46 protein-coding genes and 2 pseudogenes (1 of these 48 running past the window's edge) are annotated in these 57,671 nt (G+C 38.5%); 31 read left to right on the top strand and 17 right to left on the bottom strand.

What is annotated here, in order from left to right; genetic code table 11:
• The 8 genes from ACFO6W_RS15335 to bglX all read left to right on the top strand — a co-directional run.
• Nucleotides 1-2,420 carry the 3' portion of a glycoside hydrolase family 2 TIM barrel-domain containing protein gene (locus tag ACFO6W_RS15335; RefSeq protein ID WP_379997950.1) on the top strand. 7 nt of this gene lie to the left of the window's left edge, so only the last 2,420 of its 2,427 coding nucleotides appear in the window; the start codon falls outside the window, past its left edge; its stop codon occupies nt 2,418-2,420.
• A 68-nt stretch (nt 2,421-2,488) separates the two neighbouring features.
• Complete coding sequence (locus ACFO6W_RS15330; RefSeq protein WP_379997948.1) at nt 2,489-3,520, top strand: glycoside hydrolase family 43 protein; 1,032 nt, start codon at nt 2,489-2,491, stop codon at nt 3,518-3,520.
• Nucleotides 3,521-3,534: 14 nt separating this feature from the next.
• The gene (locus ACFO6W_RS15325) at nt 3,535-5,316 is read left to right on the top strand and encodes an alpha-amylase family protein (protein WP_379997946.1); all 1,782 of its coding nucleotides are present in this window, start codon (nt 3,535-3,537) and stop codon (nt 5,314-5,316) included.
• Nucleotides 5,317-5,328: 12 nt separating this feature from the next.
• Nucleotides 5,329-6,765, top strand: coding sequence for a sialate O-acetylesterase (locus ACFO6W_RS15320; RefSeq protein WP_379997944.1), 1,437 nt, complete (start codon nt 5,329-5,331; stop codon nt 6,763-6,765).
• 31 nt (nt 6,766-6,796) lie between these two features.
• Nucleotides 6,797-8,344, top strand: a complete 1,548-nt coding sequence (locus ACFO6W_RS15315; protein ID WP_379997942.1) for a right-handed parallel beta-helix repeat-containing protein — start codon at nt 6,797-6,799, stop codon at nt 8,342-8,344.
• Between the two features lie 7 nt (nt 8,345-8,351).
• Nucleotides 8,352-9,797 (top strand): hypothetical protein, encoded by a 1,446-nt coding sequence (locus tag ACFO6W_RS15310; RefSeq protein WP_379997940.1) that lies wholly within the window; start codon nt 8,352-8,354, stop codon nt 9,795-9,797.
• Between the two features lie 86 nt (nt 9,798-9,883).
• The gene (locus tag ACFO6W_RS15305) at nt 9,884-13,825 is read left to right on the top strand and encodes a hybrid sensor histidine kinase/response regulator transcription factor (protein WP_379997937.1); all 3,942 of its coding nucleotides are present in this window, start codon (nt 9,884-9,886) and stop codon (nt 13,823-13,825) included.
• Between the two features lie 202 nt (nt 13,826-14,027).
• Complete coding sequence (gene bglX, locus ACFO6W_RS15300; protein ID WP_379997935.1) at nt 14,028-16,268, top strand: beta-glucosidase BglX; 2,241 nt, start codon at nt 14,028-14,030, stop codon at nt 16,266-16,268.
• 240 nt (nt 16,269-16,508) lie between these two features.
• On the opposite strand, the gene ACFO6W_RS15295 is transcribed toward bglX, so the two are convergent.
• From ACFO6W_RS15295 to ACFO6W_RS15275, 5 genes are all read right to left on the bottom strand, one after another.
• Complete coding sequence (locus tag ACFO6W_RS15295) at nt 16,509-16,817, bottom strand: RNA recognition motif domain-containing protein (RefSeq protein ID WP_379997933.1); 309 nt, start codon at nt 16,815-16,817, stop codon at nt 16,509-16,511.
• Nucleotides 16,818-16,844: 27 nt separating this feature from the next.
• A complete protein-coding gene (locus tag ACFO6W_RS15290) occupies nt 16,845-17,297 on the bottom strand; it encodes a cold-shock protein (protein WP_379997931.1) in 453 nt (150 codons plus the stop codon).
• A gap of 71 nt (nt 17,298-17,368) precedes the next feature.
• On the bottom strand, nt 17,369-17,608 hold the full coding sequence (locus tag ACFO6W_RS15285; protein WP_006801039.1) for a hypothetical protein: 240 nt from the start codon (nt 17,606-17,608) through the stop codon (nt 17,369-17,371).
• Nucleotides 17,609-17,770: 162 nt separating this feature from the next.
• Complete coding sequence (locus ACFO6W_RS15280; protein WP_379997928.1) at nt 17,771-18,868, bottom strand: NAD(P)H-dependent flavin oxidoreductase; 1,098 nt, start codon at nt 18,866-18,868, stop codon at nt 17,771-17,773.
• An 894-nt stretch (nt 18,869-19,762) separates the two neighbouring features.
• The gene (locus ACFO6W_RS15275) at nt 19,763-22,531 is read right to left on the bottom strand and encodes an AAA domain-containing protein (protein WP_379997926.1); all 2,769 of its coding nucleotides are present in this window, start codon (nt 22,529-22,531) and stop codon (nt 19,763-19,765) included.
• A gap of 803 nt (nt 22,532-23,334) precedes the next feature.
• On the opposite strand from ACFO6W_RS15275, the gene ACFO6W_RS15270 reads away from it, so the two are divergent.
• Nucleotides 23,335-23,613: a hypothetical protein gene (locus tag ACFO6W_RS15270; RefSeq protein ID WP_379998086.1), complete on the top strand. Its 279-nt coding sequence runs from the start codon at nt 23,335-23,337 to the stop codon at nt 23,611-23,613.
• A gap of 71 nt (nt 23,614-23,684) precedes the next feature.
• Here the strand turns inward: ACFO6W_RS15270 and ACFO6W_RS15265 are convergent.
• The 6 genes and pseudogenes from ACFO6W_RS15265 to ACFO6W_RS15240 form a co-directional block, all read right to left on the bottom strand.
• Nucleotides 23,685-23,952: pseudogene (locus ACFO6W_RS15265) on the bottom strand (helix-turn-helix domain-containing protein); the annotation flags it as partial.
• 300 nt (nt 23,953-24,252) lie between these two features.
• Nucleotides 24,253-24,786, bottom strand: a complete 534-nt coding sequence (locus tag ACFO6W_RS15260) for a hypothetical protein (RefSeq protein WP_379997924.1) — start codon at nt 24,784-24,786, stop codon at nt 24,253-24,255.
• A gap of 1 nt (nt 24,787) precedes the next feature.
• Complete coding sequence (locus ACFO6W_RS15255; protein ID WP_379997921.1) at nt 24,788-25,513, bottom strand: hypothetical protein; 726 nt, start codon at nt 25,511-25,513, stop codon at nt 24,788-24,790.
• 60 nt (nt 25,514-25,573) lie between these two features.
• Entirely contained in the window at nt 25,574-26,575 is a 1,002-nt protein-coding gene (locus tag ACFO6W_RS15250) for an FAD:protein FMN transferase (protein WP_379997919.1), read from the bottom strand.
• The gene (locus ACFO6W_RS15245) at nt 26,562-27,290 is read right to left on the bottom strand and encodes a hypothetical protein (protein ID WP_379997917.1); all 729 of its coding nucleotides are present in this window, start codon (nt 27,288-27,290) and stop codon (nt 26,562-26,564) included. Before ACFO6W_RS15245 ends, ACFO6W_RS15250 begins: the two co-directional genes overlap by 14 nt.
• Before the next feature lie 6 nt (nt 27,291-27,296).
• A complete protein-coding gene (locus ACFO6W_RS15240; RefSeq protein WP_379997915.1) occupies nt 27,297-27,881 on the bottom strand; it encodes a TetR/AcrR family transcriptional regulator in 585 nt (194 codons plus the stop codon).
• Between the two features lie 504 nt (nt 27,882-28,385).
• Here ACFO6W_RS15240 and ACFO6W_RS15235 point away from each other — a divergent pair.
• The 3 genes from ACFO6W_RS15235 to ACFO6W_RS15225 all read left to right on the top strand — a co-directional run bounded on the left by ACFO6W_RS15235 (nt 28,386) and on the right by ACFO6W_RS15225 (nt 30,031).
• On the top strand, nt 28,386-28,691 hold the full coding sequence (locus tag ACFO6W_RS15235; protein ID WP_379997913.1) for a hypothetical protein: 306 nt from the start codon (nt 28,386-28,388) through the stop codon (nt 28,689-28,691).
• Entirely contained in the window at nt 28,688-29,524 is an 837-nt protein-coding gene (locus tag ACFO6W_RS15230; protein WP_379997911.1) for a nucleotidyl transferase AbiEii/AbiGii toxin family protein, read from the top strand. Before ACFO6W_RS15235 ends, ACFO6W_RS15230 begins: the two co-directional genes overlap by 4 nt.
• A 240-nt stretch (nt 29,525-29,764) precedes the next feature.
• Complete coding sequence (locus ACFO6W_RS15225; RefSeq protein ID WP_379997909.1) at nt 29,765-30,031, top strand: hypothetical protein; 267 nt, start codon at nt 29,765-29,767, stop codon at nt 30,029-30,031.
• A gap of 668 nt (nt 30,032-30,699) precedes the next feature.
• On the opposite strand, the gene ACFO6W_RS15220 is transcribed toward ACFO6W_RS15225, so the two are convergent.
• Complete coding sequence (locus tag ACFO6W_RS15220) at nt 30,700-31,521, bottom strand: SDR family oxidoreductase (RefSeq protein WP_379997907.1); 822 nt, start codon at nt 31,519-31,521, stop codon at nt 30,700-30,702.
• 83 nt (nt 31,522-31,604) lie between these two features.
• Between ACFO6W_RS15220 and ACFO6W_RS15215 the strand changes: the two genes are divergently transcribed.
• The 5 genes from ACFO6W_RS15215 to ACFO6W_RS15195 all read left to right on the top strand — a co-directional run bounded on the left by ACFO6W_RS15215 (nt 31,605) and on the right by ACFO6W_RS15195 (nt 35,586).
• Nucleotides 31,605-31,937, top strand: a complete 333-nt coding sequence (locus ACFO6W_RS15215) for a winged helix-turn-helix transcriptional regulator (protein WP_379997905.1) — start codon at nt 31,605-31,607, stop codon at nt 31,935-31,937.
• A gap of 368 nt (nt 31,938-32,305) precedes the next feature.
• Nucleotides 32,306-33,193, top strand: coding sequence for an oxidoreductase (locus ACFO6W_RS15210; protein ID WP_379997903.1), 888 nt, complete (start codon nt 32,306-32,308; stop codon nt 33,191-33,193).
• Nucleotides 33,193-33,687: a nuclear transport factor 2 family protein gene (locus tag ACFO6W_RS15205; protein WP_379997901.1), complete on the top strand. Its 495-nt coding sequence runs from the start codon at nt 33,193-33,195 to the stop codon at nt 33,685-33,687. Before ACFO6W_RS15210 ends, ACFO6W_RS15205 begins: the two co-directional genes overlap by 1 nt.
• Nucleotides 33,688-33,705: 18 nt before the next feature.
• Complete coding sequence (locus ACFO6W_RS15200; protein WP_379997899.1) at nt 33,706-34,518, top strand: helix-turn-helix domain-containing protein; 813 nt, start codon at nt 33,706-33,708, stop codon at nt 34,516-34,518.
• A 45-nt stretch (nt 34,519-34,563) separates the two neighbouring features.
• Nucleotides 34,564-35,586, top strand: coding sequence for an SDR family NAD(P)-dependent oxidoreductase (locus ACFO6W_RS15195; RefSeq protein WP_379997897.1), 1,023 nt, complete (start codon nt 34,564-34,566; stop codon nt 35,584-35,586).
• A 217-nt stretch (nt 35,587-35,803) separates the two neighbouring features.
• Here the strand turns inward: ACFO6W_RS15195 and ACFO6W_RS15190 are convergent, their stop codons facing one another.
• Entirely contained in the window at nt 35,804-36,688 is an 885-nt protein-coding gene (locus ACFO6W_RS15190; RefSeq protein ID WP_379997895.1) for a helix-turn-helix domain-containing protein, read from the bottom strand.
• Between the two features lie 177 nt (nt 36,689-36,865).
• Between ACFO6W_RS15190 and ACFO6W_RS15185 the strand changes: the two genes are divergently transcribed.
• The 8 genes from ACFO6W_RS15185 (at nt 36,866) to ACFO6W_RS15150 (ending at nt 50,983) form a co-directional block, all read left to right on the top strand.
• The gene (locus tag ACFO6W_RS15185; RefSeq protein ID WP_379997893.1) at nt 36,866-37,918 is read left to right on the top strand and encodes an efflux RND transporter periplasmic adaptor subunit; all 1,053 of its coding nucleotides are present in this window, start codon (nt 36,866-36,868) and stop codon (nt 37,916-37,918) included.
• Between the two features lie 10 nt (nt 37,919-37,928).
• Nucleotides 37,929-41,045 carry an efflux RND transporter permease subunit gene (locus ACFO6W_RS15180; RefSeq protein WP_379997891.1) on the top strand — a complete coding sequence of 1,039 codons (3,117 nt, stop codon included), beginning with the start codon at nt 37,929-37,931 and terminating at the stop codon, nt 41,043-41,045.
• Nucleotides 41,038-42,315 carry a TolC family protein gene (locus tag ACFO6W_RS15175; RefSeq protein WP_379997889.1) on the top strand — a complete coding sequence of 426 codons (1,278 nt, stop codon included), beginning with the start codon at nt 41,038-41,040 and terminating at the stop codon, nt 42,313-42,315. Before ACFO6W_RS15180 ends, ACFO6W_RS15175 begins: the two co-directional genes overlap by 8 nt.
• Nucleotides 42,316-42,908: 593 nt before the next feature.
• On the top strand, nt 42,909-43,376 hold the full coding sequence (locus ACFO6W_RS15170; protein ID WP_379997887.1) for an HYC_CC_PP family protein: 468 nt from the start codon (nt 42,909-42,911) through the stop codon (nt 43,374-43,376).
• 161 nt (nt 43,377-43,537) lie between these two features.
• Complete coding sequence (locus ACFO6W_RS15165) at nt 43,538-47,362, top strand: efflux RND transporter permease subunit (protein WP_379997885.1); 3,825 nt, start codon at nt 43,538-43,540, stop codon at nt 47,360-47,362.
• Between the two features lie 52 nt (nt 47,363-47,414).
• Nucleotides 47,415-48,839, top strand: a complete 1,425-nt coding sequence (locus tag ACFO6W_RS15160; RefSeq protein ID WP_379998080.1) for a TolC family protein — start codon at nt 47,415-47,417, stop codon at nt 48,837-48,839.
• A gap of 13 nt (nt 48,840-48,852) precedes the next feature.
• A complete protein-coding gene (locus ACFO6W_RS15155; protein WP_379997883.1) occupies nt 48,853-50,538 on the top strand; it encodes an efflux RND transporter periplasmic adaptor subunit in 1,686 nt (561 codons plus the stop codon).
• Between the two features lie 37 nt (nt 50,539-50,575).
• A complete protein-coding gene (locus tag ACFO6W_RS15150; protein WP_379997881.1) occupies nt 50,576-50,983 on the top strand; it encodes a heavy-metal-associated domain-containing protein in 408 nt (135 codons plus the stop codon).
• A gap of 287 nt (nt 50,984-51,270) precedes the next feature.
• Here the strand turns inward: ACFO6W_RS15150 and ACFO6W_RS15145 are convergent, their stop codons facing one another.
• The 3 genes from ACFO6W_RS15145 to ACFO6W_RS15135 all read right to left on the bottom strand — a co-directional run bounded on the left by ACFO6W_RS15145 (nt 51,271) and on the right by ACFO6W_RS15135 (nt 52,590).
• The gene (locus ACFO6W_RS15145; RefSeq protein WP_379997879.1) at nt 51,271-51,867 is read right to left on the bottom strand and encodes an HD domain-containing protein; all 597 of its coding nucleotides are present in this window, start codon (nt 51,865-51,867) and stop codon (nt 51,271-51,273) included.
• Nucleotides 51,868-51,875: 8 nt separating this feature from the next.
• Nucleotides 51,876-52,163: a putative quinol monooxygenase gene (locus ACFO6W_RS15140; RefSeq protein WP_379997877.1), complete on the bottom strand. Its 288-nt coding sequence runs from the start codon at nt 52,161-52,163 to the stop codon at nt 51,876-51,878.
• 94 nt (nt 52,164-52,257) lie between these two features.
• Nucleotides 52,258-52,590, bottom strand: a complete 333-nt coding sequence (locus ACFO6W_RS15135) for a nuclear transport factor 2-like protein (RefSeq protein ID WP_379997875.1) — start codon at nt 52,588-52,590, stop codon at nt 52,258-52,260.
• 150 nt (nt 52,591-52,740) lie between these two features.
• On the opposite strand from ACFO6W_RS15135, the gene ACFO6W_RS15130 reads away from it, so the two are divergent.
• The gene (locus ACFO6W_RS15130; RefSeq protein ID WP_379997873.1) at nt 52,741-53,100 is read left to right on the top strand and encodes a winged helix-turn-helix transcriptional regulator; all 360 of its coding nucleotides are present in this window, start codon (nt 52,741-52,743) and stop codon (nt 53,098-53,100) included.
• Here ACFO6W_RS15130 and ACFO6W_RS15125 read toward each other — a convergent pair.
• A pseudogene (locus ACFO6W_RS15125) lies at nt 53,094-53,371 on the bottom strand (DMT family transporter). The gene ACFO6W_RS15130 and the pseudogene ACFO6W_RS15125 sit on opposite strands and share 7 nt — an antisense overlap.
• A gap of 467 nt (nt 53,372-53,838) precedes the next feature.
• Here ACFO6W_RS15125 and ACFO6W_RS15120 point away from each other — a divergent pair.
• From ACFO6W_RS15120 to ACFO6W_RS15100, 5 genes are all read left to right on the top strand, one after another.
• Entirely contained in the window at nt 53,839-54,006 is a 168-nt protein-coding gene (locus tag ACFO6W_RS15120; RefSeq protein ID WP_379997871.1) for a hypothetical protein, read from the top strand.
• A gap of 420 nt (nt 54,007-54,426) precedes the next feature.
• Entirely contained in the window at nt 54,427-55,122 is a 696-nt protein-coding gene (locus ACFO6W_RS15115) for a phage integrase SAM-like domain-containing protein (RefSeq protein WP_379997869.1), read from the top strand.
• A 1-nt stretch (nt 55,123) separates the two neighbouring features.
• Entirely contained in the window at nt 55,124-55,657 is a 534-nt protein-coding gene (locus tag ACFO6W_RS15110) for a site-specific integrase (RefSeq protein WP_379997867.1), read from the top strand.
• A gap of 68 nt (nt 55,658-55,725) precedes the next feature.
• Complete coding sequence (locus tag ACFO6W_RS15105; protein ID WP_379997865.1) at nt 55,726-56,094, top strand: DUF2971 domain-containing protein; 369 nt, start codon at nt 55,726-55,728, stop codon at nt 56,092-56,094.
• A gap of 100 nt (nt 56,095-56,194) precedes the next feature.
• Complete coding sequence (locus ACFO6W_RS15100) at nt 56,195-57,337, top strand: epoxide hydrolase family protein (RefSeq protein ID WP_379997863.1); 1,143 nt, start codon at nt 56,195-56,197, stop codon at nt 57,335-57,337.
• Nucleotides 57,338-57,671 lie beyond the last annotated feature (334 nt).

The raw sequence follows: 57,671 nt of genomic DNA, 5'->3' as shown, positions 1-57,671 counted from the left end.
TACTAAGATATTTTGTTGTTTCCATCTTGTGTGCAACCTTTCTGATCTCGTGCATGGGTGGGGCTGAAGAAGAGTTTGCGCGTAAACTGAACTTCGATAAAGGATGGAGCTTTCATTATGGAGATATGCCGGCTGACCGGATTTTTATGCAAGATACGATACAATGGACAACAGTCGATATACCTCACGACTGGAGTATGGATATGCTCTTTGCCAAAAGTGACGGAGGCATAGCCATAGGACAAACGCAAGGAGGAACAGCATGGTATAGAAAAACATTCACAATACCTTCGATAAGTTCTGACAAAAAGCTGAGACTATATTTCGAAGGAGTATATATGGAATCGGAAATATGGATAAATGGTAAACAAGCTTCTTTCCATCCCTACGGCTATACTTCTTTTTTTTGCGATATAACGGAATATTGCAATCCTGCCGGACAGGAGAATATTGTTGCGGTAAAAGTGAAGAACGAAGGCAGGAACAGCCGATGGTATGCCGGTTCAGGCATATATCGCCATGTATGGCTGATTACCGAAGACAAGCTACATCTGGATGAATGGGGTACGTTTATTACTACAGATATAATGTCGAATGAAGAAGCAAATATAAAGCTGGCAGTCGATATTTTTAATGAAACAGATAAGCCGGTAGAAGCTATTCTTTCCATTGAAATAAAAGACAGCCTAAACAATATTGTAGGAAACCGGCAGGAGGCTATTAATCTGAGTAATACAGAATCAAAAACAATAAACCAATCTATTGAGATATTGAATCCTTCTCTTTGGTCTGTCGATTCGCCCGCTCTTTACACTGCAAATATAAGGTTGGAATCGGAAGGTAAAGTTAAAGATATGATTTCTGTTCCTTTCGGAATACGCTGTATCTCTTTCTCTGCTGAGGACGGATTTCTTCTTAATGGGAAACCGATGAAATTAAAAGGAGGTTGCGTGCATCACGATAACGGATTGTTAGGCGCAGCAGCCATAGATCGAGCCGAAGAAAAGAAGGTGGAATTGTTGAAAGCAAATGGATTTAATGCCGTACGATGTGCGCATAATCCCCCATCTGAAAAATTTCTTGACGTTTGTGACCGTCTGGGTATTCTGGTAATAGATGAAGTTTTCGACCAATGGCAAAAGCAAAAAAATCCGGAAGACTATCATCGTTTTTTTGATGAATGGCACGAAAAGGATTTAGCTTCAATGGTATTACGTGACCGTAACCACCCTTCCATTATTATGTGGAGCATTGGCAATGAAATACAGGAACGTTCCGATTCGTCGGGGGTGAAAATTGCGCAACAATTGAAAGATATTGTCAAAAAATATGATAATACACGTCCGGTCACTGCAGCCATAAACGACTATTGGGATAATCCCGATTTGAAATGGAAATCAGCTTCTCCTCTGGCTTTTGAATCTCTCGATGTCGGTGGATACAACTATATGTGGTGGGAATACGAAAATGATACAAAATCCTATCCCGAAAGAATAATATATGGCAGTGAGACTACGGCTATGGAACGTACAGTAAACTGGGATTTGGTGGAGAAATATCCAAATATCATCGGCGATTTCATTTGGACTGCAATTGACTATCTTGGTGAATCGGGCATCGGCCATGCTATCAATATTAAGGATGGAGAAAAAGACCCACCACAGTTTCTCGACTGGCCCTGGTTCAATGCATGGTGCGGCGATATCGATATTTGTGGATACCGGAAACCTCAGGCAGCTTTACGCGATGTGTTATGGAACAATAGCAAAATAGAAATGCTTGTACACACACCTGTACCTACCGGATATAAAGAAAAAATAAGTTATTGGGGATGGCCGGACGAAGAAGCTGGTTGGAACTGGAGCGGCCATGCAGGTGAAGATATGGATGTGAAGGTGTATACCCGTTATCCGTCTGTGAGACTGTATCTCAATGGAAAACTGCTTGTAGAAAAAGAAACGGAGAAAGACAGGATAAACAAATATTCAGTCCGGTTCAACGTCAAATATGCGCCGGGTGAACTCAAAGCAGTGGGAGTAGATACGGATGGCGAAAGAGAATCTGTTATACTGACCACTAGGGGAAAACCCACAAAGTTGAGGCTAAAAGCCGACCGTCTGAATTTAAAAAATACAAAGAATGATTTATCTTATATACAGATAGAACTCGTAGACAAAGACGGAAATATTGTTCCTGATAAAGATATTAACCTCCAATTAAGTATTTCGGGAGAAGGTAAAATATTAGCAGCCGGTAATGCCTGCCCTACGGATATGGAGAGTTTCCGTTCCCTGACCCCGAAAACATATAAAGGAAAGGCTTTAGCGATTATCCAGCCGACAGGAAAAAAAGGAGAAATCGTACTAAATGTAATAACACAGGAATATAGCGAACAGTCCATATCTGTAAATGTAAAGTGAAATATGAAAGATTTCAGCTTTAATCAGAAATAGTACCATTGATATAATCATAAAAACGAATATAACCAATGAAGAAGAAAAAACAATTGCTTTTTTATGCAATCGTCTGCCTGATAACTATCTGCGCATATGCGTGCAAACAAACACAGGAAAAACGAGCTGAAATCATTCCGGGCATAGTATGGAACGATACTGATGGTAATCCGATAAATGCCCACGGAGGAGGTATAATGTTTCATGATGGTACATACTATTGGTATGGAGAATATAAAGGGGATTCGACCTACCGCCTCGACTGGGTGACTACGTGGGAATGCTGGCGTGCCGATGCCGGAGGTGTTGCCTGCTATTCTTCAAAAGACCTTGTAAACTGGAAATTTGAAGGCGTTGTACTGCCAAGTACACCGGAAGATTCGACTTCAGATCTCCATCCCTCTCAGGTAATAGAGCGTCCTAAAGTCATTTACAATGATAAAACAAAGAAGTTTGTTATGTGGATGCACATAGAGAGTCCCGATTATGAGAAAGCTCATGCCGGAGTGGCTACCGGCGATTCTCCCACAGGTATCTTTACCTATCTCGGTTCCTTCAAACCGAATGGCGAAGACAGCCGCGATCAGACCATTTTTAAAGATGATGATGGTAAAGCTTATCATATTTATTCATCGGAATGGAATAAAACACTATACATAGGGCTGTTAAATGATGAATACACACAACATACAGGAAAATTTACCCGTAATTTTATAGACCGGTCACGCGAGGCTCCGGCCGTATTTAAACATGAAGGTAAATATTACCTGGTAAGTTCGGGCTGTACTGGTTGGGATCCGAATGTAGCCGAATGTGCTGTTGCTGACTCTATGATGGGTGAATGGAAAGTGATAGGAAACCCATGTATCGGTAAAGATGCTGATAGTACTTATTTTGCACAGAGTACCTTTGTCCTTCCGGTTACAGAAAAAAAGGGTGCTTATATAGCCATGTTTGACCGATGGAATAAAACAAACCTGATAGACTCACGTTATGTCTGGCTACCTCTTACGTTCAAAGATGGAAAGCCGGTGATAGAATGGAAAGAAAGTTGGTCTTTAGATTAAAAAACACTTGCAAAATGAAGATATTAAAAACAGCAGCTTGCTTACTTTTTCTTTTGGCCTATGTTCAGATTCCGCTCTGTGCCGACAATCTGCCCGAATTTAAAAATTCCTTAACCTGTGGGCTTAAACAACCATTTACAATCTATAATAATTGGTCGGCCTATGACGAATTATCGGACAATATACCTCAAACAGAAGAACTATGCATGAAGATGCTGGATAATGTTATCCGGTTGAAGCAACAGGGAGTTCAGATAGATTGTTATATGATGGATGCATTTTGGTTTGATGTAGATGGAGGTTACAGGACATGGAACAGAAAAAACTGGCCTGATGGACCGGATAGCTGGTTGAAAAAATGTAAAGAAAATAACATCATTCCGGGACTTTGGTTTTCGACAAACCTTATTCAAAGCGGAGGTTCGCCTATGTTGAATTTTATTTCCGAATGGGAAGGCTCACAAACATCGGACGGAGCTATTCTAAGTCTTTTTGAAGGAGGATACCTCAACCATTTGATAGAAACATTGCAGATATACGCAGACAAAGGATTCGGTGTTTTTAAATTTGATTTCGCCTATTTCGATGCTGCATCCAGTTTTGCAAAAAGTTCGATGCTCTCCGCCGATATAGAGGAGGCTAACAAACGGGCTTTTATACAGGCAATAAAAAAGTTCAGAGTGAAAAATCCGGATATAATATTCATCGGTTATAATGGTTTTGGCGGTGATATGGAAAATACTGTAACATCTTTCCGTAAAACAGTTGACCCGCGATGGCTCGAAATATTCGATACCTTATATTCGGGCGACCCCCGCTTCTCAGATGTGCCAATGATGAATGTATGGCGTTCGCAGGATATGTATAGCGACCATATGGTGCAGCAGTTCGCTTTCAATGGTTTACCATTGCCGCGTATAGACAATTGTTCGTTTATGATAGGTGAAACGGGTACATGCTATAAAAGAGGTATCGCCGCATGGAAAAGCTCACTCATACTAAATCTGGCGCGTGGTGGATGGCTCAACGTTTATCATGGTAATATCGACCTGCTGAACGATGAAGATGCGCAATGGTTTGCCAAAGTGCAACAAACCTATCTGAAGCTCCAGCAATTCGGACAGACAACTATCATCGGAGGTATTCCGGGTAAATCCGAAGTATATGGATATAAAGCAATCTCTGCAGATGGGTGCTTATTTACTATTGTCAATCCGTCGCAATCGTCACAAGAAATAGAGTTGCCTTCAAAATCATATAATCAAGGACGCATCTTATTTACTGACAATGGATTCACACCGACATTGGATGGAAATAAATTGGTGTTAGGCGCCGAACAGATGGCAGTTGTAGGCTTTGGTAAATTTAATACAGCCGGATACGATTGGGGAAAAGAAAACGATGTGATAGTACCCCAAGCCATAACGTCTATGAAAACGGATATTCAAATAAATGATAACCATACAGCACAAATCCGGCTAGAGAACATTTCAGAAAACATACGCATTGTCTTTAGCCAACTGGATGGAAACAGCAAACCATTCCGTTCGTGGGGCGGAGCACCCCCTGATGGAATTAAGATGAATGAATTTCTGAAAATAACCGCTAAGCAGGGAAAGAAGAATATTCAGGTAAGAATCAATTATGATAAGATGATTTGGAGCGGTCTTTCGTGGGGAGTAGGAGAAATCGACTTAAAAGATATAAATACAAAATCCCCATTGACTATTACATGCTGGTCGAAGGACGGAGATAGTAAAAACTTCAAGATAGAAGTTTATAATGTGACATATTAAAGAATATAAGATATGAAAGGTACAAAGTTATTTATATTGTTTTTTCTCGTTTCGGTATTTCTTAATGCTCAGGATTTAAAGCTGGCTGCAATATTTACCGACAATATGGTGCTGCAGCAACAGACACAAGCTCCTGTATGGGGGTGGGCAAAAGAAAAATCCAAAATCAACATTACAACGTCATGGGATGGGAAAGAATATGAAGCCGTTGCTGATAAAAACGGTAAATGGAAAATTCCGGTAACAACCCCCATCGCAGGTGGCCCGTATACAATAACAGTCAGCAGCTCGCAGAAAGTAGAACTGAAGAACGTATATATCGGTGAGGTATGGCTTGCCAGCGGACAATCGAATATGAGTATGCGGCTGAAAGGATATAAACACCAGCCTGTTGCAGGCTCTACGGAAGCGATACTTAACTCGAAAGGGAAGAACATACATTTTATAAATATTCCCGAATTAGCAGCCTACAGACCACTAGATGATGTTAAAGATGTACGGTGGGAAACGGCATCCTTGTCTACAACAGGAGAATGTAGTGCAGTATGCTGGTTCTTTGCCGATCTGATAAATCAGCAACTGGACATACCTGTCGGTATTATCAACGCCAGTTATGGAGGCTCCAACGTGGAAGCATGGATGACAGATGTGGCTTGCAGCGAATTTAAAGATATAGAAGTTCCTCCCAAAAGTGATGAGACATCGCCGTGGATAGGAAATGTAGCCACCTTACTATACAATGGGATGATACACCCGATAGAAGGATATAGAATCAAAGGCATGCTTTGGTATCAGGGAGAATCCAGTATTTTCAATGTCCCCCGCTATGCACCTTCTGTTGCTGCAATGGTAAAGGATTGGCGCAAAATATGGGAACAAGGCGATTTCCCTTTCTATTTTGCCCAGATTGCACCCTACGACTATAAAGAGTGGAATTTCTTTACACCGCAATGGCCCGAAATATCGGCATATCAGCGCGAAGCACAGATAAAGACTCTGTCACTTATACCCAACAGCGCTATGGCGGTAACATTAGATGTCGGTGAAGAATTCCAGATCCACCCTCCACGCAAAAAGGAAGTAGGGCAACGACTGGCTTTTCTGGCTCTGGCGAAAACATATGGAGCAACGGGGTTTGAATACCAAAGTCCTCTGTATGAACGTATGGAAGTACAAGACGATAAGGCAATCATTTATTTCACTCAACAGTTTATGGGATTGACCAGTTATGGAAAAGAGCTGGCCCTCTTCGAAATAGCAGGGGAAAATAAGGTGTTTGTAAAAGCTAAAGCTTATCTCGATGAAGAAAAAAGTGCAATAGTCGTATCCAGTCATCTGGTGAAAGAGCCAAAGGCTGTACGTTATGCCTTTAAGGATTATGTTGCTGCTGAATTGTTCGGAACCGGAGGTCTTCCTGTCTCATCATTCAGAACCGACGATTGGGAATAGAACTAATTAAAAAATAAGAATATACAGTGTTATGAAAAACATTTTTAAAGTTATCACTTTAGTTGTAATCGTATTTTCGACGGCATGCAGCCAGCCGAAAACAACGACCAATTATTATTTCGATGCTGACAGTGGCAATGACTCGAATACGGGAACTACTCCCTCTCAGGCATTCAAAAGCCTGAGTAAGTTAAAGGAACTGGAAGTTAAAGGAGGTGACAGTATCCTGCTCAGGTCTGGCAGTATTTTTACTGAAAAATTTTACTTCTCCGGTAAAGGAGAACCGGGCAAACCGATAGTAATAGGTAAATACGGAGGAGAAGCAATGCCTCATTTGAAAGGCGATGCCTCGAATCTCGAAATGATGCATATTTATAACTCCGAACATATTGTAGTTCGCGATATAGAGATTTCGAATAAAGGAGAAAAAATCCGACCGCGTCTAAGTGGCTTGTTTGTTGAGATCTACAATTATGGCAAGGCGCAGGATATCACTATCGACAATCTTTTTATCCATGATGTATATGGTTCATTGATCAAAGGAGAAGGACACGAGCACGAAGATGCAGGAGGAGGGCAAGCCATGATGCTGAGAAATTTCAGGGATGACAATACCGATTCCATTCCTTCTTACTTCGATGGACTATTGGTTCAGAACTGTCTGATTAAAGATTCGCAGCGAAATGGTATTATTATGTGGGGCAACTGGATAAGAAAACAATGGCTGCCTAGCCTGAATGTTGTAATCCGCAACAATGTACTGGACGGTGTGCCTGGAGACGGTATTGTACCTACCGCCTGCGATGGGGCATTGGTCGAATATAATGTGATGAAGAATTGTCCTGCCACACTACCTGCTACAGAAGCTTGCGATGGTATCTGGCCTTTCTCCAGCGACAATACTATTGTACAATATAATATAGTGAGCGGTCATAAATCGCAGACAGACGGTTATGGTTTCGATTCGGACTATAACAGCAAGAATTCTTTATTTCAGTACAATCTCAGTGATAACAGTGATGGCGGATTCCTATTGTTATGCAATTCGGGCGGATGGCCCGAAGACTGGAGCGCCGGAAATCAGGGAACAGTAGTAAAATATAACGTAAGTATAAATGACGGAATCAGGAAACATATTGTGAAAGAGAAGAAGACCGATTTTTATTCACCTGTTATCCATATCACAGGGCCAGCGCAAAACAGCACGATAGAAAAAAACATATTCTATATCTGTAAAAAAGAATTGCCGGGAATGGATAAACGCCTTGTACATTCCGATGATTGGGGAGGGTATGCCGATAGTACCTATTTCAGAAACAATTATATTTTTGTAGAAGAGCCTACAATCGCTTTCGATGCAACCAAGTCTACAAATAATTTTATAGAAAAAAACCTCTATATAGGGCCTTTACAATATACAGGAGAAGGATTTGAGAAATATGACGGTAAATTCGACAAAGCTATGTGGTATGACGCTAGCGATGAAAACTGGAACAAACTAATAGAATTTGTAAAAGATAAAAAAGTATTGCTGAACGGGAAAGAAGTTCCGGTACTGGATGTAATCGGATATAACTGATATGGTAATGGAAGGAAGATATAATCTGCTGTGGATGCTAATTATAATATGGGGTTTAAGTTCCTGTAACAGAGAACCGGCAGGTATTGTTACTTTAAACATATATCCCGACAGCATCATCAATGATGTATCCAATCATCCTATTGGTATAAATCTGAATTACTTTATGGATGGCGGACGTTTTCCCAATGCTAAACAATCAGTCACAAAGGTATTGCAGGACATGAACGTAAAATACCTGCGTTATCCGGGAGGAGAAAAGTCCGATTTGTATATGTTTGCTTCTTCTCCTTATGAGAAATCGCAGCCAACAGTATGCCGTAGAATCGGGCTTGAAGACTATCCCGGAATGTTTTCGAAAGAAGGCAAACTGTTATTCGACCCGCTCGATTTTGATGAATTTATGCAAATCTGCGATTCTCTCGGTGCTGAACCTATAATTGTAGTTGCAGCCGACCGCTACCTGATGCCAAAAGAAAAAGGAAAACGTCCGGCAAAAAGGGATAAGCTTATAAAGCATGCAGCCGAATGGGTTCGTTACGCCAACATAAAAAAGAAATATGGTGTCCGTTACTGGATGATAGGCAACGAGAGTTGGAATAAGAATAATACAAATTCTACAGCCGATATATATGCACAGGATGTAATTGATTTTTCGAAAGCAATGAAAGCTGTTGACTCGTCTATTCTAGTGATTCCCAATGGTGATAATGAAGAATTTTTCAGAACAGTGATAACTAAAGCAGGTGACTATATAGACCGTTTATGCGTCAGCAACTATGGAGTATTCTTCTTCGACAACGGATACCAGTCGTACGGTGATTCTGCCAAATGCCTGATTTGGCCGGCGCAAACAGCCTTGAATGCAATGAACAGATATGCGACAAAAGAGCAGTTGAGCCGCTGGAAAATGATTGTTGCCGAATATGGCACCATAGACTGGTCTAACCTTTGGAAAGGAAGTAATGATATGGGACATGCAATCGTTTCTTTCGATATGACAGGGCAATTGCTGATGGAACCACAGATAGAGTTTTCATGCTTCTGGAATACCCGATGGATAGAAAATGAAACCAACCTCAGAGACCATGATGCGCTGGATAAGGACGGAAACCTGACACCTACCGGCACTGCATTGAAAATATGGGGTAATTTTCTGGGTAAACAAATGGTTAAGAGTGAATCGTGTGACTCCATTCTCACATATTCCAGTATCGACAAAGAGCGTAACTTATTATATGTTTACGTAATAAATAAAAGAGGAAGCTTATCCAGATTAAAGTTGGAAATACCGAATCATAAAATCGAATCTCTGTCTCAGGCATGGGAATATTTCGGAAAAACACCAGAAGACCTCAATCCTGTATGGCAGAGAAAGGACGATACAGATAAACTTATCGGACTGAAAGGATATTCGATTACAGTGCTCGAATATAAGCTTGATTTTAATTAACATAGTGAGTAACAGATATTAAGAAAAGGATGCTTAACTTGCGCAAGACATTGAAAAACAAAGACATCCTTTTTTATTCTTCCTTCATGAAACGAATCATACTCATACTACTTATCCTAATCCTGATTATACCATTACAGGCACAGGAATATACCCATTACACTACTATCGACGGGCTGTCGGGTACTGATGTGACTGCAATATGTGAAAATGAGAACTTTCTCTGGATTGCTACGAACGATGGATTGAACCGTTTCGATGGGCGGGAGTTTAAAGTATACAGGAATGACAACACCTCGCCAAACAGCATATCGGAAAATAATATAGAGACACTGATGTTTGATTCGAAGGGGCTTCTTTGGATTGGATTTAAGACAGGAGGCGCAGACATTTTTAATCCCCGGAAAAACAAGTTTATACATATCAGTGAGATTATAAAAGATTATCCCCAACGGGTAATATCTATTTATGAAGATTCGGAAAAGAATATCTGGCTCGGAACATGGGAAGACGGTTTGTATCAGCTGACCCCGACCGGCGAAGGTGATTTGTCATATCATGTATCGAAGCATTATCCTAAAAATATAGTATCAAGTATTGTAGAAAAGCCGAAAGGTAAGTTATGGATCGGAACCTATTATGGTTACTTCCTGTACGACATAGAGAATAAAAAAGATATATCGCTGAAAGAGAACTATTATGCTGTTACTCAATTTCTGGATACAGGCGAAAAAAACAGCCTCTGGTTTTCAGTTTGGGCAAATGGATTGTACAAGTTGGAGTGGAACGAAGATACCTTTCTTACCAAAGAAACGTCTATGACAAAAAATATGGGAGATATTTACCGTATTTTTCCGGCTACCGACAATAAGCTTTATTTGGGGACTTGGGGTGATGGTATAAAGGAGACCGGTACAGGATCTGATGTTTATCCCAAATCTCTGCAAATCGATGCTCCTGTTATACTATCGTTTTACAGAGACCGCCATAGTAGATTCTGGGCAGGGACATATGGTACAGGATTGTTCCGTCTGAATGATAAAAGCAAAGGGATAACTGATCTTTCACCGATTAATAAGAATGGGCTTTCAGCCGCATATTCATTGCATTATTTTGGTTCTGACCAATTATTAGTGGGAACTCAGGGTGATGGGCTTTATTTGTATGACATAAAGAATCATAATTTACAGCCCCGGTTGATAAAAAATACGGGCAGTTTATTTCACAAATATATCCTGTCTCTTTATAAAGATGATGAAGTACTGATTGTAGGAAACGATGATACAGGTCTACAATATGCTCCCCTAAAAGCGGATGGCAAAACAGATTTTTCATTACGTACCTATCATATAGATAAAAATTTTGGAAAAGTAACAGCAATCTTCAAAAGTAGTAATTCCATTTTCTGGATGGGAACTAAACAATATGGTTTAGTATCTATGAAATATGATTCGGCAAAAGAAAATTTTATTGATTATATTCATTACGACTCGTTCGGCATGGATGAAATTACAGGTTTTTCGGAAACTGTAGACGGGCAGATATGGGTGTCTTCACATAGTGGTATATACTTACTCGATCCTATGACAAATAAGGTACAGCAGTATGATGAAAATGTGTCTGAAATGATATACAGTCTGGCTGATGACCAGAAGGATAAGTGCCTATGGTTGGGAACATCCGGAGGGCTAAGAAGGCTGAATTATGCAGGTAATGGTAAAATAGAAAATCCTTTCTCTTCGGAAATGTTGCCCGATGGAGCCATTCGCGATGTTATATTAGATACTTACAATAATTTATGGTTTTCGGTGTCGAATCGTATATTTTGTTATACTAATAGTGCTCATGAGCTGAAAGAAATAAACTCAGGCATACCTAACAAACAGTTATTGTTTTCTACAACACGTTGCAAAACTAATGGTAAGCAGTATGTTATATTCGGAGGAACGAATAGCTTATTGCTAATAGACCCACAAGTAGTATTGAACCAGCCGGAACATACCAAAATTTTACTGACCGAGTTACAAATAGATCATCAGACCGTTGATGTGGGACAAAAGATATATGGTAAAATTGTATTGGATGAGGATACAGAATATACAGATTCGATAACCTTATCGTATCTCTGTAAATGGATTAGTCTGTCTTTTACAGAAGTGGGATGGGATAATTATCACAATAGCTATCAGTATCAGATAAAGGGGTTTAGCGACGATTGGCAATATCTGGATATAACAAAGCCGATAACATTTTCACAATTGCCTCCCGGAGATTATACTTTACAAATTCGGTTGAATAATACTTCGCTGACTAAAAAATATGATCCATTGTGGAGTCTGCATATCACAATTACTCCTCCGTGGTGGCAAACGGGCACTTTTTATTCGGTTTTACTGCTAGTGATATCCTTAGTGTTACTGGGTATATTCTTTATAATAAAGAATTACTACAAAAAGCGTCAACTGCAAAGGCTGAAAGAAATAGAAAAGAAAAAGAAGGAAGAACTTCTTCAAGAAAAAGAAAGTTTTTTTGCTGGATTATCACACGATCTGCTGACACCGTTCTCGCTGATTATAGCTCCCGTAAGTGATCTGATCAGAGATGAGACAATGAACGAAGATCAGCACGAAAAACTGGAAATCATATCTAAAAACGCTACATTTTTAGCCGATATATTCAGTACAATTTTAGATTTCAAAAGAGCCGAACAGATAGATACAGAGATAAAAGAAAAGAATATAGAGCTAGTATCGTTTGTTTATATTATAGTCAATGCCTTTGATTATCTGGCGAAATCGAATAAAATAAAATTATCCTATCATTCCTGCATATCGGATTTATACATATCAATAGACAATATAAAGCTGGAACGGATTCTCTATAATTTGATTAGTAATGCTCTGAAATTCACTAAGGAAGGTGGTGAAGTAGATGTGCTGTTAAGCTATGATGAAGTTGCAGGAATCTTTTATCTGAAAGTAAAGGATACAGGAATAGGTGTCAGCCGGCAAAATAAGGAAAAAGTGTTTGAGAAATTTTACAGAGAAGAAAAAAATGGCGATTCTCAGGGGCTTGGACTCGGCTTGTATACCACCCGTAAATTTTTACATATGATGGGAGGTGAAGTAAATATTGAGTCTATACCGGAAAAAGGAACTGTTTTCACAATCAATCTCCCGGCTAAAATGATCGATAGACCGAAACCGGCATTAGATATAAAAGACAATATTGATACTGACGGTTTATTTACAATTTTACTGGTAGAGGATAATACGCAATTGCGCGATTACCTGAAAAAAAAACTATCTGTTCACTTCGAGGTGGCTGTTGCTTCTAATGGCATAGAGGCATTGGATTTCATTAAGAATAATCTGCCAGAAATCGTGGTTTCGGATGTTATGATGCCTGAGATGGATGGTTTCACTCTTTGTTCAACAATAAAGAATACACCAATGTATTCAGAAGTGTTTGTAATATTACTATCTGCAAGATCCTCGTCTGAAGATGAAATGCAGGGCTATAAAGCCGGAGCGGATTTCTATATCAAAAAGCCTTTCGATCCCGAAATCCTGATCAAGCAAATGGTGAATGTGTATGCTACCCGACAACAACGCAGAAAACAAATAATCACAGACCTATTATCTCCTCAGAACGATAGCGCTAAATCGCATTCTAAAGATGATTTTCTGGGTAAAGCTGTAAAAATAATAGAGGAGCATTTAATGGATGAGAACTTTAAAATAGATGAATTTGCAGCTGAAATGAATTTGAGTAAAACTGTATTGCACCGCAAATTTAAACTGATAGTGGGAGAGACGCCAAATATTTTCATCAGAAACATTCGTTTGCATAAGGCGGCTAATATGTTGAAAGAAACAGATCTTTCGATATCAGAGATTGGTTATCTGGCAGGTTTTAGTCAGGCTCACTATTTTATTAAGTGTTTCAAGGAACTGTATCAGGATACTCCTAAAAATTTCAGAGTAAAAAATAAAGTTGGTGATACGAATACAAATGAAGATAATTGAAAAACTTTATCTATGTTATTTAAGTGTACCAGTTAGTAGCGTGCTAGTTTACAAGAGAGTAGAATCACAAAAGCCGACAACTAATTAAATAGTGTAAAAAGTGTCAGGTTTGTCAAGTTTTGAGATTGGCACATTCGTTTTCTGTTACTATTGTTACTTTTTAACTAAAATAAATAATCAAAAATAAAAATCAAGAAAGTAAATGGATACCCAAAAAGCACTTCGATTACTCTTTATTTTATGTATATTTTTATGTGTAAAGTTACACATATATTCCCAGCAACTCAACTATGACAAAGAAGTAGAAATCCTTCTATCGAAGATGACACTCAACGAGAAAATAGGGCAGATGAATCAATTGAACTTTTACGAAATGAATGATGAACTGCTTGAAAAAGTGAAGAAGGGTGAAACTGGTTCTCTACTAAATACGACAGATCCGAGAACAGTAAATCTGTTGCAAAAAGCAGCAATGGAAAGCCGTTTAGGTATACCATTACTTATTGCTCGTGATGTTATACATGGCTATAAGACGATATTCCCGATACCATTAGGACAAGCAGCTTCATTCGATCCACAAATAGCAGAAACAGGAGCTCGTGTTGCTGCTGTGGAAGCTTCCGAGAATGGTATCAGATGGACATTTGCTCCGATGATAGATATTGCGCGGGATGCAAGATGGGGTAGAATAGCTGAAAGTCCGGGAGAAGATCCTTATCTGACAGGCATAATGGGTGAAGCAATGGTGAAGGGTTTTCAAGGTACAGACTTGTCGGACCCGACATCAATGGCGGCCTGTGCCAAGCATTTTGTGGGTTATGGAGCTTCTGAAGGCGGGCGCGACTATAACAGTACCAGCATTACACCTAACGCTCTCAAAAATACATATTTACCTCCATTCCAAAAGTCGATCGATGCTGGAGTGGCTACGGTAATGACTTCTTTCAACGATAATGATGGTATCCCTTCATCCGGTAATAAAAACCTGCTGAAAAATATTTTGCGCGGCGAAATGGGATTTAATGGTCTCATTGTTTCAGATTGGAATTCGGTGGGTGAAATGATTACACACGGATTTGCTGCTGACGGGAAAGATGCTGCAATGATTTCTGCAAATGTGGGTCTTGATATGGAGATGAATACAGAACTATATATAAAACATCTAAAACAGTTGGTAGAGGAAGGTAAGGTATTAGAAACAAATATAGACAACTCGGTGCGTTATATATTGAAACTTAAATATCGTTTAGGCCTATTTTCTAACCCTTATATAGAAGTAAACAAGCCGACAACAACTTATTCGGATAAACATTTACAGGCGGCAAAAGATGCTGCTATCAAATCGGCTGTGCTGCTAAAGAATGAAAATGTTTTACCACTGAATGAAACTCAGAGAATTGCAATTCTCGGCCCGATGGCTGATGCTCCGTACGACCAGTTAGGAACTTGGATATTTGATGGAAATGCTTCGCATACAGTTACTCCAATAGGAGCACTAAAAAGTAATAAAGACTATAAGAATTTGAAGGTTATTTATGAACCTATTCTGCGATCTACTACAGATACAGATACCTCCAATTTCTCTAAAATACAGGAGATAGTAAAAAAAACAGACGTTGCTGTTATCTTTTTAGGAGAAGAATCCCGATTGTCGGGAGAAGCCCATTCTTTATCGAATATCAATCTGATAGGTGTTCAATCTGAACTTCTCAAAGAGGTGAAGAAAGCAGGCAAACCTGTTGTACTTGTAATTATGGCAGGACGTCCTCTGACTATCGAACGCGATTTACCGTATGCTGATGCCATACTATATAATTTTCATCCGGGAACAATGGGAGGCCCTGCGGTACTTGATTTATTATTTGGGAAGGCTAACCCAAGCGGAAAACTGCCAGTGACATTTGTGAGAGAAGTTGGTCAGATACCTTTATATTATAATCATAACAATACCGGACGTCCTGCACCGGATAATGCGAAAACGTTGTATACTGATGAAACAAATGCAAAACAAACGTCGGTGGGTGATGTATCCTTCTATCTCGATTCGGGCAAAGAGCCTTTATATCCATTTGGCTATGGTTTATCATATAGTAAGTTCGAATATTCGGACTTGACTCTCTCTTCAAATGTAATGGGCATGAACGATACTCTCACTATGAGTGTCACGCTAGAGAACACCAGTAGTATTGAAGGTACAGAAGTTGTTCAGTTGTATATCAGAGACCTTGTTGGTTCGATAATTCGTCCGGTAAAAGAGTTGAAAGGATTTCAGCGAGTGAATCTTAAGGCAGGGGAAAGTAAGGCTGTAAGATTTACTTTATCAGCTGAAGATCTAGCTTTCTATGATGTAGATATGACAAAAAAAGCAGAACCCGGTTATTTCAATGTTTGGGTGGGTGGTAGTAGTAAGGCCGAATTAGGTGATACTTTTTTGTTAGAATAGTTTTTAGTGTACTGGTCTACTATATAATAGGTACAAGTAAACAAGACACGGGATACAAACAAATTTAAGGGTAAAACGGAAAATATAGAAAACCGATACACTCAATAAATTATGATTACTTCACATAATATAATGTCTTCATTATAAAACGGGCTATATACACAACTTTCAATAAATTAAAAAGAGCCGTAAAGTTAATCGGGTAAGAAGAGTCTCCTACCCGTTAACTATACTATTTGATTAATAGCGATTTCTATTATATCCACCGTTTCCGCCCCGGTTGTTATATCCGCCGCTGCTTCTTTCGGTTTTTGGGCGTGCTATGCTTACGCCAATAGTCTTTCCTTCAAAATCGGTGTCGTGCAATCCCGATATGGCATTTTGCCCTTCGGTATCATTTGGCATTTCTACAAAACCGAATCCGCGCGATCGTCCGCTTTCCCTGTCTGTGATAATCTTTGCAGATTCAACTTCACCATACGCTGCAAATAATTCCTGTAAACTCTCGCTTGTTGTGCTAAAGTTTAGATTTGATACATAAATGTTCATTCTTTTTCTTAAATTAATTATTATTGATTACTGGCCGTCCTTATTGGCAAGAGTAATCCTTACGGCATTCATGCCTTTTTGACCACGTTCCAATTCGAATGTCACCATATTTCCTTCTGTAATGGAAGCCGGAGCACTACTTATATGGAAAAAATATTTATCCGTACTTCCTGTATGCTTTATAAAACCATATCCCTTATCGGGGTTAAAGTATTCTACACGCCCATTCAATATAGGATCTTCCAGATCTTCTTTTTTCGGTGTAGAAACAGCTATATTTTCGATCTTGATTTTTCGTTTATTAGTGAGATCGGGAGGAGTACTGGTTATAACTCCGTTTTCATCTACATAAGCAATCATATCCTCAAAAGAATCGGCTGGATTATTTTTTCTTTCTTCCCGTTTTTGCTGTTTCTCTTTTCTTTTTTGTTGTTTGTTTTTTTCTATTTCTCTCTTGTTAAATGAGTTTGATTTAGCCATACTTATTCTTAAAATATCTTTGTTTTTTATAATGAATACTTATTATTTTTATCACAGCAATTCTCTAGAAACTATATCTTCGATTTATGCAATTCTATATATTTCTCCACACGGGCATCTATCTCTTCCTGTGATAAATGAGCCGGAAGTTCAATCGTAGTCCTGTCACTAATTACGACATGGATAACATCTCCGGCACGCTCCTTTGCATTTTTCAACACTGACTCGGCTTGTTGTGTTGCCGAAGTTCTTTCAGAACGGGTTATTTCACCTTCTTTCTTATTTGCTGAAGAATTCTGTTTTGCTACCATATATTGTAGTTTTAGTGAATGTTTATTATTGACTCGATACTGTTAGACGCTTTCCTGTAAGTTTCTGAATATCCTTGAGCAAGCCTTGTTCATCCTGAGCACAGAACATCAAGGCCATTCCTGTATTCACGGATATATCTTCTTATTGTTTCTTCTACCAGACTATAGTTCATGAGACAGCCCCATTGTAAATAATGTTCTTTTTTCCACCAGGGTAAATTCTTCTTTCAGCCTGCATACAACTTCTTTTACACTGCTTATTTTCTGTGCCAGATGTGCATTTACTCCGGCAAAAGCATACCCTTTTCTCATATCACCTTTCGCAGCATTAAATAATGCTTTCATAATACAGTAGGGGCTCTTCGTATAGTCACAGGTCTTTATACAATGTACAGGGCAGGTTTTAGGTATTTCCAACCCTTCGGAAACACGTTTGAGAAATTCTCCTTTGATGGCACGCCCAGGCATCCCTACGGGGCTGTTGATTATCATTAAGTCGTCTTCTTTAGCAGTAAGATAGACCTGCTTGAAGGCTTCTGAAGCATCGCATTCGTCTGTAGTAACAAATATTGTTCCCATCTGTACAGCTGATGCCCCCATTTCGATAAAACGGTATATATCCCCTCCTGAAGATATTCCACCTGCGGCAATAACTGATATTGTTTTTATTTCTTTATATAATGCGACTGTTTCTATAACCTCGGGAATTATCTGTTCCAGAGAATACAGGTTATCATCAATTTGTTCTTTTTTGAATCCTAAATGCCCTCCTGCTTTCGGGCCTTCTACAACGATCGCATCAGGTAGGTAACCGTAATTATTATACCATTTCTCACAAATTATTTTTGAGGCCCGGGCGGAAGAAACGATCGGAACTAACTTGGTTTTACTATCCACAGTTCTATAAGATGGTAGGTCCAACGGTAGTCCTGCTCCGGCAAATATGACATCCGCTTTTTCTTCGATGGCTGTACGCGCCATATCTGCAAAATTGGATAAAGCCACCATTATATTGACTCCTATTATGCCGGTTGTTTTTTCTCTGGCTAAACGCAACTCTTCTTTTAGCCCCCAAATACTGCTCTTGATAAAATTTCCGTGGCCTTTATGGATAAGTCCCAAACCAGCACACGATATAACTCCTATCCCTCCTTCATTGGCTACCGCTGATGCTAAACCGGACAAAGATACGCCGACACCCATTCCACCTTGGATAACAGGAAGTTTAACTTCCATATTCCCTATAAAAAATGATTTCATCTTATTTACAAAAATGTGTTACGACAAAAGCATTACACATTCTCGTAACTGATTAATAGCATAAACAAGAAAGTTGATTTTGTTGTCGATTTTGACGATGGGAAGATCCGCTAACCAGCGCGGAGCAAAACATTGAGAAGATAGATACAATAAAAACTAGATTGCTCAAGGTCTAAAGATACGAAAAAAAATCCCATTTATTTATTGTTTTACAATATTTTATTGAATAACGGCCTCTGTGAATAGAAAGGGACTGAAATTTCAGTCCGCCTCTTTGTCTGTTTTTAAAAAAATATCGGTGCATACCATGCATCCTGATAATTATCTCCAATCAGATTGAATACTCCACTCAATTTACTATCATGAGCAAATTGTTTAGCTTCGCGAATACTATCAAATTCACCTAATAGCTTAAAACCTATATATAATCGATACATATTTGTTTATTTTAATTTAATGAAATTTATGCTGCTAATCTTTCTTCAATAAGAGGAATATTCTGATTGACAAGATTGATTATCCGATTTTCCATTTGGATAATTTGGTTTTCTGCTACTGCTTTAACTTCTGTTTCGATTGTTGTTCCTGTGAATAATGAATATAATATTGTTTAAAAGATTAGAAATAAGAAAATTGAAATAAGGATGATAAAGGCAAGGATAGAAAGTATCATCTTGATGAATAGCTTTACTATTTTAAATACAAGGCAGATAATCAGATAGCTACCGATAAGCCCAGTAATAACAGAAGTGGTTATACTCACTTGTGTCACTATCCATGCACACAGAGCCACTATTGCTACCCCTAAACCCAATTTGATGATGATTACAGAGGGGAGGGAGAATAGATATCTTTTGTTTTAGAAAAACTTCGTATATATACAGCGACACAAGGTTAGCATAGTCCCATAGCTGCGTTCAAACACTCAATAATTCTTGTTTCTTCATTATGTCCATCAGTTGATAATCTAAGCAATGGGAGCCCGATAATTTCCAGAATATGATTTTTCTTATAGTCCCTTTCCTGTTGCAACTCATTGTCATGGAACGATACGCCATCTACCTCGATAGCTAAAACAGGGGTCTTATCTATTTTATTGTACAGTAGAAAATCTATTCTTGAGCTATTCCTTATAAACTGGATTTCATCTTCAGAGAATGGCTCGAAATTCCGGACAAGGTCTCTGAGCCGATATTCTCTAACCATATCAACCGATGAAAATTGAATATTGTTTAATAGAATTTTTTCACTCAATAGCTTGTGAATAATAATCTCTGCGGCAGAGCCTTTCACATTCTTGTTTGATGAGAGGAATGAAAGAAATGTTTTGTTATACTCTTTATACAGAAGGTCGAATACGGAACAGATGCTACCTTTAACAACCGTTTCATTCGGATCTGTATTATAGCAAATATAGCGTATCATATCACCAATATTTGTACCGTGAGGAAGTTCCATTGATACAGGTTTTATCACAATAAATTCTTTTACTGCTCTTGACACGGCTACATTTATTAAGTTGGGGTTGTCTATAAATTCCCCTATTTTGTTTCTAACCGTATTAAATATAATCACATCTTTCTCACGCCCTTGGTACTTATGTATAGTATCGGCTTCCGCACCATCCGGAAGTTGTTTTTGCAGCATATCGGCATGCTTTCTATAGGGAGCAATAACTCCGACTTTCGTATAGTCTTCAGAATAGTTCTGACGGATGTAGAGGTCTGTTTCATCTATCTGTCTTTGACTATAATTATCTCTTTCGCCGGATATATTTGTTTCTATGATTCTGAACGGATGGTTACTACCATCAGTCATAACAACCAAATTGTTATTGTAGTATTTCTTATTGCAGAATCCAATAATAGTAGGATGGCATCTGTAATGTTCTTTTAGTAAAACCGATTTTATCTTATTCCCATACAAGCTTTTCAGCGAGTTCAAAATATTATGTTTGACATAATCATATGCAGGAGAAATATTGTACTCTGTTTGTAATAGCTCTGCAACCTCTTTGCTCTGTTTATCTACAATATGAGTAAGCTGCATACTATCTCCGACAATAACCACATTCCGACAACACGAGAAACATACGGCAGACTTTATAATATCTACCTGTGAAGATTCATCTATAATCAGATAGTCAAAAAGATATCCTTTAGGAATACTTGTATGAAGCGAGAGTGTAGAGCTTAGTATTACCGGATAACACTTTATAAAATCATCAAACTGTTTACGGTAATCATCAACATTAAACGTTGATTTTTCTAAATGGCTATATTTTTCAAATAACACACCATTAAATACCTCTTTAGATGTTTCAATAAAACATTTAAGGTTCGCTTCTTCATTATTAGAGGCTAACCAGTTTTCAAGGTCCAAGATTTCGTGTTCTATTTTTGCTATGTATAACTCATAGAATTTGTGGTTTACATAAACAGGTAATTCCTCACTGTAATGGCTAATGCTGTTAAGATCAAGTAAGCCATATTGTAAAACAAAACGCAACTTATTTATGAAAGACAACTTGTTTTTAAGATCAATGAATGATAATAAATGTTTCAACTTTAGAGTTTTACCAAAATTCAAGTTGCGGTAAAACTTCTTGTCGAGTACAGATTTTATGTTTGGATTGAGCGGCTGTTCTGCTTTTATGTGGCTAAATTCTATCTCGCCATCTGATAATTCCGTTTTTAAGGTAGCTAGTTTATTCCGGTACTGAAAACACGTTGTTAATATGGAATTCAATTCCAAAATCTCATTCTTTGCTTTTTTCAGGCGTTCTTTCGAAATCTTAAAATTCGGATTGACTGTTTGCTCTTCAATATTGTCGAAGAATGAAGCTTTATTTTCATTATTGCCAAGTGATGCGACAACCATTCCATAGCCAAATTTTTCTAACTTCTCCCGTACATTGAATACTGCAGAGTTGTTGTTAGAAACAATTGCCACCGTTTTATTCTGTACAATAAGATTGGCTATTATATTTAGGATTGTTTGTGTTTTACCTGTTCCGGGAGGTCCCTCTACGATGCTTATGCTATTCCTGAGTGTAGTCTCAACTGCCAGCTTCTGGCTCTCGTTGCATCCGAAAGGATAGATTAGAATTTCGTCAGACGAGCTAACAGGAGGATTGGTTCCGTCAATGTAGTTAGATAGTACCGACCTTGATTCTAGTAAATCTATACATTCAAGAGCCTTGAGCAATATTTCGGAACTTATTTGATTTGGATTTTTGTTATCTGTCTCTTCTGCTGGAATATCAAATGACACTTCTCCTGCCCTTTTCAGTATATACTTAAAGTAATTGATAACAGATTCCGCCTGCTCGATGTTCTTTCTTATATCACAGATTTCAACATCAGCATTTTTTTCAACTGGATAAGAACAACTTTCCTCATTCCGAAAAACCAAATAACGACCATAATTATCAACAATATTATATATGTTATTTAATTTACCATTCTCATATATACGAACATCCTCTCGTGTTGCTATCAGCGGATAGTATTTAACCTTATCAGTTCCGTAATTATAGCTTTTCCCATTATTAAATGTGATACGATATCCATTGTCAGTACGAACAACAGTTGAAACATCTCTTTTGTATTCAAACTTCAGAGATGTTTTATTTTTTAAGTATACTATGAACGGGTGCTTCATAAATCTCTCTTATTCTAAATTAGGTAATAGAGCATGTCTTGTTCTATTTACATTCGTTAATTTAAGTATAAAAATAAGTAATTTGCTTTTTATCTTGATTAAAATTAAATAAAAACCGAAATTCGATAGCTTTTATTGTTGTACAATTAATTATGAACTATTATCAGCCCCTTTGTAATTGCCGAGTAAGTCCTAATAAATAGAGCTTCGCATTAGGTCTACAAATATCTCTGTATATTATCAAAATAGATATTACAAACAGATTTCAGCTCCGGCATACAGAGAAAGTCCTGATTTGATAATGAAGCAAGACACTTTTCGATATAATTTAACAGAGAATCTACAACCAGGCCATGAAATTGCGGCTGTGAAATATTTTGACTTAGAGATGTATAAGCTAGAACCGGCTCAGGTTCCCGGTGTATTAAAGGTTTTTAAACTATTGAAAGAAGACGGCATAATTTTATAAAGGTAATACTTGAAAAACTTATGCAGCATAAATCTTTGTAAATTGGAATGAGAAGATTGGTACAAGAAAAAGGGGCTATTGCTCCTCTTCTTCAGTTGGATGCCTGTTTTATGTCTTTTCCTGGCTATATGAATAAAAAGAAAAATCCTACAATATCAATTGGTATTTCTTATCTTAAATGCTATTTTCTCTTGCCTTTATTTAAAATTGTTTTACACTATGAACTGTTATACACAAACATAAGGGCTTCGGTTTATATTTGTAAAATAAATAGAAAGAATTCTAAAAAGAAATTGTAGTACCCACAAAAGCCCAGCTAACTAATAAAAGAAGCATGAGTAAATTATTCTCAGAAAATATACATGGGCGCAAGACATTGATGCTAATGATAAAAGCTATTAATGAGCAACATCCCGGTATTGTGCTGTTAGCCGGCGACATGTCCGATGGAAACCCTGAAATAGTCATCAAAAATAAGTTGGGAATGGAGTTCAGCCGTTTGAAATCCAAATATGTATATATTTCGTCAATGGCAATCACTAACGTATCCAGGGTGGAGAAGACGGTGCCTGTCATCACGACGGTACGGACTTTTTCAACTGTAAAATTATGAACAATCAGAAATAAAACAAAACTACTCTCACGAGTTTGTCTGATTTTTACCGTTTCTTTTTTATTGAAATTTTTTCGGATGAATATACATACATCACTTTCCTTGTAATATGTTTTGTGATATAGTGTTTGAAACGGCAATTCTCCCGTAGCACGATACCCGCTGCAAAGTCCTTCTGCTAACATTAAGCAACATATATAAATCCTGATTGTCGAGAAGAAATTCCCCGTCTAACATATTCCTGTGCTTACTCATTTTATCGAGAGTTTTATCCTGTTTGTCGAAACGCTCCATGATTCGTTTCATCCATGCTTCAAATTGATTGTTGTCTATATACATGGCTGTTATTTTTTAGATGATATGTTCCCGGAATTATTCGCCTTATTTGCCTGTCTTTGTATAGAATGGGATTTATGACTATTGATGAGGTCATTCATACATTCGTCCTAGTGGTATGTAGAATGAAAACATCCGGTTTCACAGTTATTTTGAGGTGAAATCGGATGTATCAATGATAATTACCGATTAATACTGAATTTTGTATGTAATCGGATAATTGTGTTAGAGGGACATTACCAAACAGATTCCCACTGTCTCATGAATAGAGTTGTTCCATTAATTCTGTCGTTGTCCGAATTTTTAGAATTTCAAACCTACCTTAAACGAAATGGAGTGGTGACTTAACTGTTCTTCAAACTCTTTCAGAAAGTAGCTATCGCTATGCTTTTTCAGCCGCGCTAATTCTTGTAATTCATAGCCGATAGCCAGTTGCAGCTTCATTTTGTTTTTTAGCGGATATTGAATTCCGATAGAAGGATTCATAAAAAATCCGCCGTTGGCATTACCGGACGGGGCGAAAGAATATCCGGCGGCACATTCAGCATAAGGGGTAAACTTACGTTCTCTGCCGATTTGAAATCGCACATCTCCATAAACCGGAACGAGCATCTTCTGGTAAAAAGATAATCCCGTTCCCACTCCGACCGACCATCTTTCAGTCAGATTGTAATATCCCAATACCTGCCATGCAAAAGGAGTAGATGACGGTGTGCTCATCATTGGTAATCCTGTTCCGATAGTCGTTGCAAAAGCTATTTTACTTTCGCCGTTGGTTTGTGCTTTCACACTGATAACTATAATACTCAGAAGTAAAATGAAAATAATTCGTTTCATATCATTGAATGTTAATGGTAATTTCTTTTGCGATGTTTAATGCGGAAGTCAGAGAAGAAGTGTCGGGATAGATGTCCCCATTACTGCCGTCTGGGCTGCTGTGTCCTATTATAGTTGCTGTATATTGTTTCCGGCTTAAATCAAGATCTATTTCTGCCGAATAAACTACGGCAGGTTGTCCGCTGCCTCCTTCACCGCCAGAATAATCCGTTTCTCCCTCTTTTGCATTTTCAGGATAGTTATCGTTCCAGTCTGTCGAATGGTTCAGTTCAATTTTCACAACAAACTGTTTCAAATCACCAACCGGACGGATTTTTACGTCAAAGCTGCCGTGTGGTGTTGCACCGGAAATTCCATCAACCAAAGGCTGGTCTTTTGTCGGCAAGTAGAGTCCGTCAGGATATTGGACTCCACGTGCATGACACCATACAGGCAACGCTTCTTTTCGCCTGTTCCCGCCATTAGCTTGCCACGACTCGGTTGCTACCTTGTGGCTTGCATAAATGGTTGTAAGGTAATTGCCTGCCAAATCCTCCACCCATATAGCTATTTGAGGCGGATTCTTCTTTTCGATACCCAGAAACAATGGAAAATCATGTAACCATTCATCACCTTTTGTTACCAGAACCTTCATATCATTCTCCTTGTAGATTACCAGGTCCTCACTACATGAAGCCAGCACGCCGAGTGCTGTAACTCCTGCTACTACTAATTTTTTTGCTTTCATTTTTACTATATTTAGTTGTTAATAATGTGTCCATCCGGATACATGTAAGATAAAAAAATATCATACATACCTCTCTAAGCCTTCAGACTGCTTTATGCGGTAATTATCCTGCCTGTCCAAATAAATGATATAGTATTCCATTGCTTCGTTTGTCCGTAGCAATTCATCCAGTTTGCCTGCTTCGACCGCCATTATTGCGGTAGCATATGCATCGGCGGTCGTGCAATCGGGAGCAATGACCGTAGTGCTCAGAATACGATTGTTTGCCGGATAACCCGTCTGCGGATTGATGGCATGCCCATATTGTTTGCCGTTTCGGGAGCGGTAATTATTATAGTTTCCCGAAGTGGCAACTCCTATTTTTCCTGACAGGTGAAGGATTACTTCAAACTTGGAAGATTGTTCAGCCCCTAAATACTTCGGTGGTTTGATGATCCCGACAGACCAATCCGAACCTGTTTTATTCTTACCTTTCGTAACAATCTCGCCGCCAATATCAACCATGTAATCATGCACGCCTTTGCTGTCTAAGTAACAGGCAATAATATCACATGAAAGTCCGTCCCCGATAGCGGAAAAGTTCAATTGAACGCGGGAATCGTCCTTTTCTATGGAATTGTTTGTGAGCGAAATCTTGTTATAACCCACATACTCCCTTATTTGATTTATCAAGCTCTCGGATGGTTCTTCCATATTCTTGAAACCAAATCCCCAAAGATTGATAAAAGGGGAACAGGTAGGGTCGAATATACCTTTTGTTTTATTGGCAAGCTCCATCGAACGATTGAAGGCTTCGATGAAGATGGCGTCCAAAACAACCTTCTCATTCTTATTTACTTTCGAGATAGTCGATTGCGGGTCAAACGGGTTGAGCGATTTGTAGAAGGTTTCATAAATAGACAGAATCTCTTCACTCAAATCATACGGATGATTATAGGTTATCCTGTAATAGGTATGCCTTTCTCCCGACAATACGTGATATTGACTTTTGCCTCCACATTTGGCAGAGTTATATAATAAAAAAGGGAACATCTGCATTGTTAGTTGGTTATTGATTGACATATATAGTAATCTCTTTCACAATATACAAGGCCGTAGTCAATCTAGAAGTGTCAGGATAAATCTTACCGTCAGAACCATCCGGGCTGCTGTGCCCAATAAGTTCCCCTTTAAATTCGTTCTTCCCACTATCTAAGTCAATTACCGTTTGATAAACAACAGCCGGTTGCCCGCTGCCCACCTTTCCTCCGGAGTAATTAACATCTCCTTCTTTAGCGTCTTTGGGGTAATACGCATTGAAATCCGTAGAATGGTTAAATTCGCATTTGACAACGAATTGCTTAATATCTTCATTCATTTGAAGGTTAGCAGTAAAGCTGCCTTTGGGTGTTGCTCCGGTTACAGCGTCAGGCAACGACTCGCTCTTGGTTGGGAGATAAAGCCCATCGGTATACTGCTTCCCTTGTGCATAACTCCAACAGGGAAGTGCTTCTTTGCGTCTGTTTCCTCCGGCAGCTATCCACGACTGAGTTGCCAGTCTCTTACTCACATAAATTGTGGAGAGGAAATTTCCTTCCAAATCCTCTGTCCAGATAGCTATCTGCGGTGCATTTTTCCTTTTGATAAACCAAAAAATCGAAAAATCATGCAGCCATTCGTTCCCTTGTTTTATGGAAACCTTAATATTACCGTTTCCAAACTCCGGACGAACAGTATCCTGTCCGCTACAACTGATTGTTGCTAATGCTAAAGTCATACTTAGAATTATTTTTTTCATTGTAAACTATTTTGTTATAATATCTATCAGGGAATCAATCCCTTTAGCAATCTGTTTCCAGCCGTCATCGCTTTGGATGTCGATACCGTTATACATTTGGCAATTTTCTTCAAGCATAGCCAGATAGGCTATTCCCGCATCCATAAGAGCGGTTATGGCTTGTAATTGTTCCTTATCCACCTTTGAAAACCCGGACATCATTTCCATAAATTGTACTCCATTCTTTTCTCTTTGGGCACGGATTTCCACTACAAAATCCTTATCGGAAGAAAGTTCCCATCTCTTTAACCTTTTAAGTGCGATATTATCCCTGTATTCTGCTATTTCCCTGCGATAAAATGTTTTCAGATAGCCTTTAATATCCGAAACATCTGGCTGTTTCAATGGCGTATTAAGCCAAAAATCATGCTTTTTCATATACGCATAGATTATGCCGTCCAGGGATTTAAAATAGCGGTAAATGAGGGTTTTATTTACTCCTGCCTGTTCAGCGACTTTCCTTACTCCAAGCGATTCAAAACCCTCCTTGACAATAAGTTCTCCTACTGCTTTAATCAGTTTTTCTTCGGTCATATCCCGATCTCGTTCCATCTTCTTTAGTTTGATTTACAAATGTATCCAATCGGACACAAATATAAGTGTCCAATTGGATACATGCAAGTTTTTTGGCGATTATTTTTTGAATTGGATAAATAAAACTGCGAATTGGTCAGATACCGTCTGACTTATAGTTCAGTTGGTTTTTCATAGATAGAATAATTATATTTTGCTTTCTGTTTATTTTCAACTATATTTTCAGTCGTAATCTATTAAAGTGATGCAGAAAAAAGATTTAAAGGCAATTCGGAATCGTACCTGTTGATTTTACGGTATTAACGATGATTTTGGGTAATTATAAGTCCCCAAAAAGTAAAGTTGCCGCCATGGAAAAGTCAGGTAATTTGATTCGTTTGAAGAAGGGATTGTTTGTTGTATCACCTGAAGTGAACGATCAAACCATTTCCCGTGAATTGATTGCCAATCATCTTTACGGACCATCCTACGTTTCACTCGAAACGGCATTGTCTTCCTATGGGATGATTCCAGAAAAGGTGTATGCTGTTCGGTCGATATGTAACCGTTCCCGAAGATTACTTCCAAATCGGTATCCGTCAGAAAATTGTAAATGATCAATATGCTTATATGTTTGCTACGCCCGAAAAGGCAATGTGTGACATGATTGTCACCACACGAAACTTACGCCTGCAATCGGTTAAAGCGATGCGGGAATATATTGAGGAAGATTTGCGGATAGACCTTTCCGCTATCGAATCATTTGATACGGATATTATTCGGCAATGTATCGCCACGAGAAAGAAGAATATTGAATTGACACAACTTTTAAAATTATTGGAACGATGAATAATAGTATATTCGACCAAATGTTGTCGCGCTACGAAGTAAAGACAAATGACGACTATACCAATGCGTTGCACGAAGTTATGCAGCAAACGGCCTTAGCGGGACTTTATCGCGGCGGATTCTTTAATAAGGCTGCTTTCTATGGTGGTACGTGTCTTCGTATCTTTTATAGAATGCAACGCTTTTCGGAAAATATGGGCTTCTCGTTGCTGCAATCCGATAAGGAATTCCATTTGGAAAATTATTTCGACTATATTGTCGCCGAATTTAAGGCTCTTGGCCGCGACGTGGTTATCACCAAGAAAGAAAAAAAGAATCAGACCAATGTGGAATCCGCTTTCCTGAAAGACGACACAGCTGTTTACAACCTACAATTTAGGACAGAAAAGAGCGTGAAAATCAAAATAGAAGTGGATATAAATCCGCCATCGGGTTTTACTACCGAACATAAACTTCTGTTGCTGCCGTTCTCATTTATGACCCGTTGCTATGTGTTACCGGATTTGTATGCGGGGAAAATGCACGCATTGTTATTCCGTGCATGGAAAAACAGGGTAAAGGGGCGCGACTGGTACGATTTTGAATGGTATGTGCGAAACAATGTAGCTTTGGATTTCAATCACCTTTGCCAACGAACTTATCAATTGGGTTCGCTAAAGGAAGATGAACTGACGCGAGATTCATTCACGCAACTATTAAAAGATAAAATTGCCAAAATCAATATTGAAATGGTCAAGAATGATGTCCGTCCATTCATCAAAAATCCTTCGGAAATGGATATTTGGTCGAATGACTATTTCACGCAATTGGTGGATATGATTCGGTTTGAGTAATATGCAATACAAGTAATCGCCCTTTTGTTTGATTATAGCAAATTTTGTAATCTCACAAAGCCTATATTAAACACACCTATAAGAAGGATGATATATTGCTGAGAGAAGTTGATCGCGTATTCATTCAAGATTTAGAATTCTATTTGAAGACCGAGAGGATTTAGCACCGTTGAAATAAACTCTTGAAAAATTGTCCACTTACAGCTATTTTGTTAATTTTGGTAATTATCATCTTAATATATGGATAGCACAAATGTTAATATAGCCCAACAATTAGAAGAGATTAGAGCACCTTCTACCCGGCGGGTGTTCGAAGCAAATACAAGTTGCGATAAAATCAGAATAGTACTTCATAATATGGAGAGCCTGCATGAAGATATGATTCAGGTATATAAAACTATTCTCGACTTGTTAATACCTTCCAAGAAATATTTATCTGAATTGGTATCATTTTATGAGCAGTACAAAATAAAAAGTATTTTCTCTTTCTCTAACAAACTATCCTGATAAATAGAATATAGTAAAATGAATACCCTCACGGGTTGGTATGCAACAACCACGAAATAAGCCCCTTCGATATCCGGTACTTTCCTGACTTTCTCGTCAAATTCAAATCTCTTATTCTTTTTGCCGTAGTTTGATAAATTTCTGCAAAAGTATGGATTAAGAGTTATTATAGAAATAATAATAACTGTTATCTTTAAAAGAACTCAATGATTAGACAAAAACACGTCCGCAAAAACGATCCGAGGAAAAACATCCCATATCTGATTTTCTAAATAAAGGTTAACACTATGATTAAAAAGAAACGGATGAATTACCTTCTATTTATTTCCTTTTGATAATTATACTTATTGAGTCTCGAGTTGCTAGAGAGAGGGATTTGTATTAAATAAATCCAGAATTTGAGAGCTTCATGAGCGACTGATATCTTCCTCTTCCCTCTGATAAATTAAAAGAGAATAGCGTGTAAACATAGAATATATAAACTAATTAAAAAAGAATTTCTATCTACTTTTACAAGGTCGGGCAAAAGATTTTACTTATATTTTAAATACTTTCGATGCTTTGAATGCCGGAATTACATGCCTTGAAAGCAGTTGGGCTTTTTGGAAAGAATATTTTTCAGGAATAATAGGTAATAAAAATTAAAGTAGTAAATTTAATAGAATATGCTACCTTACAAACCGTTTACCAAGCATATTCAGAAATGTTTTTATAGGTAATAATTTTCTTAATAACAACACTGTTTTTGCTTCTTTACCAACCACAGTTCTGAAAGCAGTCCTTTTATTGGTTGCCAAATCATAAATGACTTTAACAATAGCTATTGGATTGCTGGTTGCTCCCGGTCTTTGAGCGGCTTTGAGTTGTTCTGAAACCCGTGCGGTTATGATATCATAATCTCCGATAACCTTACTGGTGCTAAATTTAACGTTTTCGCCGAAATTAGATTCAAACCCTCCGGGTTCGACCAAGTGCAAATCAATATTCAATGGCTTTAATTCGAAGAAAAGACCTTCCGTAAGACCCTCCAGCGCAAATTTGGACATATTGTAAAGAGAACCTAAAGGTAAAGCGGTACTTCTTCCCATGACCGAGCTGATATTGATGAACTTTCCTGATTTTTGTTCCCTGAAATATGGCAAGGTGTTTCGTATTACATTGATTACACCTTTAACATTGACCTCATATTGTCTGTCAATATCTGCGTCTTCCATTAGCTCCAAGGCTCCATACATACCAATCCCTGCATTATTTACAACGACATCGATCTTACCGAACACATCAACGATTTCCTTTAAGGCTTCAACGATTGTTTCCTGCTCTGTTATATCAAGTTTGATGACTTTGATATTTGAAATTTCATTAAGTTCTGTTTCTTTTTCAGGTGATCGCATTGTCGCAGCGACATTCCATCCTTTTTCCGCAAAATATTTGGCAGTGAGTCTGCCTAAACCAGTACTTGTGCCTGTTATTAAGACTGTTTTCTTCATTTTTAATTTGTTTTACACAAAAGTACTTTAAAATTGATATATATTTGTAACCAGTATAACAGAGTATACCAAAATATATTGAAATGGAAAGAAATCAGGAAGAAGAATTACGGGCATTGCGAGATACTTTGTATTTTATTGGCGGCAAGTGGAGAATCCCTATTATCAACTCGATTTGCAACGGCAACAGAAGATTTCGCGAAATAGAACGAAGTATTCCCGGAATTACAACAAGGATGTTGTCAAAGGAATTAAAAGATATGGAAATGAACAAGTTGGTAAAAAGGATCGTTTATCCGGATACTCCTGTTCTGGTACAGTATGAGCCAACAGAATATTGCCGTTCATTTGGCAACATTATCCGTGAGATGGTCATTTGGGGAAGAGCACACCGGAAAGTAATCACCGGGATGTAAATCCAATTGTATTTTTAAACCCCTCTAAACGGAAAACATATAATAGAAAGAAGTAGGCGATGGCTAATTCATCAGTCACTTCTTCATATGCTACTTATTTACAACGCTGTTCTAAAAGGCATCTCCTACCTTTTCTGAAAACAACTGGACTTCTTTTATTTTATTATCCTCAATTCTCAATAAATCTACGCCTTAAATTCAAGGCTTTACCAAAAAGGCGGATTATAGAAAGAACACTGGCTTATATATCGTATTCGAGACGAAATTTAAGTGAGCCATACAACAAACAAAACTTTGAACCATACAGCAAACTTATATCTTGTGTCTCACGATACCTTTGCACTAACAAAATTTTAAAATTCATCACAATGACAAAAGTTTGGTTTATCACAGGAAGCTCAAGAGGGTTGGGCAAAAGTATCACAGAAGCAGTTTTAGCAAATGGGGACAAAGTTGCAGCAACTGCAAGGAATCCGAAACAGTTAAATGATTTGGCAAGCAAATATCCGGATCAGATTCTGACTCTACAGTTGGATGTAACGAACAAAGAACAAATTCATTCGACAGTAAAACAGACTATAAAACATTTCGGACGAATAGACGTACTGGTCAATAATGCGGGATTTGGCATTACAGGAGCTATTGAGGAATATACAGACGAACAGGTACAAAGCCAGTTAGAAGTAAATTTGTATGCACCGATTGAAATTTCAAGGGCCGTATTACCATACATGCGAAAACAACGTTCAGGCTATATCTTTAATATAAGTTCCATAGGAGGCAGAGTGGGAACGGCTGGGCTCTCAATATATCAAACGGCAAAATGGGGAGTTGCAGGTTTTACGGAAGTGTTGAGTAAAGAAGTAGCACAATTGGGCATTCAAGTTACGTCCATTGAACCGGGTGGAATCCGCACCGATTGGGCAGGCGAATCCATGTCGTTCACGAAAGAAATTGAAGATTACTCAGAGGTTTTAAAACCCTTCAAAAATTACCTTGCAACAGCCGAAGCTTTAAGTGAGCCGGACAAAATGGCAAAAGTGATTCTCAATTTATCAGAACATCCCAATCCGCCTGTACATTTGGTTTTGGGTTCAGACGCTGTTACGATTTTAGAAGCCGTTGATGCCGACAGAAAAGCCGAATTTGAAAAATGGAAACCGGTAAGCATATCAACTGATTTTGACGGTGTAGAAAATCCTTACGCTTCCGAAGAAAACAGACAAAATATTCTCAAAATGAATAAGCATTCATAATGAAAAAAACAGTATTTTTAGTGGTAATAGCAATATTACCATTAATATATTCGTGTAAACCAAATGCGGTCATGGAAGACAGAATACAAATCCAGGACTTAATAAATGCTTACGCTCATTGCGCAGACAATCGGGAAGCGCAAAAACAAGCGGAACTGTTTACGGAAAACGCGGTTGTAAACGTGTTTAATGGAAAAGAAAAACAAGCTGTGCAAACTTTACGCGGACGTAAAGAATTAGCAGAGGCTTTTCAAGGTTTAAATCAATATGATATAACAACCCATTTCAACGGACAAAGCTACGTTGAAATAAATGGTGATTCTGCCACAGGCGAAAGCTATTGTTTAGCCCACCACATAAAAATTGCTGAAAAATCATTATTGATTATGAGTATTCGTTACCATGACAAGTTTGTAAAACAAAACGGACATTGGCTGTTTGCGGAACGAAACCTATATGTAGATTGGACAGACAACAGGGAATTATTACATTAATTTACAATATAACAGACAATGAATGAAAGCAACATAGCAAAACTGATAAATTTCTCCTGCCACAGTTCCGATTTTAGGGAAGGCGAACATTTTACCTCTATACACAGTTTGGGTATGGTTATTTCAGGTGTAATGGACCTTGATGATGGACAGAGAAAACAAAAGTTTGAAAAAGGAGATTTATATTCTGTACGGAAAAATCACTTATTGAAGTTTGTAAAATATCCGCCTGTAAACGGAGAATTCAAATCATTGACAATTTCTTTTGATGAAGAATTACTTCTTGATTTCAGTAGGGAATACAACTACAAATCCGGGATAAAACAAAAGTCAACCGCATATGTTACTTTTCAAGACGACAAATCTCTGATTTCATTTATGCAGTCGTTATTGGAATATAAAGAAATATGGGATGACAGCGATATCAGGCTTATCCGGTTGAAGCAAAAAGAGGCTCTGATACTAATGCTGAAGTATGATATCAATTTTAAAGATGTCTTATTTGATTTCAGCAAGCCATATAAAATAGATTTAGAGGATTTTATGAATAAGAATTATCATTTCAATGTCCGTCTCGATAAGTTTGCCTATTTGACCGGTAGAAGTTTAGCTACATTCAAACGTGATTTCCAAAAAACATTCGGCACATCGCCGCGAAATTGGTTGCAGCAAAAACGGTTGCAAGAAGCACACTACCTGATTAGTGAAACCGGTAAAACATCGTCAGACGTATATTTAGATTTGGGATTTGAAAACCTGTCGCACTTCTCTTATGCTTTCAAAAAGCAGTTTGGATATCCTCCTTCATCTGTTGTGAAGCAAAATAAATAAACTCGTAATAACTTGTCTTTGTCATAACAAATTATTTATTAAGATATGGAACAAAACAATTATCAGGGAGCATTACAGAAACCAATTGGTTCAGGTTTTAATGCAACATCAACTTCAAAAGAAGTAATCAAAGGAATTGACCTTACCGGTAAAATTGCAATTGTAACAGGTGGATATGCAGGTATTGGTTTAGAAACAACAAAAACATTGTCATCGGCAGGGGCAACGGTTATCGTTCCTGCAAGAGATATAGAAAAAGCGAAGAAAAGTTTAGAGGGGATTCCAAATATAGAGTTGGAAACGATGGATTTAATGAACCCTGCTTCTATCGACCTGTTTGCTGAAAAAATTTTGGCTTCAGGCAGGCCATTACATTTGCTTATCAATAATGCAGGTATTATGTGGGTTCCGTTAGTCCGTGATGAACGAGGCTATGAAAGCCAGCTTTCCACAAACCATTTGGGGCACTTCCAGTTAACATCAAGGCTTTGGAGTGCGTTGGTAAAAGCTAATGGGGCAAGAGTTATAAATGTATCATCCTGGGGACATCACTATTCACGTTTCAATTTTGAAGATCCGAATTTTCTAAACCGCGAGTATGAAACATTATTGGGTTATGGACAGTCCAAAACTGCAAATGTCCTTTTCTCTTTAGAATTAGACATCAGAGGTAAAAATTTTGGCGTACGTTCTTTTTCTCTGCATCCGGGAGCGATTGTAGAAACCGATTTGAAGCGACATATGACATCAGAACAGTTACTGTCAACAGGTGTCATGGACAAAGAAGGAAACATCATTCGTGACGCATCAAAAGGATTGAAAACTATTCAACAAGGAGCTTCTACTACAATTTTTACAGCGACGAGTCCGTTACTCAACAATATCGGTGGTGTATATTGCGAAAATACAGAAGTAGCTGAATTAGATTTGCAAGATGATGACCCACGCAAAAGAATGCACGGAGTAACACGAATTGAAGGCGTTATGCCTTATGCCCTGGAAAAAGATACAGCTAAGAAACTATGGTCAACAAGTGAAGAGCTTACCGGAGTAAAATTCGAAATCTGATTATCAATAACTAATGCGTAGTTCTTCACGAAACTACGCATTTTAAATTTTATTTAAATCCAAAAAAATTCGTCATGTTTTCAGAAAAATAGCAGATATAAAATAAAGAAGAACTTCTTAAGAAAGTTGATCATCATCTATTATTGACTAATTGAATCAGACTACTAATGTATTTTAGTGGAAAAGTATACAGCCGAAGTATCTTTACTACAATGCCCTAACTCTTTCTGTATTGTAAGGGGGGCATTCCTGTGCGTTTTTTAAAATAACTTCCAAAAAACGATGGATTCGGAAAATTCATCTCTTCGGAAATCTGGGATACCGTCATATTCGAACTTTTCAGAAAAGCCTTTGCTGCCATAATAACCATTTCATCAATCCATTGCTGGATATTTTTACCACTTGTTTCATAAATAACCTGAGACAGGTATTTTGGAGTGATGAACATCTTGCCGGCATAGAAAGCAATACTGCGTTCCTGTATATGGTGCTTAAATAATAACTTGATGAAGTGATGTAAATGCTTCTCTTTACGGGTTAAAGTCTCATCATCATTTCCTATCTTTTTATCGTAATATAATTGCAGAACCTCATAGATAAGTGTATATAATAAATTTTTTGCTATTTTCTCCCTGTATAAATGATTTGTTTTCTTATACTGCTTTACGATAAATGCATGGAACTCCAGTAAGTTATTGGCTTCATCCTCGTTTATCTTCAGATAGGCCTTTTCTTCTATATTTTCAAAAAGTTCGGTTTCTGTAATTAATTTAAGGTCAGATACAAAGTCAAAGGAAAAGAATAAAAATTCAATAAGCAGGTCATCGCTCTGTTCCAAAATCTCTACAATATAATTGGGCAGGATAGTTATGATAGCATTTGCTTCTATCTGGAATTCTTTCAAATTAATTTTTATCCGGCCTGTCCCTTTTGCACAAATAGCGAAGGCAATACCTTCAACAATGTGCGGATATCGAAAATCAAACGGATAATCATGGATATTTACTTTATTCTCGGATATGATAAAATTCTTTATTCCTAATGTCAGTGATTGTCCTTCTATGTCCTCTAAAGATATTTTTGGATAATTCCCTCTATTCATAATCTTGTTGCTTAGATTTTACAAATGAATAACAAAAATCTGAATAAATTGATGATTTATATCCAAAATACGAAATTTTGAACATTTTTACAGTAGTATTGGATTGAGACAAACCATATTATAACGAGATCTTTGCAAATCGAAAAGAGTAATGATAATCATTCTTATAAATAAATTATGAATAAACTAAATTTGATTTTGAGAAAATGCATATATGGACTCCTTATAACAGGATCGATATCCTGTTCTTCTAAAAAAGACGAAAATCCTTACCCAAAGGTTATTCCGGTCAGGATACAGGAAATAAAATACAGCGATGATATTTACCAGCAAGAGTATATTGGTACGGTAGAGGGGGAGAATGCCGTCGATATCAGTTTTCAGGTTAATGGTAATATCGAACAAATCTATGCCAGAGAAGGGCAAAGTGTCCGGAAGGGGCAACTATTGGCAAAATTGAACACAAGCTCTATTGAAAGCATGTACACTGCAGCTAAAGCAAGCCTCACTCAGGCACAAGATGCATACGACAGGCAGACGATATTATATAACAGCAACAGTCTTCCTGAAATTAAGTATATTGAGGCAAAGACGGTATTGCAGCAAGCACAGGCCAGTGAACGTATTGCTCATAAAAATTTACAGGACTGCAATCTGTATGCTCCATTTTCGGGTGTAATAAGCCGTCGTTATCAGGAACCGGGTGCTAATGTCATGCCGGGAACACCAATTTTCAATTTGGTAACAATAAACCCGGTGATGATAAAAATAGCGATACCCGAAAATGAAATATCTTCAATCAAAACAGGTGAAACCGGCCGTGTGAAAATATCTGCATTAAACGATGCGTCCATTGATGGTAAGATTGCCGAAAAAGGGATTTCTGCCGACCTTGTTTCACATACATATGATATAAAAGTACGAATCAATAATCCTGATTTGCAAATTATGCCCGGCATGGTCTGTAAGGTTTATTTAAGCAATCCTGCGGCCACAGCTAACGGACAAAATATTATAATTCCACTCAACTCAATTCAGGTTGACTATTCCGGCAAACGTTTTGTCTGGATTAAAGATAAACAAAACAAAGCCGTATACCGGGAAATAACACAAGGTAAACTTATAGGAAACGGTATTGTAATAGAAAAAGGGCTTCAGGAAGGGGATAACCTCATCATCGAAGGCTACCAGAATATCAGCCCGGGAATAACAGTGGAAACAGCTAAATAAGAAATAAAAGATGAAACAAGAATCAGGTATTATCGGCTGGGCGATGAGATACAATAAGATTGTATTGCTTATTGTAGTTGTATTGGTTTTATTCGGGGTTTACGCACTAAATGTAATGCCTAAACAGGAGTTTCCTGTCTTCACCATTCGTCAGGGAGTTGTAGTTGGCGTATATCCGGGTGCAACTTCTGCTGAAATAGAAGAACAATTAGCCAAGCCTCTCGAAAATTTTCTGTTTACATACAAAGAAGTAAAGAAATCAAAGACATATTCACATTCCAGAGACGGGATAGTTTATGTATATGTGGAGCTTAACGATGAGGTAAACAACAAAGATGAAGTATGGTCGAAAATAAAACATGGTCTGACTACCTTCAAAGCACGACTACCCTCCGGTGTTTTGGCACTTATCGCTAATGATGATTTTGGTGATACATCAGCTTTGCTAATCTCATTGGAATCTGAAACAAAGACTTATCGCCAATTAGAAACTTATCTCGAAAATTTGGAAGACCGTTTGCGTACAATTGAGTCTGTGTCGAACCTGCGCCGTTATGGCGTTCAAAATGAACAGATAAGCATTTATATAGAGAAAGACAAGCTGGCAGCATATGGCATTAATATATTAAGCCTGTATCAGACACTGATGACAAAAGGTTTTATTACAACTGCCGGAAGAGTAGATAATCCGGATATGGTAATACCGATACATATAGAAAGGCCATATCAGTCAGAAAAGAATCTCGAAGAGCAAATTATCTATTCCGATGTACAAGGGAATCATATTCGCTTAAAAAATATAGCAAAGGTGGTAAGGGAATACCCTAAACCAACAAGCTATACTACAAACAATGGTCAGAAATGCCTTATCCTATCCACTGAAATGCGGGAAGGCTATAATGTCATTCAGTATGGGAAAGACATAGATGCTGTTCTCCGGCAATTTCAGAATGACATCCCTGATGATATCCATATCTACCGTATAGCTGACCAGTCACAAGTGGTCGGGCATTCTATCGATACCTTCCTGAAAGAATTACTGATGGCCATAGTTGCAGTTATATTAGTAACCGTGGCTCTATTGCCCCTACGGGTTGCCGGGGTAGCAGCCTCTTCTATTCCCATCACTATATTTATATCCCTGGGGTTGATGCTTAGTTTTGGGATTGAGCTTAATACCGTAACGCTGGCGGCCCTGATTGTCGTATTGGGTATGATTGTCGACAACTCGATTGTAATTGTGGATAGCTATCTCGAAAAATTAGACCACGGCATTCCCCGCCGGCAGGCATCCATCGAAAGTGCAAAAGAGTATACTAAAGCTATCATTTCTGCGACATTAGCTATCAGCCTGACGTTTTTTCCATTCTTAATTATGCTGACAGGACAATTCCTCGATTTTGTGCAACTTTTCCCTTGGACAGTACTTATTACTTTGGGGATATCATTAGCCGTGGCCGTTCTGTTTATCCCGTTCCTGCAATATTTTTTCATACGCAAAGGCCTACATGAGCAATCCGGTTCAGAAGATAAAGCAAAGAAAAAATCTTTCCTCGACATATTGCAAAGTGCATATAACGGGTTGTTGGAAAAAGTTTTCCAATATCCGAAGATATCCATATCCATTGGTGTTGCTTCTATTATAGCGGGTATTTATATGTTTGCCCATCTTCCCCAGAAACTAATGCCTATTGCTGAACGGAATCAATTTGCAGTAGAAATTTATTTACCGCAAGGAAGTTCTCTGGAGCAAACCGAAGCTGTTGCACAAGACATGGAAAAAGTATTAAAAGCTGAAGAAACAGTAGCTTCTGTCACATCTTTCTATGGGACCGGCTCCCCCCGCTTTCAAACGGCTTACGCTCCCAAAATGGGAGGGACTAACTTCGCACAATTCATTGTCAATACGGCATCGAATGAAGACACTGAATTATTATTGGATAAATATTCTACAAAATATGCATACCACTATCCTAATGCTTTTGTGAAATTTAAGCAATTAGACTATCAGGCAGTGGATGCGGACATTGATATTCGTTTATCGGGAAATAATACCGCCGGACTCAAGAGATTTGCGGACACATTGATGACTGAATTAAAAACGTTAGACGAACCTCTGAGGATATATACAAATTTTGAAGAGCCTTTACCGGGTATTAAAATATCAGTAGACCCTGTCGAATCAAACAGGTTGGGAGTCAATGAAGCCATATTAGGTATTGGCCTGGCTTCCCGTTTCGGAGGAGCACCAATAACGACTATCTGGGAAAATGACTATTCGCTGCCAGTGGTATTAAAATCAAAATGGGAACAGAAGGACCCAACAGCAGAAGATATTTCCAACGAATATGTTTCAGGTTTGTTATCCCCAAGTGTGCCTTTACGGCAGATAGCCAGTGTTTCAGCGGATTGGACAGAGGGGCAGATTAACCGGCGCAACGGAGTCCGCACGCTATCAATCTTTGTCGATTTGAAAAGAGGCGAAAAAGTGAGTGAAGTTCAATCGAAAGTGGAGAATATAGTCAGCTCTGTTGCAGGAAAGTCATTACCTAAAGGCGTTTCAATATCTTATGGTGGCGTAAAGGAATCCGATGAGGAAACAATGCCTAAGATGGTCAAAGCGCTTTCCGTCTCGATTGTTATTATCTTCTTTATCTTGATATTTCACTTTAAAAAAGTAAGTCTTGCAACTCTGGTTCTGGCTTCTACCTCACTGAGTATTTTTGGTGCGGCCATAGGTATCAAAGTAATGGGAATAGACTTTAGTGTAACCGCAATACTGGGTATTGTAAGTTTGATTGGCATTATTGTCCGCAATGGCATTATCATGTTCGATTATACCGAAGAATTACGCTATAAACAGGGGAAGACGGTATTAGAAGCTTCAATCGAAGCCGGTAAACGAAGGATGCGTCCGATATTCCTGACTTCTGCTGCTGCATCTATGGGCGTCATACCTATGATTATCAGCAGAAGCCCATTGTGGTGCCCGATGGGGACTGTTATCAGTTTCGGAACGATTTTTTCCATGATATTTATCCTTACCCTATTGCCTTTGGCCTATTGGCTCATATACAGGCATGAAGATGACAAACCCAAGAAACAAAAACTGAATAATTATGAATAAAAAATATTTTATGATACTGGTAATATGTTCTGTAATAGTACACTTACCTGCACAAACAAAATATAGCCTCAACGACTGTAAACAAATGGCTGTTGAGAATAATAAAAAGATTAAAAATAGCCAACTGGAAATTAATGCTGCCAAAGAAGCGAAAAAAGATGCTTTTACAAACTATTTCCCTTCTGTCAGTGCTTCCGGGTTCGGATTTAAAGCAAAAGACCCATTGGTCGCACTTAATATGGGGGGAGCTCCTATCGGTTTCTTAAAGGATGGGATGACAGCAACAATCAGTGTTAGTCAGCCCGTATTTGTCGGTGGAAAAATCGTATATGGAAATAAACTGGCCGACCTGGGCATTCAGGTTAGCCAATATCAGTCCAGGCTATCGGAGAATGATATTCTCTTAAATACTGAGAATTTATATTGGCAACTGGTTTCCCTGTCTGAAAAAGAAAAAACATTGGATATTATAGATTCTCAGTTGGATGTCTTGTTGAAAGACGTGGAACTGTCATACAAAGCCGGACTTATCACGAATAATGATGTGTTGAAAGTAAAACTTAAAAAGAATGAGATAGCCAGTAACCGCATCAATCTGGATAATAACATCAGGCTTGTAAAAATGTCTATGTGCCAACAGATTGGACTAGAATTGACTACATCGGAGACTTTTGAAATCACTGCACCGAATATCGAGGAAGTAGAATCTCCTGCTGTCTATTATGTCAATCATAAAGATGCCTTACCCAATAGAATGGAAAGCAAACTTTTGGACAAGAACATAGAAGCATCCAAATTGCAGACAAAGATAAAACGAGCTGATTATCTGCCTACAGTGGCTGTTGGTGCTACCTATTATAAAGAAAATTTTCTGGATGGATGGACCGGAAACGGTGCTGTATTTGTATCCGTGAGCATTCCCCTATCGGGATGGTGGGGCGGCTCGCACGTAATCAAGCAGCAGAAGATAAAAGAACAAATAGCCTATAATGATAAATTGGATATGGAAGAACAGCTTTTATTACAGATGCAGAAGGTCAGGAATGATTTGGACAATGCATACAAACAAATACTGTTGGCGAAAGAGGCTATCGGGCAATCATCTGAAAATCTGCGCCTCAACAACGATTATTATAAGGCAGGTACAGTTACTCTTACTGATGTTTTGGATGCCCAGTTCTTATTACAACAAAGCCGGGACAGGTATGTAGAAACATATTCAGCATACGAACAAAAAAGGTTCGAATATTTACAGGTAACAGGAAGATAGCTCTTTTCATATAGATAATCAGGCCGGAGTATCGTATTAATATCTATGATTCTGATAAAATATCTTCTATGCCTGAATTTTGATGAGTATAGAATTGCTGGACATAACTACCATTATTATTTTTTCTAATTGCTTAGTATAGCTATTAATAGTAGTTTTGAGGTGTGTAGAAGTTATATTATAAAGTACGGGACTATTCAGTATATTTTTCGACCCTTCTTTAACGAAATCAATTTCATCAGGAGTACGTGGATTTTCAAAAAGTAGTCTAATTTATTTGAGATTAAAATCGTATTTTCTAAGGAATAATAGTAACTTGTATTAATTAATATTTTAGTAGCATTAAGCCAGAAGAGTAAATCTATTACTTTCGGATAGTCCTTTTGCGGCAACAATATACAGTGAAACTAAAATTTTGCTGTATATTGTGTTATTGATAGAAGAACTCGAATAAAGGTATTTATACATAGCTTTAAAGCTATATATCGCTAATTGAGACCACGTCATCACTTTTTATATATTTTTTAATCTAATATCTGAAATATATATATACTTTTGTGTATTAGAAATTTGATTCTAAGTTAATTTAGTCAATGAGACGGTTTATATCCATATTCCTTTCACTTATAATACTTGTAGTAGGGGCTCATCCTGTACTGGCAATGCATTTTTGTGCGGGCGATTTATTTTCCGTCAATCTGACTAAGGCCAATCAGCAAAATCATTTCTGCTGTGAAAAAATGGAGAATATGCCGACAGAGGATTGCGGGAGCAAATCTCATTCCCATCATAAACCACATTCAGCATTTACCGAAGAACATGACAATTGTTGTACTTTTAAGCAGGTAAAATTGTCGACAGATGATTTCAACCATCAAATCCAACAATCCAGCCTGAATAATATACTGCCATCCTTTTTCAATGTCTGGTTTGTATTATATTCAGCCGTCAACTATCTCGAATCTGACAGTTCTGTAATAGTTCAACATATTTTTCCACCCGGAGGGCTGGACAAGTTGAATATTGACTTGCTCGCCTATATTTGTACCTATCGTATTTGATATTTAAGCCTGGTAACATAACTGTTATCAGCCAACGTATTTTGTCTTTGACAAAACAGCTTCCATTGTTGTTTTGTTAAAGTTATATCTATTTAGCTTATACATTTATGTTTGAGATATCGACATTAAATGAATTAACAAAATATCAAATATATCAGACTATGCTAAACAAAATCATTAAGTATTTCCTGAATAACAGGTTGATAACAATGTTATTACTGGTTATTCTGGTTGTTTGGGGACTATCGACTGCGCCGTTTAACTGGCATGGGGGATTATTACCGCGCGACCCGGTTCCGGTGGATGCCATCCCCGATATAGGAGAAAACCAGCAGATAGTGGCAACCGAATGGATGGGACGTTCTCCCAAAGATATTCAGGACCAGATAACTTATCCTTTGACGACATCCCTGTTAGGAATGCCGGGGGTAAAGACCATTCGCAGTACTTCCATGTTCGGGATGTCTTTCATCTATATTATATTCGATGATAATGTGGAATTCTATTGGAGTCGTTCCCGTATCCTCGAAAAACTGAACTCTCTGCCGGCCGGTACACTCCCCGAAGGCGTTCAGCCGGGTTTAGGCCCCGACGCAACTGCTTTAGGTCAGATATTCTGGTATACACTCGAAGGCCGTAATCCTGAAACAAGAGAACCGACCGGAGGCTGGGACCCCGATGAACTGAGGACGGTACAGGATTTTTATGCCAAGTATTCAATTTCATCGGCCGAAGGGGTTTCCGAAGTAGCTTCCATCGGAGGATATATCAAAGAATATCAGGTGGAAATAAACCCTAATTCGATGCGTGCCTACAATGTGTCTATAATGGATGTGATGAATGCCATACAAAAAAGTAATCTCGATATAGGAGCTGAAACCGTTGAAATCAATAAGGCGGAGTATTTGGTACGGGGATTGGGATACATTAAAAAAGTTTCGGATCTGGAAGAAGCGGTAATTACTGTCCGCAACGGTGTACCGGTCAAGATAAAAGATGTTGCATTCGTCAATCTCGGACCTGCTACCCGTAGAGGAGGGCTGGATAAAGAAGGTATAGAAGCTGTAGGGGGAGTTGTCGTTGCCCGTTACGGATCGAATCCGATGCAGGTAATACAGAATGTGAAAGATAAGATAAAAGAGATGGAGGCCGGTCTTCCTCAAAAAACATTGGCAGACGGTACTGTTTCCAAGGTCACAATTGTCCCTTTCTATGACAGGTCGGGGCTGATACAGGAAACAATCGGCACACTCGAAACAGCTTTATCACACGAAGTCCTTATCTGTATTATAGTGGTCATTGTACTTGTCTTCAATCTGAGGGCATCGGTCGTCATATCGAGTATATTGCCCATAGCCGTACTGATGACGTTTATTATTATGCGTTATCTGGGTATCGAGGCCAATATTGTTGCCCTGTCAGGTATTGCGATAGCTATCGGGGTAATGGTGGATGTCGGTGTCGTCTTTGTCGAGAATATTATCCGGCATATGGAAGAAGAGTCAAATAAAGGCATAACGAAGGGTAAAGCCTTTATAGACCTGATATATAAAAGTGTGAGTGAAGTTTCAGGTGCATTATCAACAGCTATGCTTACCACCATCATCAGTTTCCTTCCTGTATTTGCGATGGAAGCTCAGGAAGGTAAGCTGTTTAAACCATTGGCTTACACCAAAACATTTGCCTTATTATCGGCTTTCTTGCTTGGAGTAGCCATGTTGCCCACATTAGCCTACTATGTCTTTTCATTAAAGATAAGTTCCAAACTTATCCGCAAAGTTTGCAATATCACGCTTATAGCCAGCGGAATCGTTCTGTTTATATTGACGGGGATTGTTCCTGTGCTGGGATTATGCCTGTTCGGACTGAACAATCTTTTTTCATATAAATGGAAAAACAAAAAAACACCGACTTACCTCAATGTCGGCATAGCTATCCTCATCGCAGTCTATTACCTGACTATAGAATGGCTGCCTGTGGGTACGCAGGAAGGTATTCCGGTCAACTTCATATTTGTTGTTCTGGCTATTGCCGTCATATTAGGTATGCTATGGGTCTTAGTCATTTATTATGAGCGAATCTTGCGCTGGTGCCTTGCCCATCGTTGGAAATTTATGCTGATACCAGTCATCACTGTATTCTTCGGCATGATTATCTGGGTAGGATTTGAGAAAACATTCGGCTTTGTAGCCAATGGATTTGAGGCGATAGGATGGAAAACATTCAGGCAAACCGGCTTTTGGCAAGCATCCGCTGATAAGTTTCCGGGTATCGGTGAAGAATTTATGCCGAGTCTGAATGAAGGCTCTTTCCTATTGATGCCTACAAGTATGCCTCATACCGGTATAGAGCAAAATCTCAGTTATATAGAAACGCTCGATAAACGTATATCCAATATTCCGGAAGTCGAAATCACTGTCGGTAAATGGGGACGTGTCAATTCAGCTCTTGACCCCGCACCTGCCCAGATGTTCGAAAATACCATAAATTATCGTCCCGAATATATACTGGATGAAAACGGGCATCGCCAGCGATTCAAAGTAAATGGTAAAGGCGAATTTTTGCTTATCAACGGCTCTACTTACAACCCTGAAGACGGATTCAGGCTTATTCCTGCGGATAGCCTTGTCATTGATAAAAATGGGGATTATTTCCGTCAATGGCGTCCTCAGATAAAGAAAACGGATGATATCTGGCAGGAAATTGTGAACGTTTCCCATATGCCGGGGCTTACTTCATCGCCTAAATTGCAACCGATAGAAGCCCGTTTGGTTATGCTATCGACCGGGATGCGTGCCCCGATGGGTATAAAGGTATCAGGACCTGACCTCGAATCTATCGAGAAAGGTGGGAAAGCTTTGGAAACGGCCTTGAAAGATATACCGTCGATACTTCCTTCTACCGTATTCTACGACCGTGCAGTGGGTGCTCCATATATCGAAATCAAACTGAACCGCCAGAATATGGCGCGGTACGGCATTACGGTAGCAGACCTGCAAGAGGTAATCAGTGCAGCAGTGGGAGGTATGCCGTTGACGACGACCGTGGAAGGACGCGAGCGTTTCCCTGTCAGGTTGCGGTATCCCCGCGAGTTGAGAGAAAATCCCGAAGAGCTGTCCCGGCTTATTATACCTACAGCCACAGGTGCGCAGATACCACTTGGCGAAGTTGCGGATATAGAATATACCAAAGGCGCGCAAATGATACAAAGCGAAAATACCTTCCTGCTGGGATACGTTATTTTTGATAAAGTTTCTGGTAAAGCAGAAGTGGAGGTCGTAAAAGAAGCCGATAAGATATTGAACGAGAAAATCGCTTCGGGAGAAATCCAGCTACCCAAAGGTGTTTCCTACAAGTTTGCCGGAAATTACGAACAGCAAGAGCGTGCCGCCAACCGTTTGCTTATAGTGATACCGTTAAGCTTACTGGCTATTTTGCTCATCCTTTATTTCCAGTTTAAAACTGTCACCGCCTCACTGATTCATTTCTCGGGTGTCATTGTAGCTTTTGCCGGAGGGTTTATCCTGCTGTGGTTCTATGGAGAGCCCTGGTTCATGAATTTCTCGATAGGAGGAAATAATCTGAGGGATATGTTCCAGATGCACCCTATTAACTTAAGTATAGCTGTATGGGTCGGATTTATAGCCCTTTTTGGTATCGCTACCAACGATGGCGTACTGATGGGAACTTATATACACGATACTTTTCTGAAAAAAAATCCCCATACCAAAGATGAAATCAGGGAAGCAGTAGTAAGTGCCGGATTGAGAAGGGTACGCCCGGCAGCCATGACTACGGCGACAGCATTGATAGCCTTACTGCCTGTACTTACTTCTACAGGAAAAGGGGCGGATATAATGATTCCGATGGCTATACCGACATTTGGAGGTATGCTTATCCAGTCCATGACAATGTTCGTAGTTCCTGTATTTCAGTGCTGGTGGAGAGAATGGGCTATCAGAAAACACGGAAGTATTAAAGAATAAAACAAAGGTTATGAAAAGAAATTATATAACATATTTATTGGTTGTATTCACAATGGTAATTCCCATAACGAATACATATGGCCAGACGGCTGACTCGCTGAGCCATTACCTGCAAGTTGCGGCTCAGAATAATCCCGGAATCAAAGCCGGCTTTCTTGCCTATCAGGCTTCGCTGCAGAAAGTACCGCAGGCAGGAGCTTATGAGGACCCTCAACTCGAAATGGGGATGTTCCTTAAGCCTATGGATATTGTAGGGGGGCGGCAGGTTGCCGAATTCAAGCTGATGCAGATGTTCCCGTGGTTCGGGACAAAAAAAGCGGCTCAAACCGAAGCTGTACATATGGCAAAGATGTCTTACGAAAAATTCAGGGAGACAAGGGACAACCTTTATCTGGATGTCTATACGCAATGGTATATCTTATGCAGTTTACAACAACGATTGATGAACAACCGGGAGAATAAAGCCTTACTCACCCAACTGGAAGAACTAGCGATGCGAAAATTTGCCTCCCCTTCGGGTAGTTCGTCATCGGGATATTCCATCCCCTCCCCGGCTCCCGCACCCCGGAATAATACTTCCGCCGTTGCAGGAGGCGGTATGTCAGGTATGTCTTCAACGGGAGGCACTAGCTCGTCGACAATGCCTGCATCCCAGGGAATGTCATCCATGAGCGGAGGTTCTTCAGGAATGAGTGCTTCTACGCCCGGCATGTCCGACGTACTCCGTATACAACTGGAGATAGTGGAAACAGATAATAACATTGCCAGTTTACTGTCTGAGATAGCAGCAGAAAAAGCCAGGTTCAATACATTGCTGAACCGCCAGGTGAACAGTGAAGTACAAATCCCCGAATCATTTGTGCAGACGCCTTTCCTCTTCGACGGAGAATCTATAATGGCTAAGATTGAAAAGCAGAATCCAATGCTGGGTATGATAACCGAAGAGGGACTCTCCTATAAGGCAAAAGGCGAAATGGACAGAAAGATGGGTTATCCGATGTTCGGAATCGGGGTACAGTATATGCTCAATAAAAAAACCGATGAAGCTATGCTTTCAATGGGCGATATGAATGGTAAGGATATGATAATGCCGATGGTATCGGTCAGCATTCCCCTGTACCGCAATAAATACAAGGCGCAACAGCGCGAAAGCAAATTGTGGTGGCAGGCCAGCCGGGAAAGGTACGACAATACCCGCAATACACTGGAAGCCGAATTATACAAGACCAAACACCTCCTGGATGATGCAGCCCGCAAAGTCGCCTTGTATAAGAAACAGGAGGAGCTGGCTAAGACAACCTATAATCTGATTGTACAGGAGTTTGTTTCAGGCAAAAGTGACCTGACGAATGTGATTCAGGTACAACGGCAATTGCTCGATTACCAGTTGAAAGAAGCGGAGTCGATAGCAGGTTACAATACGATGGTCGCTTCTATTGAGAAATTAATTTCATTTAAAAAAGATACAGAACAATAAAAACTTTCATATCATGGATACGAATAAAATAAAACAAGTGTTCAGGAATAATTATATCAGGTACGGAATTATCCTGCTTATAGGGCTTCTGTTAGGATGGCTGATATTTTCAGGAGGCACTGATGCTACACTCGCTGAAGACCATTCGGGGCATACCCACGAAATGACTACCGATGAAAACGGGAAACAGGTGTGGACTTGCTCGATGCACCCTCAAATAAAAATGGACAAGCCGGGTAAATGCCCCATTTGCGGAATGGATCTGATTCCTCTGAAAACGACAGGTTCCGGAGATGCAGCTATCGATCCGGAAGCAATACAGATGTCAAAGGAAGCCGTCGCACTGGCAAATATCCAAACGACAGTGGTTAGCAAACAAAACCCTGTGAAGGAGGTACGTTTGTACGGTACAGTACAGGCTGATGAACGTTTATCCCAGTCTCAGACATCACATGTCAACGGCCGTATAGAGAAACTATTCATCAATTTTACAGGTGAAAGCGTGCAGCAGGGACAGACCATTGCCACCGTTTACTCTCCGGAGTTGTTAAGCGCCCAGCAGGAATTACTCGAGGCTGCTAAAATGCAATCTGTACAACCAGCTTTATTACAGGCAGCAAGGGAAAAACTGAGGCTATGGAAGCTTACCGATGAACAGATTTCACGGATAGAGCATTCAGGGAATGTATCTCCGTATGTAGATGTGAAGGCAACAACCAGCGGTATTGTAGCCGCTAAGAAAATTAGCCAGGGAGACTATGTGAATCAGGGTAATGTTCTGTTCGATATTGCCAATTTTTCAAGAGTATGGGTTATGTTTGATGCCTACGAATCGGATCTTCCTTTTTTAAAGGTAGGTGATAAACTCGAATATACGCTTCAGGCATTACCCGGAAAGACATTATCGGGAAATATATCTTTTATCAACCCGATATTAGACCCGGTGACACGTACCGCGAAGATACGTATCGAAGCAGCCAATCCCGGTATGCAGTTAAAACCGGAAATGTATGCCAATGCTGTGATTAAATCACCTCTCAGACAATATAACAACCAGATAGTGATACCTAAATCTGCCGTACTCTGGACTGGCAAACGTTCCATTGTTTATGTGAAACAGCCCGATACCGAAACTCCGGCCTTTATGCTTCGCCAGATAGAACTGGGACCGTCTTTAGGTGATTCCTATGTGGTTCTGTCCGGAATAAATGACGGGGATGAAATAGTCACTAACGGCACATTTACAATAGATGCCAGCGCTCAACTCGAAGGCAGGCGCAGTATGATGAATGACGCCGATTCGAGGCCGGTAACGGGTCATGAAGGCCATAACATGTCCGGAGGCTCGGGAAATATGAATAAAGAAAATGAACATGCCGGTCATAATATGTCGCCGATGCCTGACAATATGCCTCAAAAAACATCAGATAAGCAGACTCATACAATGATTCCGGTACAGGGCAATTGCGACATGTGTAAAGATCGCATCGAGAAGGCGGCAAAATCCGTCAAAGGTGTATCTACCGCAAGCTGGGATCAGAAATCGAAACAATTACATCTGAATTTTGATTCAACTAAAACTTCAATCGAAGCGATTAGCCGGGCTATAGCCAAAGCCGGACATGATACCGATAAATATAAGGCAGACAAAGCGATTTATGATGCATTACCCGCCTGTTGCAAATACCGGAATAATTAAAATAACAGATTTTTATAATAACTAATTTTTAACTAAAATGAAAAAGATTTTTATAGTAACAATGACCTTAGGAGCAACCCTGTTTATAGCATGTAACTCTGGTGCTTCAAATAAGAGTGAACAGAAAATACCAATGGCAGAAACCGGACAACCGGAAATGAATCATGATTCAAAGAAAGACGCTAACCTCGAACATGCTACGCTTGACGTACAAGGAAACTGCGAACTATGCAAGGAGCGTATTGAAACAGCAGCAAAAAGTGTGAAAGGTGTTGCTTCCGCAGACTGGGACATAAAAAAGAAAGAACTCCATGTGAGCTTCGATTCCAAACAAACTAATCTGGATGCAATAAGTAAAGTCATTGCCAAAGTCGGACATCGTACAGATAAAGACCCTGCAGATCCGAGTGCTTACGATGCTTTACCTCCATGTTGTAAAGTGTGATTCTCCCAACTAGGGCCGACAGTACAAATATATAATTCTTTTTCAAACACCCCCATATTTTTGTGAGGGGGATTTGAAAAAGAATTATTTGTAAAAGTTTAGATTATCGACCGATGGGAACAATGAAGAAACAAGAATTATTGAGTGTTTAAACGCAGCTATGAGACTATGCTAACCTCATATCGCTGTATATATACGATATTTTTCTAAAACAAAAGATATCTATTATTAAAACTTTATCTTAAAATAATTTCAAGATAAAATAATGGATTTAATTGTATTTCTTATTACACTTCCCTGTAAAATTCAGCAATATATTCTTCCATAAATAAATGGCGTTTTGCTGCTATCAGCTTAGCCGATTCAGTATTCATCAGACCTTTTAGCTTAAATAACTTATCATAAAAGTGTTGAATACTAGAGTTTTCCTTCTCTTTTTCATCAGGACTATATAGGATGCAGTTCTTACTACCGCCATAAGCAAAACAGCGTGCAATGCCGATTGCCCCGATAGCATCCAACCTGTCCGCATCCTGAACAATTTCAGCTTCGATTGATGATGGCTTATTGCCTTTACTGAACGAAACCTGGGAGACAATCTCAATTACCCGGTCTATGATAGACTGCTCAACAGCCAAGGATTTAAGGAATGAGCTGATTAACTCTTCTGACTTATCTATTCCGTTGTTGAGTTTCTTATCGCCTAGATCATGCAGCCAAGCCGCTAATTGGACAGTAAAACTATTGGCCTGTTCTGTCTGCAAAATCCTTCGGGCATTAGTTACCACTCGTTCTATATGATAGTAGTCATGTCCCGTTCCTTCTTTAAGAAAAGTTTCTTTGATATATTCCTGTGCTTTTATCAGAATTTCTTTATTCTCCATTCTTCTGCTTATTGAAAAATTTCCATAATGGTAAATTCACACTCTTTGGATTGGTGTTCATTAATCAGAGGAACAAGCCGTCTGAAATGCTCTGTCTGGCAATGCCTGTCCAACGCATCATGATCCGGCCATTCTTCAATGAAGATAAAGTGAGTTTTATCGTCCTGATCTATATAGAGGTTGTATTCTATACAATCCTTTTCTAATTTGGTTTTAGCAACCAATTCAGCATAAAGAGGCTTTACTATTTCCAGATACTCTTCCTTAATAAAGTCCTCGGCTATAACTTTTATCATTCCTATTTATTTCCCCCCTGTAATTAATATTTAAAATGAATTATTTTGTATAACAAAGGTAAAGAGAATTACCGGATTCAATATTCTTTTATGATCATATCTCATTTACCGTTATTTCGAGATGATTGATCTTATCTTCTGTTATTTCAAAGTGATAATCCAATAAAACAGGACTACCCTCAAATGTTCCGGAAATCTTAGCTATAAGGATACCCGTTGTTTGAGTACTTTTGTATGCTATCGGTTCCATGACTATTCTGTATTTTTTATTCGCTTCATTAATCCAGTTCCTGATTTCATCCTTTCCACTATAAGTTTGTTCTTCATCAACAACAACTGCTGCTTCTGCAAAACAATCTGCGTATTTGTTACTATCAAACAGATTTTGAGCTTCTATTAATTTTGCGATTACACTTGGATAATTCATAGTTGTAAATATTAAAATATTGTTTTGTACTCTATACTTCACATCAAAAGTAGAATAAGCTGTTTGTTCTGGCAAGTACGGAAAAACGATTCATATAGGGATAAATTCTTCCCTATTGCTTAACTTCGTAAATTAATTTATATTTACGTTATGTATAAGAGAAAGATACCTTTAAGCTTAAATTGTGGTCTGGATTTGATCGGGGAAGTCTTGTATGGCAAATGGAAAATCCGCCTGTTATGGTTTATCAATGAAGGATACCAGCGTCCGAGTGAACTGCAACGTAAAATACCCGATGCTTCCCGCAGGGTATTGGATATGCAATTAAAAGAGCTGGAAGAACATGAATTAATAACTAAAAAGATTTATCCGGTGGTTCCTCCAAAAGTGGAATATAGCTTAACTGAATTCGGAAAAACCCTGATTCCTATTATTTCAGCTTTGGGTCAATGGGGAGATGAACATCAGGAACGATTAAGAACGCTTATTCTAAAAAAGAAAAATCAATGAACCCCCATTTTTGAAAATACATTTACGATAACGACATGGGCTACAATAAGACCAATGCCTATTATTACAGGTACATCCGGTGTCTGCTTAAAGAGAACAGCTCCAATTACAGTTATCAATACAATCCCCAAACCTCCCCATATTCCATAGGCAATACCTACAGCATAGCCTTTAATGACAGGCTCAGAAAATAAAAGGGAATGAGGTAAGAAATTATAAATACGACCGAAGGTGTCAGTCTGGTGAACTGTTCTGATTTAAGAGTATTCAATCTGATTGTAGATAATTATCGGGACGTATGGTATGAGTAATATTTAGGCCTGATATTTTTTCTAAGCAAGGACGAAAAAAGGCGTAAAAAAATCAGTTTTTTCAATCTCTATACATTTTTGTCCCTTTTAAGTTTGGGGATTCAATCAATATTGCTTATAATCAACGAAGTATGTACTTGGCGCAATATTTGTAGTTACTAAGATAAAAGAACAAATGGCTCTTAGCAATGTTTTTACTTTTATAAAGTATATCCAATCAAATAATGATTTTAGAAAATCCTGCTATAGCTGCAAATCAAAGGCTGAATTGAGGGCTATACTAGCATGTTATGAGATTGTATTTACAGATGAAGAGTTTAGAGAAGCAATTAGTGCATCATTATTCAAATGCCAAATGGAGAGTGAGCCTCTAGAAATCAAGCAAATAGAACGGTTATTTAATTTATACCCCGAAAAATGACTTATTATGGATACAATAGAAAACAAAACTATTATCGTTCCAAATATAGAAAAGATTCGTTTTATAATTAAAGATGCAATAGGCTTGGATGTTATGTATGCCTATGAAGATTTGTTTTTTGCAGAACATGGTGTTTTTCTAATCAAAAGTAGTTTTGGCGATACCACATTGTAATGCAGTTTTAGTAACAGAACCTGTCTGCTCATAGATTCTAAGCCAGTTCTGACGTGCTCTTATTTTTCGTTCTATATTTTTATAGTCGAAAAATATAGACTTTATTCCAATATTTAATGTCAAAAATGTAGCGTTTCTATTGGTATGTTCTATCTATAGTAAGTTTTGAACTCTATTGTGGGATTTTCTGCTAGGATCTGAAAACAAAAAAGTCCTGAATCCTGCTGAATTTCAGGACTTTTCGTCGATTTATAAATCTTATTGGCGGTATGGACAGGACTCTGATTATATTATAATAGTTCCCAATATTTTATAATAATTATTGAATATCAATCATTTAACTTTTTATGTTTTCGAATATTATTTGCATTTTCGGATAGTTTTTGTATGTGTGCAACACAAATGCAACATAATTTTTATATGGCTAAATACTTTGTTTACATTAAGAAAGACTACGATTCCAAATCAGGATATACGCCACTTTATGTCCGTTACAACTATGACCGAACAAAACGTACTTTAATATCGACCAGATATTCTATCAAATTCCAGCATTGGGACGATAAAAAGAAGTGCGTTAAACGTGCTTGTCCCGAATATGACGAAATAGAAGTAACTGTCAATAAAATATATCTGCGTCTGTCGAATATATTGGATTACGCTAACGAAAATGATATAGAACCGACAGTTGACTTTGTGCTGAAAGAATTAGCCGTTGAAAGAGAATATGAACAGAAACAGGCTCGGACAGACTTGTTTGCCCTCTTAGATAAGTATGTCGAAGAGAAAACTCCTTTCGTATCTAAAGACCAAGTAAAGGACTACAGGACATTAAAGAAGCATTTGACGACATTTAAGAAGTATTCTTCTCAACCAATATCTTTTCGCAATCTTAACATGAAATTCTACAAAGAATTTATGAACTATCTGTTTTATGAAGCCGTAAAAACCCGATGGTACGATTGGGCTGGTAATAAATTCTGCCGGAAAAGTAGTGCGATTGTTAAAAGGTTTTGTAAACTATCAAATTGCAAAAGGAACTATCCCGACTGTCGATTTGAAATTTTTCAAGGTTGTAGAAGAGGAAACCGACGCTATCTATTTAACAGAAAATGAATTGGCTAAAATATATCAGCTTAATCTCTCCGATGATAAAGAATTAGAGGAAGTCAGGGATATATTCATTGTTGGCTGCTATACCGGATTACGGTACAGCGATCTATCAACTCTTAATAATGAACATATCGACTTGGTAAACGGGAACATCAATATTAAACAACGGAAAGTACATAAAGCCGTTGTTATCCCTATAATTGACTATGTGCCGAATATTCTCAAGAAATATAACTATGATCTACCGAAAGTTTCTTCTTACAAATTCAACGAACGTGTCAAAGAATTGGGCGAGAAAATCAAGCTGAATCAGAAAATAGAAATAGTCCGAAAGAAAGGGAACGCCAGAGTAACAGATATACGCAAGAAATATGAACTAATGCCCTCGCATACATGTCAGCGTTCGTTCTGTACCAATATGTATCTGTCCGGTTTCCCCGCAGAGGAACTTATGAAAATATCGGGGCACAAAAGCCCTGCTGCATTTATGCGCTACATCAAAGTCGATAATCAACAGGCCGAAAGCCCTGAGAAATAGTTTGAGTAGATGAGACTGATACGCCGGTTATTCATTACTTTTGTAAAATACATTATATAGATTTCGATGTGCAATATCCAGATAGTCTGACAAAGTATAATTGGCCTACAGGGGACAGTATAGGAGCATTTAAACATCAATTTGCAACAAAGGCTCCTGAATGGAAGCACGAAAATGAGGTGCAGCTATTAGATATGCCCAAGATAGGCTATTCTGAGATGGGCTTTCATCCCGAAATATTATTAGACGATGACTCTCATCACCGATACAAAATAGGCGGAGAATGTTTTTCTGCCATTTATTTAGGAGTAAATATCATCGAAAAGGATAAAGAGGAAATCATTAAGACGGGTCAGAAATTGAATCCCAATATCCGTATTTATCAAATGAATGTCAATCCAAATGCGTTTAAATTAGATTTTTGTGAAATAATTTAGATAATCTGTTAATTTCTCAGGTAGTCTTTTCTCATCATAGTACCAATACATTCCATTATCAGATAAAATAATATATCCACCCTACTAAAGTTCGTAAACCATGCCAATCAGAAACTTTAAAATTGAAATTCCAAATGAATCTCTTGAAGATTTATCCCTTAGGCTAAGGAAAACAAAATGGGCAAATCAGATACCGGAAACAGGGTGGAGCAGAGGAACTGACAAAGATTATTTACAGGCTCTGGTCGATTATTGGATAAGCGGTTATGATTGGCGGACTCAAGAAAAAGTATTTAACCAGTACCCCCAATACAAGTGTAATATCGATGGTGTGGATATTCATTTCTTCCATATAAAAGGAAAAGGAGAAAATCCATTACCTCTCATTCTTACCCATGGGTGGCCTGATAGCTTTGTCCGCTATCAAAAAATTATTTCCCGTCTTACCGACCCTGTCAGCTTCGGAGAAGATTTGTCTGACTCTTTTGATGTTATTATCCCATCACTACCCGGAATTGGTTTTTCCTCTATCCTTGAGCCCAAAGGATTTAACAATTCTAAGGTTGCTGATTTATGGGTCAAATTGATGACTGAAAAACTAGGGTATACTAAATTTGGTGCAGCAGGTGGAGATGTGGGTTCGGGTGTTACCCGATATTTGGCAATGCACTATCCGGAACATCTTATTGGAATTCACCTGACCGATGTGGGTATTATCCGGCAAATTATGATGTCGGATGATAACAAACTTTCGAGTGAAGAGAAAGAGTATAAGCGTAAAGCTCAACAATGGATTGTACAAGAGGGAGGTTATATGTCTATTCAATCTACTAAACCTCAAACGCTCGCATACGCCTTGTCTGATTCGCCTGTAGGCTTAGCAGCCTGGCTCGTTGAAAAATTTTATTCATGGAGTGATATTAGTAAAGGTTTTGAGAATAAGTATAGTATGGATGAGCTGCTTAATAATGTTATGATCTATTGGTTGAATAATTCAATAGGAGCTTCCGCCATGATGTATTATGAAAATATGCATACCTTGCCTCCAATTGGCAAAATAACTATTCCTACAGGTATTGCCCTTTTTGCTAAAGATGTTCTACTTCCGCCAAAAGTATGGGTTGAGGAGAACCTAAATTTGGACCAATGGTCAGAAATACCCCGAGGCGGACATTTTACAGCAATGGAAGAACCTGAATTGTTTTCAAATGATATATGTAAGTTTTATCGTAGTTTGAGGTAAAAAAGCTAGTTTTTTGTCTTCTATAAATAATCTGTGATATTTTGACTACGTGACGGCTCCGGGTACTTTTAAAGCAAAAGTCTAATTGACAATCAATTGATTAGACTTTTTTATTTTAGCAAATTGTTCCCGAATTGTTCCCAAGTATATAACACATATCTTGATTTTCTACTAATCTAGGGACAACCTCTTTTTAATGATTTTAATTGAGATACATTTCTGGTGTAATTATATATTCATAAAAGACTATCCCATCTATATCATTAAAGATATAGTGGAAAATCCAGTGAGCGTTGCCCCCTCGTGCCAGTCTAAATTGACCCCATGTACCAAA

Origin of the sequence: Dysgonomonas termitidis (assembly GCF_042654545.1) — a bacterium.
Classification (GTDB): Bacteria; Bacteroidota; Bacteroidia; order Bacteroidales; family Dysgonomonadaceae; genus Dysgonomonas; species Dysgonomonas termitidis.
The sequence above is the reverse complement of the archived record's forward strand: the minus strand, read 5'-3'. Positions and strand labels throughout refer to the sequence as shown.

Coding starts and splice junctions, on each gene's coding strand:
- ACFO6W_RS15330 (WP_379997948.1), top strand. CDS start 2,489: ATGAAGAAGAAAAAACAATTGCTTTTTTATGCAATCGTCTGCCTGATA.
- ACFO6W_RS15325 (WP_379997946.1), top strand. CDS start 3,535: ATGAAGATATTAAAAACAGCAGCTTGCTTACTTTTTCTTTTGGCCTAT.
- ACFO6W_RS15320 (WP_379997944.1), top strand. CDS start 5,329: ATGAAAGGTACAAAGTTATTTATATTGTTTTTTCTCGTTTCGGTATTT.
- ACFO6W_RS15315 (WP_379997942.1), top strand. CDS start 6,797: ATGAAAAACATTTTTAAAGTTATCACTTTAGTTGTAATCGTATTTTCG.
- ACFO6W_RS15310 (WP_379997940.1), top strand. CDS start 8,352: ATGGAAGGAAGATATAATCTGCTGTGGATGCTAATTATAATATGGGGT.
- ACFO6W_RS15305 (WP_379997937.1), top strand. CDS start 9,884: ATGAAACGAATCATACTCATACTACTTATCCTAATCCTGATTATACCA.
- bglX (WP_379997935.1), top strand. CDS start 14,028: ATGGATACCCAAAAAGCACTTCGATTACTCTTTATTTTATGTATATTT.
- ACFO6W_RS15295 (WP_379997933.1), bottom strand. CDS start 16,817: ATGAACATTTATGTATCAAATCTAAACTTTAGCACAACAAGCGAGAGT.
- ACFO6W_RS15290 (WP_379997931.1), bottom strand. CDS start 17,297: ATGGCTAAATCAAACTCATTTAACAAGAGAGAAATAGAAAAAAACAAA.
- ACFO6W_RS15285 (WP_006801039.1), bottom strand. CDS start 17,608: ATGGTAGCAAAACAGAATTCTTCAGCAAATAAGAAAGAAGGTGAAATA.
- ACFO6W_RS15280 (WP_379997928.1), bottom strand. CDS start 18,868: ATGAAATCATTTTTTATAGGGAATATGGAAGTTAAACTTCCTGTTATC.
- ACFO6W_RS15275 (WP_379997926.1), bottom strand. CDS start 22,531: ATGAAGCACCCGTTCATAGTATACTTAAAAAATAAAACATCTCTGAAG.
- ACFO6W_RS15270 (WP_379998086.1), top strand. CDS start 23,335: ATGAGTAAATTATTCTCAGAAAATATACATGGGCGCAAGACATTGATG.
- ACFO6W_RS15260 (WP_379997924.1), bottom strand. CDS start 24,786: ATGAAACGAATTATTTTCATTTTACTTCTGAGTATTATAGTTATCAGT.
- ACFO6W_RS15255 (WP_379997921.1), bottom strand. CDS start 25,513: ATGAAAGCAAAAAAATTAGTAGTAGCAGGAGTTACAGCACTCGGCGTG.
- ACFO6W_RS15250 (WP_379997919.1), bottom strand. CDS start 26,575: ATGTCAATCAATAACCAACTAACAATGCAGATGTTCCCTTTTTTATTA.
- ACFO6W_RS15245 (WP_379997917.1), bottom strand. CDS start 27,290: ATGAAAAAAATAATTCTAAGTATGACTTTAGCATTAGCAACAATCAGT.
- ACFO6W_RS15240 (WP_379997915.1), bottom strand. CDS start 27,881: ATGGAACGAGATCGGGATATGACCGAAGAAAAACTGATTAAAGCAGTA.
- ACFO6W_RS15235 (WP_379997913.1), top strand. CDS start 28,386: ATGCTGTTCGGTCGATATGTAACCGTTCCCGAAGATTACTTCCAAATC.
- ACFO6W_RS15230 (WP_379997911.1), top strand. CDS start 28,688: ATGAATAATAGTATATTCGACCAAATGTTGTCGCGCTACGAAGTAAAG.
- ACFO6W_RS15225 (WP_379997909.1), top strand. CDS start 29,765: ATGGATAGCACAAATGTTAATATAGCCCAACAATTAGAAGAGATTAGA.
- ACFO6W_RS15220 (WP_379997907.1), bottom strand. CDS start 31,521: ATGAAGAAAACAGTCTTAATAACAGGCACAAGTACTGGTTTAGGCAGA.
- ACFO6W_RS15215 (WP_379997905.1), top strand. CDS start 31,605: ATGGAAAGAAATCAGGAAGAAGAATTACGGGCATTGCGAGATACTTTG.
- ACFO6W_RS15210 (WP_379997903.1), top strand. CDS start 32,306: ATGACAAAAGTTTGGTTTATCACAGGAAGCTCAAGAGGGTTGGGCAAA.
- ACFO6W_RS15205 (WP_379997901.1), top strand. CDS start 33,193: ATGAAAAAAACAGTATTTTTAGTGGTAATAGCAATATTACCATTAATA.
- ACFO6W_RS15200 (WP_379997899.1), top strand. CDS start 33,706: ATGAATGAAAGCAACATAGCAAAACTGATAAATTTCTCCTGCCACAGT.
- ACFO6W_RS15195 (WP_379997897.1), top strand. CDS start 34,564: ATGGAACAAAACAATTATCAGGGAGCATTACAGAAACCAATTGGTTCA.
- ACFO6W_RS15190 (WP_379997895.1), bottom strand. CDS start 36,688: ATGAATAGAGGGAATTATCCAAAAATATCTTTAGAGGACATAGAAGGA.
- ACFO6W_RS15185 (WP_379997893.1), top strand. CDS start 36,866: ATGAATAAACTAAATTTGATTTTGAGAAAATGCATATATGGACTCCTT.
- ACFO6W_RS15180 (WP_379997891.1), top strand. CDS start 37,929: ATGAAACAAGAATCAGGTATTATCGGCTGGGCGATGAGATACAATAAG.
- ACFO6W_RS15175 (WP_379997889.1), top strand. CDS start 41,038: ATGAATAAAAAATATTTTATGATACTGGTAATATGTTCTGTAATAGTA.
- ACFO6W_RS15170 (WP_379997887.1), top strand. CDS start 42,909: ATGAGACGGTTTATATCCATATTCCTTTCACTTATAATACTTGTAGTA.
- ACFO6W_RS15165 (WP_379997885.1), top strand. CDS start 43,538: ATGCTAAACAAAATCATTAAGTATTTCCTGAATAACAGGTTGATAACA.
- ACFO6W_RS15160 (WP_379998080.1), top strand. CDS start 47,415: ATGGTAATTCCCATAACGAATACATATGGCCAGACGGCTGACTCGCTG.
- ACFO6W_RS15155 (WP_379997883.1), top strand. CDS start 48,853: ATGGATACGAATAAAATAAAACAAGTGTTCAGGAATAATTATATCAGG.
- ACFO6W_RS15150 (WP_379997881.1), top strand. CDS start 50,576: ATGAAAAAGATTTTTATAGTAACAATGACCTTAGGAGCAACCCTGTTT.
- ACFO6W_RS15145 (WP_379997879.1), bottom strand. CDS start 51,867: ATGGAGAATAAAGAAATTCTGATAAAAGCACAGGAATATATCAAAGAA.
- ACFO6W_RS15140 (WP_379997877.1), bottom strand. CDS start 52,163: ATGATAAAAGTTATAGCCGAGGACTTTATTAAGGAAGAGTATCTGGAA.
- ACFO6W_RS15135 (WP_379997875.1), bottom strand. CDS start 52,590: ATGAATTATCCAAGTGTAATCGCAAAATTAATAGAAGCTCAAAATCTG.
- ACFO6W_RS15130 (WP_379997873.1), top strand. CDS start 52,741: ATGTATAAGAGAAAGATACCTTTAAGCTTAAATTGTGGTCTGGATTTG.
- ACFO6W_RS15120 (WP_379997871.1), top strand. CDS start 53,839: ATGGATACAATAGAAAACAAAACTATTATCGTTCCAAATATAGAAAAG.
- ACFO6W_RS15115 (WP_379997869.1), top strand. CDS start 54,427: ATGGCTAAATACTTTGTTTACATTAAGAAAGACTACGATTCCAAATCA.
- ACFO6W_RS15100 (WP_379997863.1), top strand. CDS start 56,195: ATGCCAATCAGAAACTTTAAAATTGAAATTCCAAATGAATCTCTTGAA.